We start from the raw sequence: 57,671 nt of genomic DNA, 5'->3' as shown, positions 1-57,671 counted from the left end.
TGGTGGCAGTTCCCATTAGTTATTATTGGGTTATTTTTAATCATTTCTGGTCCTTCGGTAATTTTGGCATGGCTAAAATTACGGCGCCGAACCCTAGGACCGTTGCTTGAAGCTTCCGGTTGGGCAATTAATGGACAAGTTAAGATTAATTTATTACTTGGCGGGCTACTTACTAGCAAAGCTGAATTGCCACCAAATGCTAAGCGTAATTTACGTGACCCAATGAGGAAACGCAGCCGAAAACCATTAATAGCATTTATACTGGCCATCTTAATTGGTATTGGCATTGCTGGTGGTTGGCTATGGCATAAAGGTTATTTTAATCAATACCTTGAACCACAAAAGCAACAACAAATTAGCAATAACACCAATACGCAAAAATAAACCTAGTAATAGCGATCGCAATAAGTATCGCTATTACTAGCTTTGGTTCGCTGATAACCTCGGCGAACCATTAGCACCATTAATGCTCATACACTGGCAAGCGATGGCAAATAGCTAGGACTTTTGCTTTAACAGCTTGAATCGCTTGTTCGTCATTAATATTATCTAACACATCGCAAATCCAATGGGCTAAATCACGGCATTCCGCTTCTTTAAAACCACGACGTGTGATCGCCGGCGTACCTAGCCGAATTCCCGAAGTAACAAATGGGCTTTTAGGATCTTTGGGCACACTATTTTTATTTACGGTGATATTGGCACTACCTAAAGCGGCATCGGCCTCTTTACCGGTGATGCCTTTAGCCACTAAATCAATTAAAAATAGATGATTTTGCGTTTCACCAGCAACTACCTTATAACCACGTTTTAAAATAACATCAACCATAGCTTGGGCATTTTTAATTACTTGCTGTTGGTATTGTTTATAAGCAGGTTCCATTGCCTCTTTTAACGCTACGGCTTTAGCGGCAATCACATGCATTAACGGGCCACCTTGTGCCCCGGGGAATACCGCTGAATTTAGTTTTTTATACAGTTCCTCACTGCCACCTTTGGCTAAAATTAGCCCCCCACGTGGCCCACCTAACGTTTTATGGGTAGTGGTAGTGACTACATGCGCAAACGGCACCGGATTAGGGTAAACTCCAGCAGCAACTAAACCGGCAACATGTGCCATGTCCACAAATAAATATGCGCCTACACTATCAGCAATTTCACGCATTTTTTGCCAGTCAACGATGCCAGAATAAGCAGAAAAACCACCGATAATCATTTTCGGCTGGGACTGTTTGGCAATGGTTGCTAGTTCGGCATAATCAATATGCCCGGTAGCATCAACCCCATAAGCCACAACTTTATATAGCTTACCGGAAAAACTCACTGGCGAACCATGGGTTAAATGCCCACCTTCGGATAAGTTCATACCCAAAATGGTGTCACCCGGTTGCAATAAAGCGCTATAAACCGCAAAATTGGCTTGCGAACCAGAATGTGGTTGTACATTAGCATAATCCGCACCAAATAAGGTTTTAGCCCGATCAATAGCTAATTGTTCAACAATATCAACATATTCACAACCACCATAATAACGTTTACCCGGATAACCTTCCGCATATTTATTGGTGAGTTGCGATCCTTGCGCTTGCATTACCCGCGGGCTGGTATAGTTTTCGGAGGCTATTAGCTCCAGATGATCTTCTTGACGTTGCTCTTCACCTTTAATGGCATCCCATAAATCCTTATCATAATCGGCAATGGTCATTGCTTTACTAAACATGTTGACTCCTTATTATAAATTAGATCAGCTTGTAAGCTTATTGCAGTACTTGTTAGTATAAAAACCAAGCATTTATCCTCACTCAATCAGCATTTTATTGCAATCTTTTTTACTAATTATAAAAAAATTTTATATTAACAAGGCAATTAGCGATCATTGGTTTTATTTATTATGAGATCAGCTAGTCAGTGATCGTCATAAATTATTAACAATCTTACTAGCTATTGTTACCATAAACTGAACTTAATAAACTCAGTTTTTACTCAGGGAAATTTTCAATTTTACTAACATTAAGTATATACTGACGCTAAGTTTATAATTGAGTTTTTAGTTTATATGCCTTTATCGACACTTACTGTTATACCGTTTTTTATATTAACCATTGTTATTGCTTCATTGTTAAAACAGAAAAAATGGCAATTATTGACCATAATCTTAATGACCGTACTGATAACTATGGAGCTTACTTCTATTTATTTTAGTGGTGGCTTTATTGATTATCAGTTTTACGTTAATTTAAATGTTAACGATATTATCGAAGGTTTATTTATTTTTAAGCTGCAAGCAGTATTAGTTATAGGGGTATTTTTTGTTTTAATCTGGCTATTATCCAAATTAGCCAATCTATTAAAACGTAAATGCCACTTACTATTGCGGTTGTCATTAGCAATTTTAGCGGTGGTTTCGCTTAGTTATCATAATGGTCCATTTAGCCGCTTATATGAGATTTATCAGGTAACCAGTGCCCCACGTGAACCATTCGATCATGCGTTACAAGCGCTTAACATGCAGGATTATACCAATAAAAATCAGCTAATTAGCCATAAAGGCAAAAATATCGTGGTGCTATCGTTAGAGTCTTTTGAACAAGGCTTTTTCGATTTTAACGATCTAACCCCGAATCTAAAACAATTACGTGACGATTATACCTTCTTTGCTAACATGCCAATGAGTGCCGGTAGTAGTTGGACCACGGCCTCAATGTATACCTACATGACTGGTGTGCCTTTTTTAATAGGTGGTTATGCAACCACACCATTAATGCAAGCTAATGCCACTAAATTAGTGAGTTTAGGTGATGTACTAACCCAAGCGGGATACCAAACTCGCTATGTAATGGCTGGTCCTGACTTTGCCGGGATCGGGCATACAGCTGAGCTGTTGGGGATGCAAGTTATTTCGGAGAAGAACTATATAGGTCAATACCCTAAAGCCCCTTTTGGCCTATATGACAAAGATATTTTTGATATTGCCCAAAAACAGATCGCTACCATGAGCCAGAGTGATAAACCTTTTGCGCTCTTTATCTCCACAGTATCTACCCATGCACCTAATGGCTTTGATGATGAACGTATGCGGGCCATCATTAGCCCCAAACAAGATAATATGTCATTTGTGGCAGCGTCGCTCGATTATAATTTAGGGCAGTTCATGCAAAACCTGAAACTGCAAGGATTATTAGCTAACACGGTGTTTTATATTTTCCCTGATCACTTAATGATGGGGTCGGGTACTGCAACAATTAAGCAACTGTCTACGAAAGAACGTAAACTGTACTTACTCACAAATGCCGCTGCTCAGGATTTACAAAAAACTCCGGATCAAACCATCTATCAAATAGATCTACCTAGGTTGATCCTTAATGGCGCCCAAATCGAAACTAATGCCAAATTTTTAACCGATTATCTAAATACAGAAAATTTCGATAAAAAACAGTTTATTGAACAAAATAAAACCAATATCGCGACTTTGAATCATTCAGCAGAGGAATTTAAATAAAATTAAATATGACAGTTGATACTTTGATTTTAGTCACCACTATAAGTTGCTTCGGGATGATATCCCCTGGTCCGGATTTTTTTCTGATACTCAAAAATAGTTTAAGTTACCCTCGTAAACTAGCATTAATGACTTGTTTGGGGGTAATTATGGCAATCTGCGTACACATGAGCTATTGTGTTGCCGGAATAGCGGTACTGATTACCACTACACCTTGGTTATATAATGCCCTGCGTTACGCGGGTGCAGCTTATTTGATCTGGTTGGGGATTAAAGCGCTGTTAGCTAAAGAATCGGCAACTACTTATGTCTGTAAATCGATGCCCCAACAGTTAATTTCGACTAAGACGGCATTTATGCAAGGTTTTTTGTGTAATTTACTTAATCCTAAGGCTACCTTATATTTTTTGGCTATTTTTACCCAAGTGTTAGATGCCAGTTCATCGTTAACCGATAAACTATTAGTGGCTTTAATCATCTGGTTTGAAGCTATACTGTGGTGGCCGTTGGTAGTGTTTATTTTTCAAACCCAAGCAATACAACGCCGTTATTTTAAAATTCAATTTATTATTGATAAATTATTAGGAGTAATTTTAATTACGCTTGGGGTCAAAGTGGCTTTCGGTATTTAATCACCTAAACCAATTTATTACCGATATTTTATACTGAAACGTATAGTTCTCAGGAAACATCTTGACAGATTAAAATACGACTACTTTCTTTTTTGAATATTTAACTGTTAATTGTTAAACTGTTCGCCGTATAAAAGTATATAATAACTAACAATTTGCTTTACAAGCGCTAATAAAAATTAATTATGTTACACCAAACACCATAGGCTAATTAAAATGGATAAATTATTACAATATGGTCGAGAGTTACTTGAATTAGAACTTTATGAAGCCCATAAACTACCTCAGCGTTTAGGCAAAGATTTTATTAAAGCTTGTCAGCTGATTTTAGCCACTAAAGGTAAAGTGGTAGTTTCCGGTATTGGCAAGTCCGGGCACATCGGCAAAAAAATCGCGGCATCGTTAGCTAGCACAGGTAGTCCAGCTTTTTTTATGCACCCGTCTGAAGCATTACATGGCGATTTAGGCATGGTAACCGCAAATGATGTGGCTATTTTAATTTCTTATTCCGGACGCGCTAAAGAATTTAGTTTTATTTTGCCGATACTGGCAGCCATGAATATTCCAGTTATTGCCATTACTGGTGGCTTAGATTCCCCCCTTGCCAAATCAGCGCAGGCAGTTTTGGACATTTCCATTGAAAAAGAAGCTTGTCCAATGGGACTGGCACCGACTTCCAGTTCTACCAATACTCTACTGATGGGAGATGCACTTGCCATCGCAGTAATGCGCGCTCGAGGTTTTAAAGAGGAAGATTTTGCCCGTTCACATCCGGCGGGTAGTTTAGGTGCTAAATTACTTAATCACGTTAAAGATGTGATGCGTACTGGTGACTTAATTCCTAAAGTTCCGCAAACCGCGACAGTGCTTGAAGCGATGTTAGAACTTAGCCGCACTGGGGTAGGTTTAGTGGCAGTCTGTAATGATAATAATAAAATTATTGGGGTTTTCACCGATGGGGATTTACGCCGTTTATTATTAAAAAATGGTACCTTACAAGATTGTATTATGGATGTGATGACCAGCCCTGGCTACCGAGTACCGGAAAATTGGAAAGCGGTTGAGGCTTTAAAATTATTCAATGACCACAATATTACTGCTGCCCCGGTAGTTAATTCTGAAGGGGAATTAGTGGGTGCATTAAATATCCATGATTTGCACCAAGCCGGAATTAGCTAAAACTATTGATAAATACCTATTGCAAAAAGGGGCTATCTATTGAGATAATTACCGACCTAAATTTTTGTCGTTAGACGGAGATCCAAGAACAAGTTACACAATTAATACTAGAATTGATTACATATAATCGTAACGTATTGATATTGTGTTGTATATTTTAACCAAATTTAATAGATGATGAAACTACAATGGCAGAAAAGCGAAATATCTTCCTAATTGGCCCAATGGGGGCAGGAAAAAGCACAATAGGCCGACAAATTGCACAACAGTTAGGCATGGAATTTTTTGATTCTGATCAGGAAATTGAAAAACGTACTGGCGCTGATATTGCATGGATTTTTGACTTAGAAGGTGAGGATGGGTTCCGTGCCAGAGAAGAAAAAGTCATTAATGAATTGACTGAAAAACAAGGTGTAGTACTGGCAACGGGTGGGGGTTCAGTATTATCTAAGGAAACCCGCAATCGGTTATCAGCACGTGGCATTGTCGTCTATCTTGAGACCACAATTGAAAAGCAAATGGCTCGTACCCAAAAAGATAAACGCCGCCCATTACTGCAAGGTGGTAATACTCCGCGTGAGCTATATGAAGAGTTAGCTGATGAACGCGAACCACTATATGAAGAAATTGCTGATATTACCATCAAAACAGATGAACAAAGTGCCAAAGGTGTAGCGGGTTACATTATTGAAAAAATAGAGCAGATTTAAACTGTTTATTTTAATTAAATAGTTAATAATGATAAGCAATAATCCTGGGGACAGGTTAAGGAGTAAATATGCGTGTAGATAAAGATGACCGTTATGTAACCGAACAATCTAATAAGGTCTCTACGCCCTCATTACAATTGCCAAGTTTTCTAAAAGATTTGTCCAAGAAAAAATTAGTAATTGCTGGTTTAGCAATTGTTATTATTCTGTTATTGCTTAGTTTACTGGTGTTTCGTTCTTCTAATAAAAAAGAACCGACGCCTACATTATTAACTCCGGCGCAAATTAATAGTGTCGATACTACCGAAACAACTAATAATTCTCCGGTTGATGGTTCTAATGGGCAAAACAGTACTGTTAATAATGCTCAACCTGGCAATGCTAATCCGGTGCCCACTAATGCGCCGGAAACCAACACTAATCAACTTAATATTCCGGAAAATCCTGAAATTTCGAATAGTAATACACCGGCAAATACCCCTAATGTATCTTCGCCGGTAACTCAAAATTCAGTTACCAGAACACCAACCAATGAAATTGTTAGTAATACCTCCACGCACGCAAATAATACTAAGAGCACCAAACTTAATCCGCCGGTGATTAAAAATACTTCTACCAAGAAAGATGTTAATCCTAAAGAAGAAAAAAACAGTTCTGGTAAAAACGCTAAAATAAAGAATGACCAATATACTATTCAAATTACTGCGTCTACATCAGCTGATAAGCTAAAACAATATGTTAAACAGCATAATATTACTAATTATCAAATTCACGAAACTAAACGCAATAATACTACGTGGTTTGTGTTAACTAAAGGTAGTTATGCCTCAATGGATGAAGCCAAAAAAGCCATCAAAGCGTTACCTAGTGCACTACAAAAAGATAAGCCTTGGGTTAAATCTGGTGCCAGTCTTAATAAAGAGAAAGTAATAAAATAGTGGATATGGTTCATATATCCTACTACCAAGAGTAAAACAGGAGCATCCGTTGAAAAAACAACGAGCCTTTTTAAAATGGGCTGGGGGAAAATATGAGCTTGTGGATACAATTAAGCAGTATCTACCGGAAGGGGATCAATTAATAGAACCCTTTGTAGGTGCTGGTTCGGTATTTTTAAATACTAATTATAAAAGTTATATTCTGGCTGATATCAATAATGATTTAATTGAATTATTTAATTTATTGAAAACCAATCCAGATAAATTTATTAATGATCTCAAATTACTCTTTAACCCACAAAATAATAGTTCTGACGCATACTATCAATTGCGCGACGTATTTAATGCTAGTAAAGATCAATACTTAAGATCGCTATTATTTGTGTATTTAAATCGGCATTGTTATAACGGTTTGTGCCGCTATAACAATAGTGGTTTATTTAACGTGCCTTTTGGCCGTTATAATACTATTTATTTTCCAGAAAAAGAGTTGTATTTTTTTGCTAACAAGGCGCAAACTGCCAAATTTATTTGTGCGCCTTATCAAGAAGTAATGAAAAAAGCCAAACCTAATTCGGTTATCTATTGTGATCCTCCTTACTTGTCACCTAATGATTCAGCTGGATTTACCGCTTATTATTCAAATAATTTTGGTTTTGAAGAGCATAAAAGATTGTCACAATTAGCGGAAAAAATAGCTTATAAAAAGAATATTCCGGTATTAGTGTCTAATCATTATACAGATTATACTAAAACACTTTATAATAAAGCATACTATCTTCACCGCACCGAAATACGGCGATCGATTAGTTGTGCCGGTGAAGGCCGCAAAAAAATTGATGAAATTTTAGCATTATACAAAAAATCATAAACTAGTTTGTGTATATGCTTAATTATTAGAGGGACACTATGAAAGAATTTATTATTGCGCCATCAATATTATCAGCTGATTTTGCTCGTCTTGGTGAAGAAACTCAAAATGTGTTAGCGGCCGGTGCCGATGTGGTTCATTTTGATGTGATGGATAATCACTTTGTACCTAATTTAACCATGGGTTCGATGTTCTGCCAAGCGCTGCGCGATTATGGCATTACGGCTCCTATTGATGTGCATTTAATGGTGTCACCAGTTGAAGACTTAATTTTATCTTTTGCTAAGGCTGGAGCGAGTAATATTTCGATTCACCCGGAAGCTACCATTCACCTAGATCGCTCATTACAGTTAATTAAAGATCATGGCTGTACCGCCGGTATTGTGCTTAATCCTGCCACTCCACTCGATTATTTAGATTACGTCATTGATAAAGTTGATCTTATTTTATTAATGGGTGTTAATCCTGGTTTTGGTGGTCAATCATTTATCCCCACTACCCTAAAAAAACTACAACAAGTTAAACAACGCATTTTACATTCAGGCCGTGATATTCGCTTGGAAATTGATGGCGGCGTCAAAGTCGAAAATATTGCTGAGATTGCCAAAGCTGGCGCCGATATGTTTGTTGCCGGTTCAGCCATTTTTGGACACCCTGATTACAAAGCGGTGATAGATGCTATGCGTAAACAGTTAGCAGGAGTTAAACATGCGTAAATTAGATGATATACAAGCCCTCGCATTTGATTTAGATGGAACATTGGTGGATAGCGTGCCCGGGTTAGCTTTAGCGACACAACTTATGCTAGCAGACTTAAAATTACCTACTGTAACCAATGACCAAGTTAAAAACTGGGTAGGTAATGGCGTTGATGTGATGTTAGAGCGGGCATTTACAGCCATTAAAGTTGAACTGTCACCACAACTATTTACTGATGCTAAAAGTCTATTTAATAATCATTATGATAAAGTCATTGATGCCGAAACTAAATTGTTTCCCCATGTTAAAGAAACGCTCAAAACACTGTATGCAAACAATTATCCATTAGCCTTGGTTACCAATAAACCGGCCCAATTTTTACCGGCTTTATTAACTTCATTAGGTATTAAGGATTATTTTGCATTAGTGCTTGGTGGAGGGGATGTGATTAAATTAAAACCGCACCCGGCGCCGCTTTATCAGGTGTTGGCTACTTTTGGTTTGTTTAATGATCAACTGCTGTTTGTGGGCGATTCTAAAAATGATATTGATGCAGCTAAAAATGCTAACTGCCCGACTGTCGCTTTAAGTTATGGTTATAACTATGGAATCTCCATTGCTACTAGCGAACCAGATTTTTTATTTGATGATTTTAAAGATATTTTAACTATATTACCTCAGCCGAGAGCTGATGCGAAAAAATAATTAGCATAAATTAGGAATAAATTATGAGTAAACCGATTGTCTTTAGTGGTGCCCAGCCATCAGGAGAACTTACACTTGGCAACTATTTAGGTGCGTTAAAAAATTGGGTCGCCTTGCAAGATGAATATGACTGCATTTATTGCATTGTTAATCAACATGCAATTACCGTGCGGCAAGATCCCATTAAATTACGCAAAGCGACACTCGATACAATGGCACTTTACTTAGCTTGTGGTATTGATCCTAATAAAAGCACTATTTTTGTGCAATCACAGGTTTCGGCACATGCTGAATTAGGCTGGGCATTAAATTGTTACACCTATTTTGGTGAACTTAGCCGCATGACCCAGTTTAAAGACAAATCATCACGTTATGCAGAAAATATTAATGCCGGTTTATTTGATTACCCGGTACTTATGGCCGCGGATATTCTTTTATATCAGGCCAATTTAGTTCCGGTTGGTGACGATCAAAAACAACATTTAGAATTATCACGTGATATTGCTATGCGTTTTAATGCGCTTTATGGTGATATTTTTACGGTACCAGAACCATTTATTCCTAAAGTTGGTGCGCGAGTAATGTCGTTACAAGAGCCGACTAAAAAAATGTCTAAATCAGATACTAACCGCAATAATGTGATTGGTTTACTTGAAAACCCTAAAGATGTAGAAAAGAAAATCAAACGTGCGGTAACCGATTCTGATGATCCACCAGTAGTGCGTTATGATCTTAAAAACAAAGTTGGCGTTTCCAATCTGTTAGATATTTTAACCGGAGTCACCGGTAAACCAATTGCCGAACTTGAACAACAGTTTGCTGGCAAAATGTATGGTCACCTTAAGGCTGAAGTTGCTGAGCAAGTTATTAGTATGATGACAGATTTGCAGACCGAGTATCATGAATATCGTAATGACGAAAGTTATCTATTGGCAATTATGAAAGAAGGTGCTGAAAAAGCCCGCGCTAAGGCCGCACCAACCTTGAAAAAGGTATATGATGCCATTGGTTTTGTATAATTGAACTAATTAATAGTGGCGGCTATTGAGTTTATATGTCAGGTATTATAGTCATTTAAAGGTATGCGGGATCGGTTATGAAGATTATTATTCTTGGTGCTGGGCAAACAGGCAGTGCGCTGGCTGAATATCTGGTTACCGAAAAACAGAACGATGTCACTGTGGTTGATGAAGATCCTGATAAGTTACAATCTTTGCAAGAACGTTTCGATTTACAAGTGATTATGGGTAAATCATCTTACCCACAGGTGCTAGAAAGTGCCGGTGCCGAATCGGCCGATATGCTAATTGCCGTCACTAATTCAGATGAAATTAATATGATGGCTTGTCAAATTGCCCATGTTTTATTTAACGTGCCGCAAAAAGTTGCCCGTATTCGTGCGCCTGAATATAACGACGAGAATTATCCTTTTTTCAATAAGAATTGCATACCAATAGATCATATTATCGCTCCGGAAAATCTTATCACTAAGCATATTAGCCAATTAATTCAATACCCAGGAGCACTGCAATTTGCCTCTTTTTATGATAATCGCGTTTGCCTGGTAGCGGTAACCGCCTATTATGGTGGTGCATTAGTAGGTAGTGAATTGTCCGAGCTTAAAGAACATTTGCCACATGTGGAAGCGCGCGTGGTAGCAATTTATCGTAAAAATCGTTTTATTCGCCCTATTGGTTCAACGCTTATTGAAGCTGGTGATATGGTTTACTTCATTACGCCACCACTTAATATTAAAGCGGTAACCAGCGAACTACAACGGTTAGAAAAACCCTATAAACGCATTATCATCAGTGGTGGTGGTGGTGTTGCTTTGGCCTTAGCCAAACGTTTAGAAAATGATTATCAAGTCAAACTCATTGAACGCAATGCTGAACGTGCCGAGTTAATTGCCGAGCAATTAGTGAATACTACGGTGTTGCATGGTGAATCATCCGACCAAGAATTATTATCGCAAGAGCAAGTGGAATTAACGGATTTGTTTATTGCCGTCACCAGTGATGATGAGTCTAACATAATGTCTTCTATGCTTGCCAAACGTATGGGCGCCAAAAAAGTCATTGTATTAATTCAACGCCAAGCTTACCTAGAACTCATTAATGATAGTGTGATTGATATAGCCATTTCACCACAACACGCAACCATATCAGAATTACTTAGCCATGTAAGGCAAACTGGCGTGGTCAAAGTAGTCTCACTTAGACAAGGTGAATCTGAAATTATCGAAGTGGTGGCTCATAGCGACAATGAAAATTCCAAATTAGTGGGCAAAAATATCAATAGCTTAAAACTACCATCGGGTGCCACCATTGGTGCCGTAGTGCGTGGCGAGGATGTGATTATTGTCAATACCGATCTTACTATTGAAGATAACGATCATTTGATAATCTTCCTACCGGATAGAAAAGCAATTACTGAGATTGAAAGATTATTACAATAACTTGTTTAATGTTGATATTCAGTTCATAATAATTTTACAGTTTGACTCGGGGTGTTTTTTGTTTACACAAAAAACTGAGATTTTACCCGTTGAACCTGATCTGGGTTATACCAGCGTAGGGAAGTCTAAGTCAGATAGTCCATAGATTGGCATTCTTCCTTATAAAGCAATTAATCAATAAGGGAAAATTATGCCAACCATTAACACATTACTCGCCGCTCAAGCACTTCCTTTTATCCAACAGATCCAGCAGCAACAACCATTAGTGCATTGTATTACCAATGATGTAGTACAAAATTTTACCGCTAACATTTTATTGGCTATTGGTGCCACACCGGCCATGGTTATTGCCGAGGAGGAAGTTAGCGCATTTGTTAGCATTGCCAATAGTTTATTAATTAATCTTGGTACGATCACTCGCGACTCAGCCAAAAGTATGTTATTGGCCGCAGCCCAAGCTCAAAAAACACAAACTCCGTGGGTATTAGATCCCGTTGCTGTAAGTAGCGTGCTCAGTTTTCGCAGTGACATTGCCGCCCAATTATTAACCTATAAACCCACGGTTATTCGCGGTAATGCTTCGGAAATATTAGCGTTAAATGGTGACAATTGTTCAGCAAAAGGGCCGGATAGCCAAGACTCAACCAAATCAGCGTTAAATGCCGCTAACCAATTGGCTCTAAAACATAACACTATTGTTGCCATCACCGGTGATATTGATTATGTCACTGATGGCAATAACATTTATGGTGTAACCGGTGGTGATATTGCTTTGACTAAAGTTACCGGCACCGGCTGTTCATTGTCTGCCATGGTTGCCGCCTTTGTTGCTAATACTACTGATAGTTTATTAGCCACCGCAGCCGCTTGCTATATGATGAAAACTGCCGGAGAACGCGCCACTAAACAATATGGCTTAGGCAGTTATGCGGTGGCACTTATAGATCAGCTTTCTGTTTTCACTACTACTCACCAATGAGGCAATGAGATGAATAAGCACTTAGATCTAAGCCTGTATTTAGTCCTCGATCCATTATTATGTGGTGGTATTAGCGGCATGGTAACTACTACCGCAATTGCGGTAGCCAACGGTGTAACCGCGGTGCAATTGAGATCAGAATATCAATTTGCCGGTAAGGATTGGTATCAAGCAGCTTTAGCCTTAAAACAGGTTCTCAGTGACACCCCGGTGCCACTATTTATTGATGATCATGTTGATGTTGCCTTAGCTGTGGATGCTGATGGGGTGCATATTGGCCAAAGTGATTTGCCGGTCGCTGTCACCCGTAAACTAATCGGCAATAACAAGTGGTTGGGATTTTCGGTAGCTAATCGGCAACAACTTGATGCCGTTGCTTGGCAACTAGTAGATTATATTGGTATTGGGCCAATCTATCCTACTTCGACCAAAAAAGATGCGGCACCAGCTATGGGAATGCCACAATTAGCGGAATTAGTGCGCCTAAAGCAATGCCCTGCCGTTGCGATTGGCGGAATTAACACCAATAACGCTACCGCGGTTTTACAAACGGGTATCGAAGGCATTGCTGTGGTTTCAGCAATTTGTGGTCAAGAGGATATCCAACAAGCCACCTTATCACTTATTAAAAAAATTCAATCAGCTAAAAGGAAATAATATTATGACGACAATTGCATTAACTATTGCTGGTTCCGATCCCAGTGGTGGTGCGGGTATTCAAGCTGATTTAAAAACCTTTTCAGCATTAGGGGCTTATGGAATGTCAGTAATTACCGCATTAACGGCTCAAAGCACTCAAGGTGTGGCTGCAGTGCAAGCTATTGCCCCTGAATTTGTGGTGGCGCAATTTAATACCTTGTATCAAGATATTAAAATTGATAGCGTCAAAATGGGAATGTTGATGGATAAAGAAATCGTCACCACAGTCTATCATCTGCTAACAAATAACCCCATTCCGATAATAGTACTTGATACTGTAATGATCGCTAAAGGTGGGCACCCATTATTGAAATCAGATGCCGTTAGCGCCATTCGCGATCTGTTATTACCATTAGCTACCGTGATTACCCCTAATTTACCGGAAGCGGCCGCCTTGTTAGATTGTGCTGAAGCACAAACCGAAGATGAAATGCAACAGCAAGGATATGAGTTACTTAAGCTGGGCTGTAAAGCGGTGTTAATGAAAGGTGGGCACTTAGTTAGTCAAGAAAGTCCTGATTATTTAATTACTCAAGATAAAATTATAAGAATGACCTCTACCAGAGTACAAACCCAAAATACTCATGGAACAGGTTGCACACTATCCGCAGCCATCACCGCCTTATTACCTAAAAACAACTTAGAATTAGCCGTTCGCCATGCCAAAGATTATTTACACGGAGCCATTAGCCATGCCGATAATTTAGCTATCGGTAAAGGGATTGGACCCACCCATCATTTTTATCGCTGGTGGTAGTTATGTAATAGTAGTAGTTAAGTAATAAATGAAATTATGTTAATTTTGTAAAGATGTTTCCTGAGAGGTATACGTTTCAGTATAAAAATTTGCTATTAATAGTAGCATTAAATTAGCTAGCAATGAGGATTAGCAAAATTGAGGTATTTTTGCTAATCCTAGTCAATGGTAAGATGATTAATGGGTTAGCACCTTACCATTACTCAGCAATCTTCCGCATTAAGCGTAAGATACGCCAACAAATTGATAACCGGCTTCATTAACTGCCGCGATGGCTGCTTCTTGCGAGATAGTCCCATTTTCAATATTAACTTCACGTTTAGCTAAATCAACCGTTACTTTAGCTTTAGGATCTATATCATTAATCGCTTTAGTAATGGCCTTAACACAATGTTGACAACTCATATTATCGACTATTAATTTCATACTAACCTCTCTATTTATTGTTAAATTCTAACATTGCAATACCAGTATATGCTTCTTTACTTACCAATACAAAATGAACTGAAAATTCGGCCTAATAAATCATCCGAGGTAAAAGCCCCAGTGATTTCACTTAATGCTTCTTGAGCTAGTCTTAACTCTTCAGCCAGTAATTCACCGGCATGAAATGTGGTTAGTTGGTATTTACCATTGTTTAAGTGCTCAGCTGCTTTTGCTAGTGCCTGTAAATGCCGTCGCCGTGCTAAAAATCCACCTTCAGTACTACTGGTAAAACCCATTGCTTGTTTTAGGTGTTCGCGCAATAATTCTACGCCGTCCCCGGTTCTAGCCGATAGCTGAATCAGCGAGTAACCATTTACTTCACTATAACCTAGCGATTCACCGGTTAAATCGGCCTTATTGCGAATAACTGTGACTGGCATATGCTGTGGTAAGCGTGCAATAAATTCAGGCCATAATTTTTCCGGATTAGTTTCTGCGGTAGTGGTACTGTCCACCATCAATAATACTCGGTCAGCTTGTTCGATCTCGTGCCATGCTCGTTCAATACCAATGCGTTCAACTTCATCACTGGCTTCGCGCAATCCGGCAGTATCAATAATGTGTAGCGGCATACCATCGATATGAATATGTTCACGTAGTACATCACGGGTAGTACCTGCTATATCTGTAACAATTGCCGCCTCGCGCCCGGCAAGGGCATTAAGTAAACTAGATTTGCCCGCATTAGGGCGCCCGGCAATTACCACTTTCATACCTTCACGCAATAAGGAACCTTGTTTAGCTTCTTGACGGACTTCGTCCAACCGCGCTATTACCTCATTGAGTTGGGATTCAATTTTACCATCAGATAAAAAGTCGATCTCTTCTTCCGGAAAATCAATGGCCGCCTCGGTAAAAATCCGTAGGTGTATCAAGGATTCAACTAGTGCATTAACTTTTTTAGAAAATACGCCTTGTAATGAAGATATTGCCGATTTTGCTGCTTGTTCCGAACTGGCATCAATCAAGTCTGCAATTGCTTCTGCTTGGGCTAAATCAAGTTTATCATTTAAAAATGCGCGTTCGGAAAATTCCCCAGGTCTGGCAATGCGAACATCAGCAACTTCTAATACCCGCTTTAACAATAAATCTAATATAACTGGCCCGCCATGTCCTTGTAATTCAAGGACATCTTCACCAGTAAATGAATGGGGATTAGGGAAAAATAATGCAATACCTTCATCCAATATCGAATCATCGACAGCTAAAAAAGGTAAATACTCAGCATAACGAGGTTTGGGTAATTTCCCTAATACAGCATGGGCAACGGCTTGTGCTTTGGGCCCTGAAATTCGCAAAATACCAACACCACCACGCCCGGGTGGTGTTGCTTGGGCAACAATAGTATCTGAATTCATATTCATCTATGTATAAATTTAATCTTGATGCTTTATCATATCATGTACGTCAAGCAAAAACAGCCGCTTACAACTGCTTGATAAAGATATTATAACTTCTAGGCTAGTACTGGTAATTGAGGAATCAATCACCTTGTTTTTGATACATCTAAACTACTTAACTCAATGGTTATGATTTTCGGGTGATTGATTAACTAAACTAGCGTTTGCTGGGTGATCAAACAACCAAGAATTTACTAACGCTAATGGTTCACGGATTAAAGCGTAATATTTATCTAAATTAGTAAAACTCAAACTAGCTGGTAATCCGGAAACATCTTTAATACCAGATCGTTTGGCTAACATTATAGAACGTAACAAGTGAAAATCACTGGTTATCACCACCGTTTTACCTAATGGTAACACATTATTTGCATATACGAATTGTTGCGCGGTTCGCGTTGATTTATCTTCAATATAAATTCTGGAAGTGGCAATACCTTTTTGGGCTAAGTAATCAGCCATCACGCTAGCTTCGGTCGCGGATTCATCTTTACCCTGACCACCACAAACAACCACTTTGGTCTGTGGATTGGTTTGTAAATAAGCTACTGCCACATCTAAGCGATCTTTTAATGTTGGATGCGGCGTGGCAGGAGATCCAATCACCAATGATCCTAAAACAACGACTGTATCAGCATTTGCAGCTGGTTTTTGTTGCGCATAATAATAAATAACAATATTACAAATAACAAAATACAATAAAACTAATACCAATCCATACTTAATTAATTGCTTAAATTGCATCAAACTACTAACCTTTTTTAAAACAGTTTACAAAGTGATCGTTAATCAGCCCCATTGATTGCATAAAGGCATAACAAATGGTCGAACCTACAAAAGAAAATCCCCTCTTTTTTAACGCTTTGGACATTTTATCGGAAATTTCGGTACTGACCGGCACTTCACTTAAATCCTTATAATGATTAATGATCGGTTCACCATTAACGAACGCCCAAATAAATTCAGAAAAATCCTCACCATTACTTTGCATAGTTAAATAAGCCTGAGCATTTTTTATAATACTATTTAGCTTTAAACGATTACGAATCAATCCCGGATTTTGCAATAAGATCTCAATATCCGCGGCAGTGAGTTGCATAATTTTTTCAGGTACAAAATCAAAAAAACAACGGCGATATTCATCACGTTTTTTGAGTACCGTGATCCACGATAGCCCGGCTTGTTGACCTTCTAAACAGATTTTTTCAAATAATTTTAGACTATTATGTTGAGGAACACCCCATTCATTGTCATGGTAAGCTATATATAAAGGATCATTGTTAACCCAACTACAACGTATTGATTTTTCGGTATTCATTAGTATTAATATCTTAAGATTTAATTATTTATTATGACGTATATTGATAATTATTGTATAAAATAAATATAAATATTGTCGAATTATAAATCAAATAGTGAGTTTCATCATATACATTAAATTTTTTTATGATTAAAAAAAAGACTATTTTTTGTGGCAAAATATCGACTACTTATCACGATTTAGTCAAAAAAGATTTAATTTCTTAATTTTCTTTATCATATTAATAATAAGGTTAGATTACATGAACCAAGTAGAGATTTGTTCACAATGGCAGCCAGTTGCTCGGCCATTAAATGGAAAAGATTTAAAAACATTATTCTTATCCTCTTTAGGAGGTACCTTAGAATTTTATGATTTTGTTATCTATGCTCTATATATTGATACCATTGTAAAACCACTTTTTTTACCGCACACATTATCACCTTTAACGCTAGATCTGTTTGCTTGGGGTATTTTTGCTGCCGGTTATTTAGTGCGCCCGATTGGTGGCATCATTATGGCTCACTTTGGTGATAAAGTTGGGCGTAAACGAATGTTCACTTTAAGTGTGGCAATGATGGCCCTGCCAACGTTTATTATTGGTATTTTACCTACTTATGGTTCGATTGGTATTTTTGCACCATTTTTGTTACTGATTATGCGCATGTTACAAGGTGCGGCCATCGGTGGTGAAATGCCGGGCGCTTGGGTATTTATTGCCGAGCATGTGCCTCAGCAACGCTATGGTTTAGGCGTTGGTACCTTAACATCAGGCATTACGGGTGGGATCTTACTTGGTTTCATCATGACAATTTTTATTGACCTGAGCTTTACCACTGAAACTATCTTAGATTATGCATGGCGGATTCCATTTATTGCCGGTGGGGTGTTTGGAGTGATTTCCGTTTATTTACGTCGCTTTTTATCAGAAACCCCAATCTTCAAAGAACTTGCTGCACGTAAAGCCTTAGAAAAAAGCATTCCGGTGGTGACTGTAATTAAAAAACATAAAACTGCCTGTGTGATTGTCGCTTTGTTAACTTGGTCTTTATCCACAGCTATCATGGTTGGGATTTTAATTACTCCCGGTCGCATTGTTGGTGGTATGTATCATTTTGCTAATCTTGATTGGCGCATCGGTGGTTGTATTGCCGCTTTAACCTTAACACTAGGGTGTGTTATTTTTGGTTGGTTAGAAGATAAACTTGGCACTACTATAAATGTAGTTATAGCTTGGGGTGGCTTGGCAATCACTAGTATTTATTTTTATAGTTCATTAAGTGCGGATATGTCGTTAACTAAATTGTATTGGATTTGGGCACTATTTGGTTTATTTATTGGGGCAATTGTGATTACACCAATAATCGGTACCCGAGCATTTCCGCCTTCAATTCGATATTCAGGATTATCGTTTTCTTATAACTTAGCTTATGCCCTATTCAGTGCCATCACTCCTACCTTAACTCTTTATCTGTTAAGTCCGCAGCATTTATTAGGTGAATATAGTTATCTTGGTGCTGGAATTTATATTGCCTTTGTTTCGTTAATTGCCATAGCAGTTGGTTTTTATCCATTAGCGAAACAAGGTTGGCGGAATGAATCTAGTAATTAATAGTTAATATGCTATTAATAAATAAAAAGCCGGATAAGACCGGCTTTTTTGTTTTGCATAATAGTTGACGATACTTTAACGCATAGTAACAAACTCTTCAGCTGCGGTTGGATGAATAGCCACTGTATTATCAAAATCTTTTTTGGTGGCGCCCATTTTGAGTGCTACTGCAAAGCCTTGTAGCATCTCATCCATACCATAACCAATACCATGAATACCAACTATTTTTTCTTCTTTACCCACACATACTAATTTCATTCGGCACGGCTGATTATGCTGGGTTACCGCGGTATACATAGCCGTGAATGTGGAAGTATAAATTTTAACGTTGTCTTGACCAAATTGTTTGATAGCTTGCGGTTCTGTTAATCCAACTGTTCCTATAGCAGGATGAGTAAAAACGACCGTTGGAATATTGTTGTAATCTAAATGTTCATCCGGTTTATTATTAAATAATCTTTCCGATAACCGGCGCCCTGCAGCAACTGCTACTGGGGTTAATGCTATAGCTCCAGTGTCATCACCTACAGAATAAATACCCGGAACATTAGTGTTTTGATATTTATCGACAACCACAAAACCTTTGTCATTAACAGCTATGCCAGCCGCTTCTAAATTCATGGTTTTAGTAGCAGGTTCGCGCCCTATTGCCCAAATCACACAATCAACAGTATAACTTTCACCATTTTCAAGAGTTAATGTTAATGAATCATCCTTATTTTTGGTTACTGATTGAGGAATAGCAAAAGTATGTAATTGTTGACCGTCAGTAGCAATAACTTCCATTAATGTTTCAACAATTAATGGGTCAAAAGATCTTAACGGTGATTGTTTACGGACAAATTGATGGGTTTGTGCACCTAAAGAATGTAAGACACCAGCAATTTCACAAGCAATGTAACCGGCACCAACTACTGCAACCCGTTTAGGTAATGCTGTTAATGCAAAAAAACCATCCGAAGTAATACCATATTCAGCGCCTGGTATATTAGGTATGGTTGGCTTGCCACCTACTGCAATCAAGATATGATCGGCACTATATTGCTCACCATTAACTTCCACGGTATGTTGATCTACAAATTTGGCATAACCATGAATTACATCTACTTTATTTTTATTTAAAACCCAATCATAAGATTCATGGACATCATCAATATAAGCGGTGCGGCTAGCAATCAGTTTGTCCCAACTAAACTGATTTATAGTGGTATCAAAACCATAGTCAGGCCCATAATTTTTTATCGCCTCAGCAATTTGTGCGCCATACCACATAATTTTTTTAGGTACACAGCCAACATTAACGCAGGTGCCGCCAAGCAAGTTAGCTTCAATAATGGCACATTTTTTTCCATATGATGCTGCGCGGTTAGCAGAAGCAATACCGCCACTACCACCACCTATAGCAATATAATCATAATGTTTAGTCATAAAATTTCCTTAGTACTCTTTTTGTCATAATTTTGCTGATTAGCTTGGCACAAAGCAGACAATAAAAAAAGTCATAAATAAGAAATTTAATAATAGCTATTAACGATTGATCGAATTAACAATAAAAAATAAATAAGAATACTTGAAGAAATTAAAGGCTATTTATAATAGATATAAATAGCCAACTCATTTATTGGTTTTTAATGGTATTAATTATGTTAGTAGTTGAACAGCCATTTTCAAAGTTAAGAACTCTAACTTCACCACCAGCTTGAATGACTTCTTTACCACCAGCAATATCCTCAATTTTGTAATCGCCACCTTTGACTAATACATCCGGTAAGATACTCGCAATTAAGCGCTGAGGCGTTTCTTCGGTAAATGGCACTACCCAGTCTACTGAATCTAGTGCCCCTAGCACGATCATACGTTGCATTAATGGATTAATAGGCCTTGATTCACCTTTGAGTTTTTTCACCGATGCGTCACTATTGACGGCAACGATAAGGCGGTCACCTAATTTTCTGGCATTAGCAAGGTAAGAAACATGACCAGCATGTAAAATATCGAAACAACCATTGGTCATGACAATTTTTTCACCACGCACACGGGCTTTCCGTACTTCTTCTTTTAATTCTTCTTCGGTCATTACACCAAAACTGTCATCGGTTCTAGCACGGATGGCATTGCCAAGTTCCACTTGAGAAACTGTCGAGGTACCTAATTTACCCACAACGACACCCGCAGCTGCATTAGCTAGAAAACAGCTATCTTCTAAAGATTGACCAGCAGCTAAAGCCGTAGCCAAGGTAGCAATAACGGTATCACCGGCGCCGGTAACATCGAATACTTCTTTGGCTTGAGTCGGTAAATGATAAATTGGTTTATTTAGTTGCAATAAAGTCATGCCTTTTTCACTACGCGTAACTAATAAAGCTTTAAGATCATAACGTTTAATTAACTCATAACCTTTTTTGGCGATCTCATCTTCAGTACTACACGTCCCAACTACAGCTTCAAATTCTGACATATTAGGAGTTAATATTGTGGCACCACGATAACATTCAAAATCAGTGCCTTTCGGGTCGATCAAAATGGGAACATTGGCTTGATTCGCTAATTTAATTATTGCTTGAACCGCAGATAAGGCACCTTTGGCATAATCTGATAAAACCAGAACTTTATGACTAGTTAAGGCGGCTTGAATGCGTTCCAACATTGGTGATGGATCAATATTGCCAAATCCTTCCTCAAAATCAATACGGATTAATTGTTGATTACGTGATAATACCCGTAATTTAGTAATGGTCGGATGAGTGGTAACCGCAACAAAATCACATTGCACATGGTGTGCATTTAGTTGTTCATTAAGTATTTTAGCTGGTTCATCAATACCGGTTAGGCCAATCAGACGAACATTACCACTGAGTGCAGTTATATTCATAGCAACGTTGGCGGCACCACCCGGGCGTTCTTCCAAAGCATCAATTTTCACTATTGGCACTGGGGCTTCTGGCGAAATCCGATTAGTGCCACCATACCAATAGCGATCTAACATTATGTCACCAACTACTAAAACATTGGCTTGACTAAAATCTGGTAACGAAACTTTCATTATCAATAATTATCCTTATTTATAATTAGGTTTATCCTTTTCTATTTATTGCTGATCTTCGGTTTCATGATCGGATTCATCTTCAGATCGATCTTGACTACGAGGTTGATAAAACCTTGCGAAAAAGGTGCCAATTTCAAACAATAAACAAATAGGTACAGCTAACAATATTTGTGAAAATACATCTGGCGGAGTAACAAACATAGCTACAGCAAATACGCCAACAATAATATAGGGGCGCTTCTTGCGTAGGCTTTTAGGCGTAGTGACTCCAGTCCAGCAGAGTAAAATAATGGCCACCGGCACTTCAAAAGCGAAGCCGAACACCACAAATAAGGTCATTACAAAATCTAAATATTTAGTGATGTCGGTATTGATCGCTACATCAATTGGTGCCGTATGAATAAAGAAATAAAAAGCCAAAGGAAATACCACAAAATAAGCAAAGGCAATTCCAATATAAAACAAGATAGTACTGGAAATAATTAGTGGCATAACTAAACGTTTTTCGTGCTGATATAGTGCTGGTGCAATAAATCCCCATATTTGGTAAAGCACATAAGGAATCGAAATAAAAATGGCTACAACAGCGGTCAGTTTAATCGGTGTGAAAAAAGGCGCAGCAATATCTGTAGCAATCATACTGCTTCCTTTAGGAAGCTGGCGAATAAGAGGATTGGCAACTATGTGATAAATATCATTGGAAAAATAAAGTAAACAAGCCAGTACTAGCAAAATACAAATAATGCAACGTAACAGCCGCGTTCGGAGTTCAACAAGATGGCCAACTAAAGGTTGAGTAGCGTCTTCTGTCATGATTTATCTTTATTTGCATTAATATTAGTATCAGTTGTAGTTACTGAATCAATTTCTTTTTGTAATGATTCGGTTACTCGTTTTAAATCATCAATAGATTCTTGGAGTTCTGGTGTCAGAGTTTTTAAACCACTTTGCTCAGCTTTTTTGAGACTCTCTTGTAACTCTTGTAATTTAAGCTCTTTATTCAACTCTAACTGTACGGTTGCCGACATACGGCGCAACACTTTTATCCAACTGGCTACGGTTTTGATGGCTACAGGTAAGCGTTCCGGACCTAATACAACTAGTCCAATCACTAATACTAAGAGTAATTGCCCAAAGCTAATGTCGAACATTGGTTACTCTTTTTTATTGTCGTTATCGTTATCACTTGCTGACGCATGATTTTCAACTTTATTAGTAGCAGCATCCTGCTCTTTTTTATCTTCGTCATCATTCATGGCTTTTTTGAAACCTTTAATGGAGGCTCCAAGATCTGATCCCAATGAACGTAATTTTTTAGTTCCAAATAACAATACAACCACGGCTATTAGTATTAGCAGCTGGGGTAAACTTGGCATCATGGTAACTATCTCCAACAGGGTTAAGTAATCAAATTATACACGCAAATTACTCGATCCTAAATAGGCTTTAATGAGTAACCAGTGTGACTATACAAATTAAACTAACTATACAAATAATACCGATTAAATGCCGTTGCCGTTGACGACTATGTTGTAATTCTTCATCTATTTGTTTTATTTGATTAGTCATTCGCCTAGCCATTCTTTCATAATCATTTAATTTAGCAGGTAATTCTGGCAACATGGTTCGCCATTGCGGTAAAACCGCCCAAACTTGTTGCAATAATTTTTTGGCGCTATATTTATCTTCATACCATTTTTCTAAAAATGGTTTAGCTGTTTGCCATAAATCAAGTTCAGGATAAAGTTGCCGCCCTATACCTTCAATATAAAATAGGGTTTTTTCAAGTAAGGTCAATTGTGGTTGAATATCCATATCAAATTGACGAGCCACTTGAAATAATTCAAATAAAATCTGGGAAAAAGAAATTTCAACTAATGGTTTAGCAAAAGCTGGTTCACATACATTGCGCATTGCCATTTCTAGCGCAGTGACATCTGTGGTTTCAGGCACCCAGCCAGATAAAATATACGTCTCTGCTATTTTGCGATAATCTCGATTAAAAAACGCCAAAAAATTTTCTGCCAAATAACGTTGATCATCATCGCTTAGAATCCCAACAATTGCACAATCAATGCCTATATAACGTGGATTTTGGGGTTCACTAATATCCACAAAGATATTACCCGGGTGCATATCAGCATGGAAGAAGTTGTCGCGAAAAACTTGGGTAAAAAAGGCTTGAACACCACGTTCTGCAAGCAATTTCATATTGACATTATGTTGTTTAAGTTGCGCAATATCAGCAATCGGTATCCCTTTAATGCGTTCTTCAACTAACACATTTTTGCGACATAAATCTTGGTAAACATAAGGTATATATAAAATATCACTATTAATAAAATTGACGCGCAATTTGGCAGTATTATAAGCTTCTTGTTGCAAGTCTAATTCTTTTAATAGCGTGGTTTGATAGTCAGTGACAATTTCCACCGCTCTTAATTTTTCCCCCGATTTAATACGTTTAGTGCATTGTTTAGCAACCCAAAACATCAGATCGATGTCAGATTGTATAATCGGTAAAATATTGGGGCGTATAACTTTAATAACAATTTCTGCTTGACTACGTTTTAATATAGCGGTGTGAACTTGAGCGATAGATGCTGATGCTAAAGGTGTTTCATCAAAATTAGAAAAATAATAGTCAATAGGTTGACCGAGTGCTGACTCAATAATTTGTTTAGCTATTTGACCATCAAATGGTTTTACTTGGTCTTGTAATTTAGCTAAAGCATTAGCAATATGCTGTGGTAATACATCGCGTCGAGTTGAGATCATCTGCCCAAACTTTATCCATACAGGCCCCAGATCTTGCAATGCTTGGCGTAGCCTTTCACCAATTTCAAGTTGTTTGCCTTTAGGTCGAACCCAAAATAAACAGATCAATAAAAAACGTAACCATCTGGATGCTCGATGGGTTGGTAATAATTCTTGCAATCGATAGGCTCTAATTACCGTTAATATTTTATATAGTCGAAAAAATGTCATTATTTATTATCACATCAAAATTTAAAACCGGTATGTAATGCAACAATACCGCCGGTCATGTTGTGGTATTTAACATCAACAAAACCTGCATCTTCCATCATTTTTTTCAATGTTTTTTGATCTGGATGCATACGGATTGATTCAGCTAAATAACGATAACTATCGGCATCATTGGCGACAATTTTACCCATTAACGGTAACATGGTAAAAGAATACAGATCGTAGGCCTTATTTAAAATTTGATATTGCGGTTTGGAAAATTCCAAGATTAATAAACGCCCTCCCGGTTTTAATACTCGCCACATGGAGCGCAGTGCTTTATCTTTATCTGTCACATTACGTAAACCAAATGAGATAGTGATGCAGTCAAAATAATTATCGGCAAAAGGCAATTCTTCAGCATTGGCTTGAACATATTCGATATTGTTAAACAGCCCCTTATCACGAAGTTTATCACGACCAACCTTTAACATGGATTCATTAATATCGGCCAGTACTACTAAACCATCGTCGCCAACAAGCTGGGAGAATTTGGCGGTTAAATCACCGGTACCGCCTGCAAGGTCAAGGACTTTTTGACCTTTACGTACACTGCTATATTCAATAGTGATTTTTTTCCAGATGCGGTGAATGCCAAATGACATTAAATCATTCATTACATCATATTTATCTGCTACGGAATGGAAGACTTCGGCAACACGTTTAACTTTTTCTTGTTTTAAAACTTGAGTAAAACCGAAATCAATTTTTTCTTGATTAGTGTTATCTTGTTTATCAGAAGATTGAGACATTAAAATTCACCTTACATCAACAGTTAGCTTATTCTAGCATAAGCCATGATAAATGCGATGAACTAAATCAATAATGCTTCAACCATCTTAGTTACCGTTTCAAAATGCTGTAAAGGGGTATGTTGCGGATCTAAATCTTTTTCATTAATAACAAGATCAAAATGATAACTGTTGGTTAACACTTTTAATACTTCGTGTTCCTTTTGAAAGATTTGCCGGTAACATTGTGCTAATGCAGCAAAATCAATTGAAGTAAATAATAGCTTATTAGCAATCCTTTCAGCACTTGAGATTCGTTCTACTTGCAACATAGCTATTTTTATATAGTCAGACTCACTTAAATAACGTTGATTATGACAGGCTGAGATTTCCCTCTGGATATAATTTACATAACCATTAGCTACATATTGAGTATTATAAATGTTAGCTAGTTGTATTGGTAAATCATTAAATTTTTGTGAACCAATAATTGCTACTTTTTTTATAAAAAAAGGTTTAGCCGCTTGAGCAATAAAAGACCAATGTTTATAAGGATTTTCACGAATTGCCGTCGCACTAATAGGCATAAATTCACGATCAGCATCAATGGTTACTACCGGACAACCAAAATAAAGTTGATGGTTTGCTACATCTTGCAATTCACTGGTAAATACTACGGTGGGTTTAATTTTATATTCAGCAAGGATACCCTTAACTCGATCACTCCAATCCTTCCAGCCATTAGGGTAATAATCAATTCCCGCTTCATTTAAAACATGCACATGAATATTATGACGATTTTTAAAAGTTTCTTGTAACCAAGAAAAGCGATCACTAACTTGAGGTTGTTTGGGTAGGCGACTCTTTTCAAAAAGCTGTTTATCTCTAGTTGCTTCACAGCCAAGCATAATATGAAGTTCATCAACTTGGCTCATTGCTTTTTCAATTAAATAAATATGCCCACAGTGTAATGGGTAAAACTTTCCAAAAATTAAGCCAATTTTATGTTTAGACACCATAACTTATACCAGTAACATTTAAATACTTGGTAACAATGTACATTAAAAAAATGCATTTTCTAACCAAATCATGCTATTTAACTTAATTTATCCAATAACAATACAATTTTAGTCAGTAAACACATTTATGGCAAAAATTAAATAACATAAAACTAACTTTGCAGAGCATATAATGCAATACCCGTTGCCACCGAGATATTAAGGGCGGGCATATTGTCATTGCCTTGTAAATGAATAACCACATCAGCACAACTAACTAATTTCATGTTTATTTGTTGAAAAACAACTAATACGACTTTTTTGGCAAACCTGACTTGCCGTAATTCAGTAGAAGCAATGGATTTTACTTGACATGGTAATAACGCCACCACTTGATAGCCATGTTGTTTAAACAGATCTAACGATGCCATAAAATCATCACTTTTGATGGATTCTACGGCTTCAATTCCACCTTCCGCTACTCGCATGGCAGCACCACTGTCTAGTAGATTTGTTTGACGTAACATAACACCATTAACTTTGTAAAAAGCAGCACTTCTAATTAGCCCACCTAAATTATGAGGATTATTGACATCATCAATTGCCAAAACACAATCTTCAGCTTTTTTGCTATTGGTTTGTAAATAATTAAGTAACATTACAGGCATACGTTTTTTAATTATTAAACAGATGCCCCCATGATGAGCAGTTTGTGTAAGTTTGGTGATCTGTTCGCTAGCAACAACATCATAGCCTAAACGTTGTTTGACCAACCATGTAATTAACTCTTTGAATTGATAAGTCATTTCTTGAGTGATAAATAACTTAATTATTGCCGAACGTCGATGCTTGAATACCGCCTTACAGCTATTTTCGCTATAAACTATAGTTTCTTCTTTACGTTGAGTATATTGGTCATAACCAAATGTTGGTAATTGTTCATTATCACGTACTTTTTTATGCCAAGGGGAACTATTTTCAGTAGATGACTTATGTCGAGATTGCTTAGATTCAACACTAGGCTGTTTTCCAAAACTAGATTTACTAGCCCGCGGTTGGAATGTTTCAATACGATCATTATGATCTGGTTTGACCTTTGATTTAGATTGAAAAGGTTCATTTTTACGCTTGCCTTTTTTAGCGTTGCTATTCCCTGATTGGGAGCGAGAAACACCTTGTGATGCACTATTTGTAGCATAAAAAATGGTGGGCTTATTTTTTTCAGTATTAGAGTTCATATCAATCTCAATATTAATCAGTTAGCGGCTACGAATTGTTGGGGCTATTTTATCTAATACACCATTTACAAATTTATGGCTATCTTCAGCACCAAAGGTTTTAGTCAAATCAATAGCTTCATTAATTACCACTTTATAAGGTACATCTTGGCGTTTCATTAATTCATAAAGTGCAATTCTAAGGATAGCTAACTCTACTTGACCCAACTCATCAACTGAACGTTCAGTAAGGTAAGGTGCCATTTTATTATCTAAATCAATAGTATTTTTGACCACTCCATTGAGTAATTCTTTAAAATATTTAGCATCAACGCCCTTCATATCTTGTTCTGCTATAAAACTGGCTTCAACATCAACAAGATCATTTTTTGAAATCTGCCAAGAATAGATTGCTTGGACTGCACATTCTCTTGCCCGACGACGAGGATTAACTGATGCCACTAAATTACTCCTTAATTGTTTTAATAATGTTTAGCATTTCAAGTGCCGTTAAAGCTGCTTCCGCACCTTTATTACCAGCTTTGGTTCCGGCTCGCTCAATAGCTTGTTCAATACTTTCTGTGGTTAAAATACCGAATCCCACAGGAATTGCATATTCTAAGCTAGCATTTAATAAACCTGAACTTGATTCACCGGCAACATAATCAAAATGCGCGGTGCTACCTCGGATCACTGTACCTAATGCTACAACTGCGTCATATTTTTTCGATTGGGCTGCAACTTTGGTTGCTAATGGAATTTCATAAGCACCAGGTACCCAAATAACGGTAATATTTTTTTCATCTACTTGCCCAATACGAGTCAATGCATCAACTGCACCATTAACTAAGTTATCATTAATAAAATGATTAAAACGAGCCACTATAATGGCTACTTTGGCTTTTGGTGCCGCAACTTTACCTGTAACTGTTTGCATATTAATTCCTTATTAATTAATTTTTAAATGCAATTTAAATATCTCTTTGCGTGAAAAACTATGCCATAATTGTACCATATTTTATGGGCTTATCCTATTAGCAAATAACGCTACCACAATGATTTAACAGCTAAATAAGATAAAATAAAATGAAAAGATTTTAATCTCTTATATAGATTTTAAAATCTCACCAACAACCCAACTATTATTAAAGTGAACTTGCATTTTTAAGTGTTAACTATAGTTTTAGCTAAACTTCAACTTATCAATAAATCTTTAATTTTATTACTTGCAAGCAATAATGATCGTTTTAAAATGGGAAAGAAATATTTTATATAATGGAGTAACACAAATGTACATAGACAATATTCGTTCGGAATTAAATCAAGCTATTGAAGTGTTGACTAATTTTATTTCTAATAATGAAAATTTAGAAAAAATTCAACAAGCTGCTATATTAATTGCCGATTCATTTAAACAAGGTGGTAAAGTTCTATCCTGTGGTAATGGTGGTTCTCATTGCGATGCCATGCATTTTGCGGAAGAGCTAACCGGTCGTTTTCGTGATGATCGTCCTGCTTACCCTGCCATTGCAATATCTGATGTAAGCCATACTTCATGTGTTGGTAATGATTATGGTTTTGATTATATTTTTTCCCGTTATGTGGAAGGCGTAGGTAAGAAGGGAGACGTGTTGTTAGGTATTTCTACCTCCGGTAATTCAGCCAATGTACTCAAAGCAATCCATGCAGCCAAACAAAAAGGTATGAAAATAATTACTCTTACGGGCAAAGATGGCGGCAAAATGAATGGGCTGGCTGATATTGATATTCGTGTACCTCATTTTGGCTATGCTGATCGGGTGCAAGAAATCCATATCAAGGTTATCCATATTTTAATATTGTTAATTGAAAAAGAGATGGCAAACGTAAATGTGTGAATTATTGGGTATGAGTGCTAATGTACCAACCGATATCTGTTTTAGTTTTACTAGCCTAATTAAACGTGGTGGGGACAAAGGTCCTCACAAAGATGGTTGGGGAATTACTTTTTATGAAGGTAAAGGTTGCCGTACTTTTAAAGATCCTGAGCCTTGTAGTTATTCCCCTATAGCTAAAATGGTTCAGGAATACCCAATTAAATCTAAGTCTGTGATAGCACATATTCGGCAAGCTAATCGTGGTGGAGTGGCGCTGGAAAACACCCATCCATTTACACGCGAATTATGGGGCAAAAACTGGACTTTTGCCCATAATGGACAATTAACTGATTATGAACAACTACCGATGGGATTGTTTCAACCTGTTGGCTCAACTGATAGCGAATATGCTTTTTGCTACCTAATTAATCAATTACACCGAAAATATTCGCATAAACCCGATGATGATCTACAATTATTTAATTATATTAAGCAATGTGCCAATAAATTAAGTCAGCTTGGTGTATTTAATATGCTGCTTTCTGATGGCCAATATGTTTTTGCCTATTGTTCGACGAATCTACATTGGATCACCAGAAGAGCGCCTTTTGGTAAAGCTAAGTTAATCGATGAAGACGTAGAAATTGATTTCCAAAAACACACAACTCCAAATGATGTAGTTACTATTATTTCGACGTTGCCACTAACATCAAACGAAGTTTGGCATAAACTGCAAACTGGTGAAGCTATTTTATTTAAAAGCGGTGAAGTTATCCAATCTTCCTAGTTTTAGATCTTACCATTGGCGGTTCATCTTTGAATAGATATTGTAAATAGCCGAGTGTCAGTAAACCAATTGCAGTAAGTACAATCCAAGGAAGATGCGGGAAATTTATTCGCATAGCTATATCATACAACCAACCTGCACCGGTATAGCCAATAAAACCGCCTAACGCAAGGCCTAATCGACTAAACCCCATATAGCTACCTTTTGCTCTAGGATTAGTCAGCACAGTAGATAGTGTTTCACGTGCCGGTTCAGCGATAATCGCACCTAAATAAAACAATGCAATTAGTAATAATAAAATTGTTAGTTCGCTGGTAAAACCAATGATGATAAAACCCAATGACATCAAAAATAAACCAAATTTGAGCCGCTGATCTAGTCTAAAATATTTTTCACTTAACCGCGCTAACGGATAAAGTAATAACAAAGAAATACCTGCTTGAATGGCATACATCCACTTCACATAACTTGGACTGCCAGTTACATTAGTAATAGTTAAAGGCAGCATTAGCATAATTTGCACCCAAAGCACATAGTAACCGGTTAACGTTAACACATAACGCGTAAATTTTTTATCTTGCAATACCATTTTCATGCCATTAATTATAGGCGCTTTGCCAATGGCAATATGATACGCAGGCAGAAAGAAGATATTAAATAGACCACATAAGAAGAAAATAACGGCGCCACACCAACACACTAATTGAAAATCATAATCAATCAGAATACCACCAATAAGCGCCCCAATAACTGCGCCGGCGTTATCTTGAATCATTAATAGTGAAATAAATTTACCGCGTTCATGAGGGCGGGTAAATTTAATCGTCAGCCCCATTCGCGGCGGATCAAACAATAATCCACCTAGTGCTGAAAGTAGACACGAAAGCAGTAACAACCACGGCTCATTAGCAATTGCCATGGAGACAAAACCGACACAACGCAAAAACATGCCCCAAACAATCATTGGTTTAGCACCAAAACGGTCAGCTATAGCACCACCTATAATACCAAAACCTTGCTGAACAAATTGGCGGAAACCTAAAGCAAAACCGACAAATAACGCACTCCAACCGACTTGGCTGACAAAATGAGTCGAAACCAATGGGAAGACGACATAGAATCCTAAAACAATAAATAAATTATCTAATAATAGGATTTGTTTTCCTGTTTTGCGAATCTGTGAAGGTATTGGCATTTATTTAGTTCTTTCCGATAAATAACCTTGATAATCGGGAATAGCAATTTCAATTTCGCTGGTAAAAATTGAGGATTGAATCAACGCATTAGCAGTAGCTTGATTAGTCGCAGTAGGAATATTCCAGACTGTAGCCAAACGTAGCAACGCTTTTACATCTGGATCGTGTGGCACCGCATTAAGGGGATCCCAAAAAAAGATCAAAATATCAATTTTACCTTCGGCAATTAAAGAGCCAATCTGTTGATCGCCACCCATTGGCCCACTTAACATTGGGGTGATATTAAGTCCAATTTGTTGTTTAATTAATGTTCCCGTCGTCCCGGTACCACATAAATTGTGGTGGCAAAGTTCTTCACGATTGGTTTTACACCAATTTAATAAATTGTCTTTTAAATGATCATGCGCGACTAAAGCAATATTTTTCTTGGCAGCTATTTTGCGTGTGGTATAAAGCATTATTGTCTTCCTATTTTATTGTTATTTTCTGTTTTTAACAGAGTATTAATAAAAGAGCAAGCAATATTTAAGCTTAATAAGTAAATAAAAAAGGCACCGAAGTGCCTTTTAAAAATACTGCAAAAGACTTAATTAGAATTGATAAATTAAACCAAGTGCTACAGTGTCTTTAGTAGTTGCTTTAATTTGAGATTTATTAAAGCTATCATCATACAAACCACGACGAGCACCGATATCATCTTTATCTAACAAGTTAATTTTATAATCAATGATCGCTTGTAGATTTTTGTTAAAGTCATAAGTTAAACCTACATCGACATATTTAATTAGATCATTGCCTTTAAGACCTTCATCACCACTTCTTGAGAAGCTTGAAGCATCTTGAACTTTATGTTGAATATAAGCTACAGATGGAGTTAAACGACCAACTTCAAAGTCAATACCATATTGAGCAACTAGTTCAAAACCTTTAGTTTTTAAATCATCAGCATTTCTGTTAATTGTGGCATTATCCCAACCATATTTTTGTTTACCTTGGATATATAAGGCAGCTAAATAAAGATTGTCATTGTCGTATTTAATACCTGCTGACCATGCTTTAGCATCTTTATGACCACCAGTTTGTGCATAACCAGCACCAATAGATATACCAGTGTCTAATACATCCCAATCTACTACAGTACCCCAAGCTTCGGCACTGTCATGACCTTTATCGTGTTCATATTTAGCAAAATGTTGAGTAGAACTATTATCACCATTATCTGCATATTGTACCGCAAAGCGTAAACCATCGACTAAACCAAAGAAGTCTGAATTACGGTAAGTAGCAACAGCCTTAGTACGAGCAGATAAGGCATACAAATCGTTATCCGAAGCATCACCACCAAATTCAGGCAATACGTCAGTATAAGAAGTTAGAGTTTTTAATACCCCATCATTACGACCATAATCAAAAGCACCAAAATCACCAAAGTTTAAACCGGCAAATGCATAACGAGTTTCGTCCCATGATTCTTTACCAGTTTGAGTTTCAAATTCCCAACGACCATAACCAGTGATACCATCAGTAATTTGAGTTTGACCTGACATACCTAAACGAGCTGTAGTTTGATCACCCTCACCAGTTTGATTGTCACGATCAGTAATATAGTTTAAAGCATAAACTCGACCATAGAAGTCAACTTTATTACCATCTTTATTCCACACTTCGATAGAAGCGCTTGCAGTACCCGCAATTAATAATGCAGGAATAGCGATTGCTAATAGATTACGTTTCATTTTTTACCCTCTTAGGTATTTTATTTTCTAAAAGATGCAAATTACTTTGCTCTTGTGCTAATAAATAATTGCTAATGTTAGCAATTATATTATTACTGATATTGGCTATTAAATTTACCCATTTTTATTTTTGATATGTAAATAATTAATACCATACATCTTAACTCTACTAATTTTAGTATTGTAAGACGAGCAATACAACATTTTTAAACATAAAATGTGATTTTTATATAAGTGAGGTGTAAAAAAAGGCACCTAGGTGCCTTTTTATTTAAATCAGATATTAAGTTATTAGAATTGGTAAATTAAACCAACACCTAACACATCTTTTGTACCTGGTTTATATGGATGGTTACCACTATCTTGGTGCACTGTATTTTTATAAGCACCTATGTCGTGATTATCAAGTAAGTTAAATTTATATTCTAAAAGAGCGCTAAAGTTTTTATTTAGCTGATAAGTAGCACCTAAAGAAACATATTTAACGTATGGTGAATTCAAATCAGTACCATTTCCTAAGTCTATACCATTAGCTGAAACTTTTCTTTTATGTTGAACATAAGCTAAAGATGGAGTTAAACGACCTACATCTAAATCAATACCATATTGAGCAACCAACTCAACACCTTTGATTTTCTCATCTTCTATACTAATGTGATTAGAATGAAGAATAGCCCAACGATCTTTTAATTTAGTTTGGAAATAGTTAGCGGCTAAATATAAATTATAGTTATCATATTTGATACCAGCAGTCCAAGTGTTAGCATCTTGTTTACTGCCACTTGTTTGTGCATAACCAGCACCAGCAGTTAAACCAGTGTCAAAAATACGCCATTGAACATTAGCACCAAAAGCTTCTCGGCTATCTCCTACACGTTTGCCATCATCGTTATAATGCCAGCGTTTACCATCTAGAGTGTTTGAGTTATCACCGTTATCGGCATATTGTAATGCAAAACTTAAATCATCAGTCAACCCGAAGAAATTATTGTTACGGTAAGTAGCAACCGCTTTAGTACGAGCTGATAATACATGCCAATTATTATTAGCAGCATCACCACCAAATTCTGGCAATACATCGGTATAAGCAGTAATAGCTTTAAGTACACCGTCGTTACGACCATAGTCAAATGAACCTGCGTCACCAAAATTTAAACCAGCAAATGCGTAACGAGTTTCATCCCATGAATCTTTACCAGTTTTAGTTTCATATTCCCAACGACCATAACCAGTGATGCCATCAGTAATCTGAGTTTGACCAGACATACCTAAACGTGCGGTAGTTTTATCGCCTTCATCTTTTTGACCACGATCTGTAACATGGTTCATGGCTTTTACTCGACCATAAAAGTCAACTTTATTGCCATCTTTGTTCCATACTTCAATAGATGCATTTGCGCCAGCTGCAACTAAAAGTGCAGGAATAGCGATTGCTAATAGATTACGTTTCATTTTTTACCCTCTCGGTTATTTTTATTAAAAGATACTAATTACATTAGCATCAATTTGTTACATTTATAACTCATCCAAAAATAATATTTTTTTGTATTATTTTTATATACTTTTTACAGTAGTGTAAATTATGTAGAAATTTTTTTTAAAATCAAGAGAACTTTCACTTAAATATGATGTCTAATATAGAAATAAGGTTTGTTTGCTTATTTTTTGAGCAATTTTTAGAATATTTAACAGAATTAGTAGGTTATTAGAAACCAACCTCATGGTTAGTTTCTAATCTGATAAAGTTAAAAAGTGGCATTTCGAGGTGTTCTTGGGAAAGGAATGACATCGCGTACATTTTGAACTCCGGTTACATACACAATTAAACGTTCAAAACCTAAGCCAAATCCTGAATGTGGCACGGTACCATAACGGCGCAGATCACGATACCACCAGTAATCTTCTTTTTTGAGTCCCATTTCATCCATGCGTTTATCTAACATATGTAAACGTTCTTCACGCTGCGAACCGCCAATAATCTCACCAATTCCCGGTGCTAACACATCCATAGCTGCAACAGTTTTACCATCATCATTCATACGCATATAAAAGGCTTTAATGTCTTTAGGATAGTTTTTAACAACCACTGGTGCTTTAAAATGTTGTTCTGCTAAATAGCGTTCATGTTCGGAAGCTAAATCAATCCCCCAACTTACTGGATTTTCAAATTTAGCATCGCAATTTTGCAAAATAGTAATCGCATCAGTGTAATCCACCTGCGCGAAATCAGCTTTAATGAAATTCTCTAGACGATTAATCGCATCTTTATCAACGTGTTGAGCAAAAAACTGCATATCATCGGCGCGTTTTTCCAGCACTACTTTAAATACATATTTCAACATATCTTCTGCTAATTTGGCATTATCGTTCAGATCTGCAAAAGCAACTTCTGGTTCCATCATCCAAAATTCCGCTAAATGACGAGTAGTATTGGAATTTTCTGCTCGGAAAGTTGGCCCAAAGGTATACACTTTAGATAAGGCACACGCATAACTTTCGGCATTTAATTGCCCTGAAACGGTTAAAAAGGCTTCTTTACCAAAAAAATCCTTATCAAAATCTACATCACCTTTATCTGTTTTAGGTAGATTTAACAAATCTAACGTTGACACCCGAAACATTTCACCCGCACCTTCGGTGTCCGATGCGGTAATAATCGGCGTCGACAACCAAAAGAAACCTCGTTCATCAAAAAATTGATGAATAGCTTGAGCAAGCGTATGGCGAACTCGCGTTATTGCACCGACAATATTAGTGCGAGCACGTAAATGGGCAACTTCACGTAAATATTCAATAGAATGTCGTTTTGCTGCCATTGGATAAGTGTCAGGATCTTCAACAAAGCCATAAACTTCAACAGCTGTTGCTTGTAATTCATATTTTTGGCCTTGCCCTGGTGACTCAACCACTTGGCCGGTTATCTTAACCGAACAACCAGCTGTTAACCGTAATACATCTTGTTCATAATTTGGTAGGGATTTTTCAATTACCGCTTGAATCGGATCAAAGCAAGAACCATCATACACTGCCAGAAATGAAATGCCGGCTTTAGAATCCCGACGAGTTCTTACCCAACCTTGAACAGAAATTGTGCTACCAACAGCAATTTTTCCTTGTAACACATCGACAATAGGTGCAACTAAATTCATGTTAATTATCCATCTCTATATTATTAATTTAGGTCTATAAGTTATATTTAATAGTAATACAGGTATATTTTAAAAGTAATATTTGTGTTAGTGTTCAACACTAAATGTGCGTTTTAACTCATCAATAAAGTTCAAATCCTGAGATATGGTTTTACCCGGACTATCGGATAATTTTGCCACGGATTGGCCATTACACTCGGTTAATTTGAGCACAATGTTTAAAGCTTTAGTATTAACATTTGTAGAAGGAATATCACAAGCTAAAAAACCACCCACACCGAATGATAATTGTACTCGATGATTAAAGTGTCTATATATTCTAATAGCCTTATCAAAATTTAAACTATCAGAAAATACCAGTAATTTGGTTTTAGGATCAATACCAAGTTGCTGATAATGATTAATCGCTTTTTCACCCCATTCAATAGGATCACCAGAGTCATGACGTAACCCTTGATAATGTGACGCAAAATATACACCAAAATCACGCAAAAAAGCATCCATAGTTATACAGTCCGTTAAAGCCACCCCTAAATCATGCGGATATTCATCTAGCCAAACTTGTAATGCGTTTTTTTGGCAATCTTCTAAATTAGGACTTAAACGCTGATGAGCTTGGAACCATTCATGTGCTTGAGTACCAACAGGTGTTAATCCCAAACGATAAGCCAGCAAATAATTACTAGTACTATGAAAATTGCTAAAATTAGCTTGCAAATAGCTTACCACGGCTTCTTGCACTACAAATGAATAACGCCGACGCGTACCAAAATCCATCAGATTAAAGCCAGACATATCTAAATCCGCTGTTTTTTGAGCAAACGTTGCTAATTTATCTTTAAGGTGAACTAAAGCCTCAGGAACACCAATATTAGGCGAACGATCTTTATGCACAATTTCACTAATCACCGCCAATAATGGCACTTCCCATAAAATCACATCTAACCAAAGCCCAGCTATGCGAATAACAAGTAAACCTTCTTGATTTTCAATGGTAAGTAACTCACTATTGAAACGCCAATTTTTTAGCCAATTTAAATAATCCGACTTAAAAAAAGACATTTGTGATAAATAGTTAAATTCATCTTCAGAAAGGACTAATGATTCCATCAATTTAACTTGATGCTTGATTTCATCAGCATATTGCCCTAATAAATCATCACTACGGCAACGAAATTCGGCAACCACAGTGGCATCGGGATAATGATGAAAAACGGCTTGTTGCATGTGCAACTTATAAGCATCAGTATCTAATATTGATGTAATAATAGCTGGTAACATAGTGAATTAATTATCAGTACTTTAAAAAATACTGCTGATTATAGCAGAATAATATTGAAGATATAGATTAATTAATGTAATAAGATTATTTTTAATCAGCTATAATAAATTATCTAAGTTATTTAAATAATTTAACCCACATACATATTAATATTGTCAATCAGATCTTGCGTCTATTTGATAATAATGGGAATAACAATCATCTTTTTAACATATTAATTTATTATAATGTTCTAATTCGTTAATTAAATAACAACATTAAAGGCACGCAGACAATGAGTAAAAATACCACTGAAACCAAACCGATTGCCAAATATCGCCTTGATTATAAGGCACCCGATTTTACCATTACTGACATCGATCTCGATTTTGATTTAGCTCCCGAAGTTACTACGGTCACCGCTCGCAGCCGTGTTATTCAGAAAAATAATACCGCCAATGAGTTAATTTTAGATGGCGAAGATCTTAAATTAATCTCCATCAATATAGACGAACAACCTTGGCATGATTATCAAATCACAGACACAGGCTTAACTATCCATAATGTTCCTGCTGAATTTACCTTAACTATCGTCAACGAAATCAAACCGATTGATAATACTGCACTTGAAGGCTTATATGTCTCTGGCGATGCACTATGCACCCAATGTGAAGCAGAAGGTTTTCGTCATATTACCTATTATTTAGATCGACCTGATGTGTTAGCCAGATTTTCAACACGAATTACCGCCAATAAACAGAACTACCCTTACCTACTTTCTAATGGTAACCGTATTGCCCAAGGCGAACTTACTGATGGTCGTCATTGGGTGCAATGGCAAGATCCATTTCCTAAACCATGTTACCTATTTGCTCTAGTGGCAGGTTATTTTGATATTTTGAAAGATCACTTCACCACTCAATCAAACCGTAAAGTGGATCTCGAAATTTATGTCGACAAAGGTAACTTAGATCGTTCTCATTGGGCCATGACTAGCTTAAAAAATGCCATGCGCTGGGATGAAATGCGTTTTGGTCTAGAATATGATTTAGATATTTTTATGATTGTGGCGGTTGATTTCTTTAATATGGGGGCTATGGAGAATAAAGGTCTTAATATTTTTAATTCCAAATATGTACTTGCCAAACCAGAAACCGCAACTGACGAGGATTATATCGGTATTGAATCAGTCATTGGTCATGAATATTTTCATAACTGGACTGGCGATCGGGTAACTTGTCGTGACTGGTTCCAACTCAGTTTAAAAGAAGGTTTAACCGTATTTCGTGATCAAGAATTTACTTCTGACCTAGGTATGAGAGCCGTAAAACGCATCAATGATGTTAAATTAATGCGCACCATACAATTTGCGGAAGATGCCAGCCCAATGTCGCACCCAATTCGCCCTGAGCAAGTCATCGAGATGAATAACTTCTATACCGTAACCGTGTACGAAAAAGGTGCTGAAGTAATTCGCATGCTGCATACTCTGTTAGGTGAAGAAAAATTCCAAGCGGGAATGAAGCTCTATATCAAACGTCACGATGGCAGCGCGGCTACTTGTGATGATTTTGTTGCTGCGATGCAAGATGCATCAGGCGTTGACTTAACCCAATTTAAATTATGGTATAGCCAATCTGGCACGCCTGAGTTAACCGTGACTGATAGTTATGATGCTCAAACCAAACAATATACCTTAACAGTTGAACAATATACGCCAGCAACCCAAGATCAAAAGCAAAAACAAGCTCTACATATTCCACTTGATATTGAATTATATCAACACAATGGCGAAGTTATTGCATTGCAATCTCATGGAAAAACGGTTCATCATGTACTAAATTTAACGCAAACTAAACAGCAATTTATATTTGATAATGTACCAGAACAACCGATTATTTCGTTGTTACGTGATTTTTCAGCACCAGTTAAATTAAGCTATGATTATCAAGATAGTGATTTGATTTTCCTTATGCAACATGCCAGCAATGCCTTTAGCCGTTATGATGCTGCGCAAATGTTATTGGCAAAATATGTTCGTTTGAATGTTAATAATTATCAACAAAATAAGCCTCAAGTCTTACCTGAATCGGTAATAGATGCATTCAGAGCAGTTTTACTTTCAGCAACAACGAATCTGGCACTGATTGCGCAAATTTTAACTCTACCTTCTGAAAATGAGTTAGCTAATTTATTTACAGTAGTTGATCCAATTGCGATTTATCAAGTCCGTCATTATTTATTAACACGTTTTGCTAATGAACTCTATGACGAACTCAATGCGGTCTATCAGCATAATAAAACTGGTGAGTATCATATTAATCATGCCGATATTGCTAAACGTTCACTAAAAAATTGTTGTTTAGCTTTATTCGCCTATGCTGACAATAAAACTCATGCCAATATGTTAGTTAGTCAACAATATTACCGCGCTAACAATATGACTGATTGTTTAGCCGCTTTAACCTCTGCAGTTAAAGCTGAGCTTGATTGTCGTGCTGAATTATTGACTGATTTTGATAATAAATGGTATCAAGATGGTCTGGTTATGGATAAATGGTTGGCCTTAAATGCAACTAGTCCAGATAAACAAGTGCTTAGCAACGTGAAGAAATTATTAACTCATCGTTCATTTACGCTTAGCAATCCAAACCGAATCCGATCACTTATTGGTGCTTTTGTTAATAATAATCCGGTAGCATTCCATGCTGAGGATGGCAGTGGTTATCAATTTTTAGTTGAGATTCTTACTGAGCTAAATCAAAAAAATCCGCAAGTTGCCGCGCGATTAATCGATCCACTTATTCGTTTAAAACGTTATGGCGAAAAACGTCAACAACAAATGCGCCATGCTTTAGAGTCTTTATTGAAAATAGAACATTTATCTAAAGATCTCTATGAAAAAATTAGTAAGGCACTAGCCGCATAATCAACCCAATCTCATCCTATAAAAAGTCGGATGAGATTAATGCAGCTTGAGGCTTTAATTTATACTGAAACGTATAGTTCTCAGGAAACATCTTGACAACTATTGTTAATGGGTTTTTATTATGACAACAATTAAAGAAATTACACCAACGGAGTTAGCACAAAAATTATATCAGCATGAACAGCTGTTTTTATTAGATGTGCGCGAAGAGAATGAAGTAGCGATTTGTGCCATTGCCGGTGCGACTCACATTCCGATGAAGCTGATCCCACTGTATTTAGATCAAATCCCTGACGACGTGGCTATTGTAATTTATTGTCACCATGGTAATCGCAGCCTAAATGTTGCCAATTACTTAGTCGAAAATGGCTTTGAGGTTGATGATATTTACAACCTAACCGGTGGTATTGATGCCTGGGCTTTAACTGTAGATAAACAAATGCCAAGGTATTAACAAGCCTGTTATTAAACAGGCTTAATCTACTTTTATTGTTGTGGCATCACCCAATAACCATTTTGGTTATGTGTTTGCATATAATCTTTGAACTGTTGCGATTGGTAGATGCGCTTAACATCTTGCGCCCATTGGCTATTTTCATTACCACCATTAACCACCACCATGATCTCTAAATCAGGAATAATCGTTTCCGACAATAGCGCCTTGTTTGAGTCAATATTGGCAGAATACACAATACTCCCTGGAATCACCGCAAAATCTAAGTCATTAAGTACTCGCGGAATATTAGCTGAATCCATTTCAATGATGTCAATACCAGCAATATTTTGTGCTATATCATTTTTATTCACAATAATTGGATTGGTATTAGCTTTTAATTTAATCCAGCCCGCTTTTTCTAATAAATTGTATGAGCGTGCAGCGTTTGAAGCATCTTGCGGAATAGCTACTTTCGCACCACTAAATACTTGCTTTAAAGATGTATACTTATTGGAAAAAATCGCTGCCGGTACTGATGGCACATGCACAACAGGTTTCAAATTAGCTTTACGCTGCTGATTAAATACATCCATATAAGCGGTATGTTGCGCCACCGTCAAATCAATACTCCCTTCACTTAATGCGACATCTGACTCTAGTAAATGCGGGAAATTAACTAACTTCACCTTATAACCTTCTGATTCTAGAATCGGTTTAACCGCATCTTTGAAAAGATCATTATACGGCCCTGGCGAAACCCCCATACTAATTTCTTTTTTAGTTTGATTATTGGCAGACTTAGCTGAGTTATCACAGGCATTAATCACTAATGCTGAACTGGCTAATAATGTTACGGCAATATATTTAAATAAATTCTGTTGGCTAAAGTAGTTTTTCATATTGATGATCCTTATAAACTAGTGACGTTACACACTCTAGCACAGAAAAAACACTTCATTTATTCCAAGTTATTCTAACTTATAACCAAAAGGAATAAGATATAAAAAACGATTATTAGAGCAACAAATTAACATGTGCTACCGTTTAACTCATGATTAATGATTAAGCGTTGGAAAGACTATGACTAATTCTGTTGCAAACACCATCCATAAACTTTTTAAGGAATTACATCAACATCCTGAACTTTCTAATCAGGAATTTGAAACCACTAAACGATTACGATCTTATTTACAACAAGCTAATATCCGCATATTAGAATTGGGTGCAAAAACTGGGGTTATTGCTGAAATCGGTTCCGGATCACCAGTTTTAGCATTGCGGGCAGACATTGACGCCTTACCAATTAATGAACAAACCGAATTAGATTATCGCTCCCAAAATCGCGAAGTTATGCATGCTTGCGGTCATGACTTACATGCATCAGTTTTGATGGGGGCCGCCTATTTACTTAAAGCACAAGAAAAAAATTTGCAAGGTACCGTGCGCTTACTGTTTCAACCAGCTGAAGAGAATTTTAGTGGCGCTTTACATTTTATAGATATCGGTGCACTTAATGGTGTGGATGCAATTCTTGGGTTACACAATAACCCTAACTTAGCTGTTAATCAAATGGCTTCATGTTCTGGTCCATTTTCAGCCAATGTCGATCGTATAGAAATTACAGTAACTGGCATCGGTGCTCATGCCGCCAGACCGGAATCGGGTATCGATCCTATTGTCATTGGTGCCCAAATTGTCAGTGCCATACAAACCATTTCCAGTCGCACCATAAGTGGTTTAGATCCTGTGGTTGTCAGTATTACTAAGTTTTTAGGTGGTAATACCTGGAATGTCATCCCAGAAAAAGTTGAGATGGAAGGTACTGTTCGGACTCTTACTCCCAAAGTGAGAGCTAAAGTTAAACAACAATTAATCAGTATTGTAGAAAATGTGGCTATTAGTATGGGGGCCAAAGCTGAACTTAGATGGTTTGATGGTCCACCATCTGTTATGAATGTGGCTAAATGGGTTGCATTAGCGAAGCAAGTAGCCAAACAAACAGGTTATGAGGTAGTCGATTTTAAACCAGGATTAGGCGGTGAAGATTTTGCGCATTACCTACATGTAGTGCCCGGAGCCTTTATAAATCTTGGTTCGCAAAGTCAGCATGCCCTGCACCATCCGAAATTTCAAATTAATCTGGATATGATAACTCCAGCAGCTCATTATTTATATGAACTCGCAACGCAAGCACTTATCGATTTAAAACATAATAATAAATAGGTTACGTGATGATCAGATTTGAAAATATATCTAAGCAATATGAGCGTAATGGGGTTACGACCCAAGCGCTACAAAATATTAATTTAACCATTAATAAAGGCGATATTTATGGCATCATTGGTTATAGTGGCGCCGGTAAAAGCACCCTTGTTCGTTTAATTAATTTCTTAGAAAAACCGACGCAAGGTAAAGTGATCATTCAAAATCAAACCCTTAACGATCTATCTAATAGCGAATTGCGTAAAGTTAGGCGAAAAATTGGTATGATTTTTCAGCACTTTAATCTACTGGAATCGAAAACGGTATTTGAAAACGTTGCTATCCCATTAATTCTACTAAAAGAAAGCAAACATAATATTGAACAAAAAGTTAGCGAGTTGCTTGAATTTGTGGGTTTAAAAGATAAAGCTAATAGCTATCCCAAAGAATTATCTGGCGGACAAAAACAACGCATTGGCATTGCCCGAGCACTCGCCAATAATCCGGACATATTACTTTGTGATGAGGCTACTTCAGCACTCGATCCGCAAACAACCCAAGCAATTTTAGATTTAATCAAAAAAATTAACGAGCAGTATAAAATCACAGTGGTATTAATCACCCATGAAATGCATGTTATCCAGCAAATTTGCCATAAAGTAGCTGTGATGGAAAAAGGTAGAATTATTGAACATGGTAATGTGCTTGAGGTGTTTGGTCACCCACAACAACCAACAACCCAAAATTTTGTTAGTTCAGTAATTAATGACCAAATCCCTTCCGGTGTGGTGGAAAATTTATTGGAAACCGAAGAAATCAAACATAATTTCAAATTATTCAAACTTGAATTCCTTGGGCTTTCAGCTTCTGAACCCGTAGTTAATTCCTTAATTTTACAACAAAAAGTGGTAGTTAATATTTTATTTGCCCATATGTCCGAAATCCAAAAAACCGTTATTGGTAGCATGTTTGTGCAATTGCAAGGAACAGATAGTGATATCAACGATGCGGTACACTATTTGCGCCAAAATGGTGTGCAAGTATCCGAAATTCATGATTGGGAGATTAACTAAAATGGAAATATTCAATAACATTCTTAATTATTTAGCATCTTCTTTTTCAACAAATTTGACAGCCATTCAATTTGTCGAAGCGTCTTATGAAACATTGATTATGGTATTTTTCGCTTTGATAATTGGTTCCTCACTCGGCATTCCACTCGGCATCTGCTTGGTTACCACCAGACCTTCGGGTTTACTCGAAAATCCGAGAATATACCGTATTCTTAATCCAATTATTAATATGGTACGATCGTTGCCATTTATTATTTTATTAGTCGCTATTCTACCGTTTACTAAATTGATTGTAGGCGCCTCAATTGGCTTAGCCGCAGCTATCGTTCCTTTAACAATCTATGTTGCGCCTTATATTGCCCGGTTAGTTGAAAACTCTTTACTGGACGTAGATGAAGGCATCATAGAAGCTGCCGAATCAATGGGGGCTACTCCGTTACAAATTATTTGGCATTTTATGTTACCCGAAGCGTTTAGTTCTTTAATCCTCACTTTAACTACCGCTACCATTGGTCTAATTAACGCTACCGCAATGGCTGGTGCTGTCGGCGCTGGAGGTATTGGTGATTTAGCAATTTCCTATGGGTATCAACGCTTTGATACCACGGCAGTAATTATTACCGTCATTATTCTAATTATTACCGTACAATTTGTGCAAAGTATGGGCAACTACTTGGCGCGCAAAGCCAGGCATGAATAATCGCTTTGCTAAGCTAAATAAAAAAATATTGCAATCGGGCACTAAAATGCAAACTTGATGCCCGGTTATTTAGTAAGATTAAGCTTAGGATTTTTATTAAAACATAGCGAATTCATTTTAACGTAAGATGTTACCGGTCAGTGATATGTCCAAGTATAAAATTATTACTTATATTCAGCTTCCGTGTTAATGATCTAAAGACAATAACTTTAATAGATTTCATTATTCATTATTATCAAGTAGAATAAGCGCAATTTTAATTAAGGTAGTATGAAAAATGACTGTGGCAAATGCATTACAGCAAAATTTGGTGGAAATCCATGATATGTCATTTTATCGTGGTACAAGGCCAATTTATAAAAATATGAGCCTAAATGTTCCCAAAGGCAAAGTGACCGCCATTATGGGGCCATCAGGTATTGGTAAGACTACGTTATTACGCTTAATTGGTGGTCAATTAAAACCACAATCAGGGCAAATTTTATTTGATGGTGAAAACATTTCTACCATGACGCGTTCCCGTCTTTATGAAGTGCGTAAACGCATGAGTATGTTATTCCAATCTGGTGCATTATTTACTGATTTAAGCGTCTTTGATAATGTTGCTTACCCTTTACGTGAACATCTTAATTTACCGGAACCTGTTTTATACAATTTAGTATTAATGAAGTTACAAGCAGTTGGGCTACGTGGCGCCGCTTATATGATGCCATCGGAATTATCTGGCGGTATGGCAAGGCGTGCGGCGTTAGCGCGTGCCATCGCGCTCGATCCTGATTTAATTATGTTCGATGAACCTTTCGCTGGGCAAGATCCTATTTCCATGGGGGTAATTGTTAAACTTATTGCCGAAATCAACCAATCTCTTGGTTTAACTTGTATAGTGGTTAGCCACGATGTGAACGAAGTGATGAGTATCGCTGATTATGCATACATTGTAGCTGAACAACACATTATAGCCGGTGGTACATCGGAACAGCTACGTAGCAATAATGATTTACGAGTAAAACAGTTTCTTGAAGGGCTAGCGGATGGTCCGGTTCCTTTCCATTATCCTGCTGATGATTATAAATTAGACCTAAGCAGAGGTGCTAAATAATGTTGAATTTACTCGCAAAGATGGGGCAATGGTTGATTAACCTCGTTGCCTTGATAGGTCGTTCTGGGATGATGCTGTTTGGCGCCTTAATCGGTACCCCACAATTTGGTAAACAATTCCCATTACTGGTTAAACAATTTTATTTTGTCGGGGTACAATCACTTTCGATTATTATCGTATCCGGGCTATTTATTGGCATGGTCCTTGGACTACAAGGTTACTTTATTCTTACCACCTTTGGTGCTGAAGCCAGTTTAGGTATGTTGGTAGCTTTAGCGTTACTGCGTGAGTTAGGTCCGGTAGTTGCCGGGTTACTATTTGCCGGGCGTGCTGGTTCGGCATTAACCGCTGAAATCGGTTTAATGAAAGCAACCGAACAATTATCTAGTATGGAAATGATGGCCATCGATCCTTTAAGGCGCATTATTGCTCCACGCTTTTGGGCTGGCTTTTTCTGTTTACCTTTTTTAACGGCTATTTTTGTGGCTGTAGGTATATTAGGTGGTGTGTTAGTAGGTGTTGATTGGAAAGGAATTGATGCCGGATTCTTTTGGTCATCCATTCAAAGTAATGTTGATTGGTGGCATGATTTAGGTAACTGTTTTGTAAAAAGCTTTGCCTTCGCTATAGCCAGCACTTGGATTGCACTATTTAATGGTTATGATTGTGTGCCAACATCAGAAGGCATTAGTCGAGCAACAACGAATACTGTTGTTTATTCATCATTAGTTATTTTGGGGTTAGATTTTATTTTAACCGCATTAATGTTTAGTAATTGAGGTCATTAAACATGAGTCGTAAAGTTGAAATTACCGTTGGGTTATTTATGGTGTTAGTTATTTGCTCGGTACTATTTTTGTGTTTTAGAGTCACCGATCCTACATCATTTGTTAGTCATAATTCCTATCGTGTTTATGCTGTATTTGATAATATTGGTGGTCTAAAAGCGCGTTCACCGATTAAGATTGGTGGGGTAGTGATTGGTCGCGTCAGTGATATTTCTTTAAAATCATCCGATAATGCGATTTATAAACCTTATGTTACTATGGAAATCGACACTCAATATAATAAAATTCCGAGTAGTAGTTCCCTTTCAATAAAAACTTCCGGTTTGTTAGGTGAACAATTTATTGATATTAACTTCGGTTTAGATCCAAGTACCGAAATGGAACTTGATGCATTAGATGCACCCGATGGTTCTACTAATGTTGCAACAAATAACAATAATAAACCGGCCTATTTTCAAGAAGGTTTTGTCATAAATAATACTAAACCAGCCATGGTTATAGAAGATTTAATTGGTCAATTCCTTTATAGTGCTGGCGGTTCATCAGATAAAGATAAAAAACAAGATAGTAGCGAAAAGTAAGGAGCTAATATGATAACTAGATTCAAGCAAACTATTTTTTTAGTACTAACCTTAGTGTTTAGTGCTACTGCTTTCGCAGAAAATAATCCTTATAACGAAATGCAAGTTGCTGCCGATAAGATTTTTAATACTATGAAATCACAATCATCAGCTATTAAAGCTAATCCGGATAAGTTAAAAAACATAGTGAGAACAGATTTGTTACCTTATGTGCAAGTAAAATATGCCGGAGCATTGATTTTAGGTAATTACTATAAAAGCGCTACTGATGCACAACGCACTGCATATTTTAATGCTTTTGAAAACTATTTAGTGCAAGCATTTGCACAAGCGCTTTCAATGTATAATGGTCAAACCTATCAAGTTGAGTCAGCTTCTGATTTAAGTGGTAAGAATTTAATTTCTATTCGAATTTTATTAATTCAACCTGACAAAAACCAACAACCTTTACGTATTGATTTTCAATGGCGTAAAAATTCTGTTACTGGTGAGTGGAAAGCTTACGATTTAATTGCTGAAGGTGTAAGTATGATCACTACTAAACAAAATGAATGGTCAACAATTTTACGGCAAGATGGTATTGATGCTTTAACTAAACAACTTACTGACCTAGCTAATCGTAAAATTGATCCTAATGCTAAGCAAAAAGGCTAGTTGATAATGTCCAGAATCTCAGCAGAAAATCAACAACAAGTATTATATTTAAAGGGTGAGCTAGATGCTCACTCATTAAATGAAATTTGGGCTACACAAAAATCGCTATTCAATGGCACAAAATCAATCGATGTAGCACAGCTTACTCGAGTTGATTCTTCTGGACTCGCTACCCTAGTTTACTTTTGCATTAAATATCAATTGCAACTGACAGGAATTAATCCGCAGTTACAGACATTAATTGCTCTGTATGATTTACAACCTGTACTAACTAATTAACTGTATAATTAAACCTATACTTTACCTGAAGCATTTTTACAAAAATAAGCAAAATAAATAATACTAATAAAGAGTTTTACTAATGGATAAGCAAGAAATCATAAATAAATTAAAAAGTTCAATTAATCTTGATGATGTTTATGTAATGACGGATGACGATAGTCATTTTCAAGTTATTGCGGTTGGTGAGTTATTTGCTGATTTAAGTCGTGTTAAAAAACAGCAAATCATTTATGCTCCATTAGCTGAATTTATTAATGATAATCGTATTCATGCGCTTTCAATTAAAACCTATACACCTACGGAATGGCAACGTGAACGCAAATTAATGGGATTATAAGTAATCATATTTTAACAGACTTGAATTGATGGTTTTTGCCACCACTTATGATCGCATAACTAGATAAAATCATTGCATAAAGGTACCACAATATGACTAATCCATTATTAACCTCTGCACCATTACCACTGTTTTCGCAGATTAAGCCTGAACATGTTTTACCGGCTATACAAGAGACTCTGAAAAATTGTCGCCACACAATTGAAACTGTTCTTCAACAAAATAGTCAGTATACTTGGGATAATTTAATTCAACCGATTGATGAGATGGACGAAAAATTCAGTCGTGCTTGGTCACCAGTTAGTCACCTTAATGCAGTGAAAAATAGTCCTGAATTACGTGCCGCTTATGAAGCTTGCTTGCCATTACTTTCTGAATATAGTACTTGGGTGGGTCAACATAAACCTTTATACCAAGCTTACAAACAGCTTAAACATAGTGCAGAATATACCAAACTTACTAAAGCTCAGAAAAAAGTCATTGATAATGCTTTGCGTGATTTTGAGTTATCAGGTATCGGCTTACCGGATGACAAACAAAAACGCTATGGCGAAATTGTAGCAAAATTATCAGAGTTATCCTCCAAATTCAGTAATAATGTACTTGATGCAACTATGGGATGGTCAAAATTAATCACTAATGTGGAACAATTATCAGGCATGCCAGAAAGTGCCCTAGCAGCGGCTAAACAACAAGCTAAGGATAAAGATCAAGAAGGTTGGTTACTAACCCTTGACATACCAAGCTATTTACCGGTGATGACTTACTGCGATAATCGTGATCTACGCTTTGAACTTTATCAAGCTTATAATACTCGGGCATCAGATCAAGGCCCTAATGCTGGAAAATGGGATAACACCGAAATCATTAAACAGATTTTAGTTTTACGTGATGAACTTGCCCATTTATTAGGATTCGATACCTATGCCGATAAATCCCTAGCCACAAAAATGGCTCAATCAACCCAACAAGTTATTGCGTTCTTAACTGACTTAGCCACCAAAGCTAAACCACAAGGTGAAAAAGAGTTAGCCGATTTAAAACGTTATGCTTACGAGTTTTTTGGTGCCAGCGAATTAAAACCCTGGGATATTGCTTACTATAGTGAAAAACAAAAACAATATCTGTATACCATTAATGATGAAGAATTACGCTCTTACTTCCCTGAATCAAGAGTCATTAACGGGTTATTCGAAGTAGTACAACGAGTTTTTGGTATCACTGCCAAAGAACGTAATGATGTCGAAGTTTGGGATCCAGAAGTTAGATTTTATGATCTTTATGCCGCTAACGGTGAATTGAAAGGTAGTTTTTACTTAGATTTATATGCGCGTGAACATAAACGTGGTGGGGCTTGGATGGATGACTGCATTGGGCGTATGCGCTTTGCCGATGGTCATTTGCAAAAACCCGTAGCTTACTTAACGTGTAATTTCAATCGCCCAATCGGTGACAAACCAGCTCTATTTACTCATAATGAAGTCACCACGCTATTTCATGAGTTTGGTCATGGATTACACCATATGTTAACTGAAATTGAAGTTTCATCTGTAGCAGGTATTAATGGTGTGCCATGGGATGCGGTTGAATTACCAAGTCAATTTTTAGAAAATTGGTGCTGGGAACCTGAAGCCTTAGCCTTTATTTCAGGGCATTATCAAACTGGTGAACCATTACCGCAAGAAATGTTAGAAAAAATGTTAGCAGCTAAAAACTATCAAGCAGCGCTATTTATTTTACGTCAATTAGAATTTGGTCTATTTGACTTTAAATTGCATACCCAAAAAGATGCCAACATATTAGAAACATTAAAACTAGTTAGGCAACAAGTCGCGGTTGTACCTACTGTGGAATGGGGACGATTCCCGCATGCATTTAGTCACATTTTTGCCGGTGGTTATGCCGCTGGTTACTATAGCTATTTATGGGCCGAAGTATTATCCGCCGATGCTTTTTCTCGTTTTGAAGAAGAAGGCATCTTTAATGCCAAAACTGGGAATTCATTCCTTGACAATATATTGTCACAAGGCGGTAGTGATGAACCTATGGCTTTATTTAAAAACTTCCGTGGTCGTGAACCACAATTAGAGGCATTACTTCGTCACTATGGTATCCACTAGTTCTAACTTAGCTCAGCTAAAATTATTAGCTGAGCAATGGTTAACTGAGCATGCACATCTTCCGTTTACCTTAGTATCACAAGCAAATCAACTTGAGTTACAAAAACTAGATGAACCCAAGTTAGGCGCGGTTTATGTTAATTTTGTGTCCGGGGCAATGGCTCATCGCCGTCAATTTGGTGGTGGTCGTGGAGAGGCTATTGCTAAAGCGGTAGGAATTAAAGGTGATTATTTACCAACAGTGGTTGATGCCACGGCTGGACTTGGTCGTGATGCTTTTGTGTTAGCATCTTTAGGATGTAGGGTAACTATGTTTGAAAGGCACCCGGTGGTTGCCGCGTTATTAGAAGACGGCCTGCAACGTGCCTACCAAGATCCCATGATAGGACGTTTGCTACAACAGCATTTACATTTGATTTATAATTCAAGTATCTCTGGGCTTAGTTCATATAATGAAAAACCCGATGTAGTTTACTTAGATCCTATGTTCCCACATCGACCTAAAAGTGCTTTAGTTAAAAAAGAGATGCGGATTTTTCAACAATTAGTGGGTAGTGATATTGATGCCGATAACTTACTGGAACCAGCAAGGCTACTGGCTAAAAAACGGGTAGTAGTAAAAAGACCTGATTATGCCCCTTTTTTAGCTGACCAAAAACCAATTGCCAACATAAAGACGAAAAATCATCGTTTTGATATTTATACTCCCATTGAAGTAATATAGGAAAATTGTTTGATTATGCGATTAGATAAATTTCTTGCTCATCATCTTGGTGCTAGCCGCACAATTGTCACCAAAGAGTTAAAAGCGAAAAAAGTAACCGTAGATGGTGAAATCATAAAATCAGGAGCTTATCAATTAACTCCACAACAAATTGTTGAGTATGATGGTTATGAAATAACACCTATAACCAATAATCGTTATTTTATGTTAAACAAACCTCAAGGTTATGTGTGCTCAACTGATGATCCCGATCATCCAACCATTCTTTATTTTATTGATGAACCTATGCCAGAAAAGCTACATGCAGCCGGACGTCTTGATTTAGATACCACTGGACTAGTTTTATTAACTGATGATGGTAAGTGGTCACACCGCATCACTTCCCCAAAACATCATTGTCAAAAAGTTTATGTAGTAACTGTTGAACAACCGTTGACTGCTAATCTGATTCAGATTTTTGAACATGGCATTCAATTACATAATGAAAAATCACTTACTAAACCAGCTTTACTAAAGATTATTGATGATTACCATGCCGAATTAACTATTAGTGAAGGTCGTTATCATCAAGTTAAACGGATGTTTGCGGCAGTGAATAATCATGTAGTTGAATTACATCGCAAACAAATCGGATCTATTATTCTGGATATACCTGAGGGTGAATATCGCCCGCTTATTCAAGATGAAATCGACTCGTTTAATTAATATTACCTAACATTTTAATAAATATTTAATATGCAGATTATGTGTCTGACAAAATAAATGTAATATTTTGCTTACTCTAATTACTGTATTTATTTTAACTTTTAAAAAAAATAAAAAGGAAGAACTAAGTTGTCAACCCCGGTAAACCAAGTAGAAATTAAAATTTCTAAACAAGCGCTGATATTCGTTCTCGGTTTTATATCTATGTTAATGCCATTATCGATAGATATGTATCTACCAAGCATGCCAACTATTGCCCATGATTTTAATGTAACGGACTCAGCCGTTCAGCTTACCATAAGTTGCTATTTATTAGGTTTTTCATTTGGCCAACTATTATTTGGTCCAATCACAGATAGTTATGGTCGCCGCAATGTGCTAATTATTGGTTTAATTATTTTCACTTGTGCAGCTTTAAGTTGTGGTATAGCAATCAATATTAATCAATTAATTACGGCTCGTTTTTTCCATGGTATCGCCGCGGCAGCAACTACCATTATCATTAATGCTTTAATGAAAGATATCTTTCGCGACCGTGATGAATTTTCCAAAATGATGTCTTTTGTTATGCTAATCTCTAACGTAGCACCGTTACTAGCACCTATTATTGGTGGGTTCATTTTAAATTGGTTTAATTGGAAAGCGAATTTCTATACCCTTGGAATTATAGCCTTATTATGCCTTGGCTTGGTAATAGCATTTATTCCAGAAACATTACATAAAATTAAACGCGCAAAATTTAGTTTAGTACGAATATTAAGTAACTTCATAACGTTATTTCGTCATAGGCAAGTGTTAACTTACATGATGATAGGTGCATTTTCAGGTGCTGGACTATTTTCATTCCTTAGCTTAGGACCTTTTGTATATATGAATTTGCATGGCGTAGCTTCAATTAATTTCGGTTATTATTTTGCCGTTAACATTATTGTGATGGTATTCATGAATACGCTCAATAGTCGCTTTGTAAAGCATATTGGCTCGATTAAAATGATGCAATTTGGACTGACCGTCCAATTTATTATGGCCGTTGGCTTAATGTTGGTAACACTATTTAATCTTGGTTTTGTGTATTTAGTTGCTTGTATTGCCGGTTATATTGGTTGTATGTCTATTATCGCAGGCAATGGCATGGCAGTGATACTAGATTTTTATCCTCATATTGCTGGCACTGCATCCTCATTAGCTGGTACTATACGTTTTGCTGTTGCCGGTGCAATTGGCATCTTACTTTCCATGTTTGCAACATCAAATACTGTAACTACGGTCACTGATAATATAACTGAATGGCTTATGGTTGGATCAATGGTATTATGTAATTTTATGGCTGTTGCATTATTTTTGAGTGTTAGAAACAATAAAAGGAAACTGGAATGATTATCTAACCACTTTAATGCATAGATAATCAACATTAATTCCAACACCAAAATATCTAATAAAAAGAATATACAATTTGCTATGTTTTTCAGTGTTCTAGCAAAAAAATCTACATAATAAATTTAATTTTATACAGTATTCACACTGTATAGGGGGTTAATTTATGCTAAAATGCCAACAATTTTAATCGCGATAGTATTTTAGGTACTGGTTTGAAAAAATCAAAAATCACAAGAAAGCAGATAATTATTCAACTTTTATTATTAGCTATAATAGCGTTATCTGTTGGCTTATTTTTATCATTAATATCTTACGACCCATCTGATCCAGGTTGGTCTAGGACTGCATGGCACTACCCAGTAACTAATTTTGGAGGTTATATTGGCGCTTATGCTGCAGATATTCTATTGCAATTTTTAGGTTTTATTGCTTACAGCATACCGTTTATCGCTATTTTTATTTGTTTGCAGTTAATGAGCTATTTTTATAAGCATGCCCATGATCCCATCAATTATTTCAGTTTATCATTTCGAATTATTGGTATTTTAGCTTTTATCTTTAGTACTACTGGTTTTTTTACTCTAAATATTCAAGATACCGAGCAGTTTGCTGCTGGTGGCTATTTAGGTTCAATAGTCATTGAAAGCCTATTGCCAGTTATGAACAGTTTTGTTACTTCATTAGTGTTACTCGGTACTTGTCTTGCCTGTGTTACTTTGTTAACTGGATTATCATGGTTAAATCTTACTGAAAAATTAGGTGCCTTTGTTATGTTATTACTTGCACCTATACGATGGCTATTAACACAACGTCAAAATAAAGATACCCATAATCGAGAAGAGAAGGAAGTATTAACTAAAGAACCAGAACAACACAAATTTACACTCCCTCTGGATAAACAAAATTTAGACAGCAATACCCTTGATTCTTTACAACTAAATAAAAGTGATAAAACTTCAGAACCTTCTATCACTGCTAGACCTGAACAAGCAATAACCGCCGCATCCCAAGAAGATGAAAAGATTTTAATAAAAACAGCAGCGGAACTAATACAAACACTAGAAAATACTGAGCCTCAACAATCACATGCACTAAATGAAACTGGTGATAAGAAACTTAAAAAGGAAATTGATCCTGATGATATTCTAACTCGCATGGAATTGATTATTAAAAACATGAATGAGCGTAAAATAGCCATTAAATCAGACGAATCTATAACACCGGAAAGCCAAGCCAATAATTCTACAGTCGAACCAGTGATTGAAGAAGATAAATACACAATTTCTGATGCACCAAGCAAACCACTATTTACTGAAATTCATAATGATTCAATAATTGCAAACAATAATAATGAAGATCCGCAACCTATAATTGATTTATTAACTGATGATGCATCGGCAGAAACTAGGGCTGATCTATTAACTGAGCAAGAAACTTCACTAACAATTAACTTAGCTGCTGATGAACAACCCAACCAGATATTAGCCAATATGCCTGTAGAAGCTGGTATTGATGATTTACAAGGTAACAATTCTACATTAGATGATGATAAAGACAGCTTGATTCATCCACTATTAAGACGGAATGAGAAACCATTACCCAAACCAACTACACCATTACCATCATTGAATTTATTAACAGCACCACCAAAAACACGAATTGAAGTTGACCATGCTGCATTAAATGCTATGTCCGAATTAATAGAGAAAAGTTTAGCTGACTATAGAGTCAAGGCTAAAGTTGTCGATTATCTGCCAGGCCCGGTGATCACTCGTTTTGAAATAGAACTGGCACCTGGAATCAAAGCTGCACGAATTTCAACTTTAGATCGGGACTTAGCACGCTCGTTATCAATGCCATCAGTACGTGTAGTAGAAGTGATTCCTGGAAAACCATATGTCGGGATTGAACTACCAAATAAAAATCGTCAAACCGTCTATTTTAGAGAAGTATTAGATAGTCCTCAATTTCGTGATGCACAATCCCCTCTTACAATTGTGTTAGGTAAGGATATTGCAGGTCAATCTGTAGTTGCTGATTTAGCTAAAATGCCACACTTACTTGTAGCCGGTACTACGGGTTCGGGTAAATCAGTTGGTGTAAATGCAATGATATTAAGTATATTGTATAAATCGCAACCTGAAGATGTGCGTTTTATTATGATTGACCCTAAAATGCTTGAACTTTCTATCTATGAAGGCATTCCACATTTATTAACACCAGTTGTGACTGATATGAAAGATGCTGCTAATGCGTTAAATTGGTGTGTCAATGAAATGGAAAGACGCTACCGTTTAATGTCAGTACTTGGAGTACGTAATATTGCTGGCTACAATGAAAAAATCAAACAAGCTGAGGATATGAATAGACCGATACCAGATCCACTTTGGAAACCAACTGATAGTATGGATCTTAATATTCCTATGCTAGAAAAATTACCTTATATTGTGGTCATGGTAGACGAGTTTGCCGATCTCATTATGGCAGTGGGTAAAAAAGTCGAAGAACTTATAGCTAGACTGGCACAAAAAGCTCGTGCTGCTGGCATACACTTAGTGTTGGCTACTCAGCGCCCATCAGTTGATGTTATCACTGGTTTAATTAAAGCCAATATCCCAACTCGTATAGCCTTTACGGTTTCAAGTAAAATCGATTCTCGCACTATTTTAGATCAAATGGGGGCTGAATCCTTGCTTGGTATGGGGGATATGCTTTACTTAGCACCAAATAGCTCAATTCCAATACGTGTTCATGGTGCTTTTGTGCGTGATGAAGAAGTACATGCTGTCGTTCAAGATTGGAAAGCTCGTGGTGCACCAAAATATATTGAGAATGTTACTGTCGCAACCGATGATAATGATAATAGTAGTATTGATTCCATTGACGAGGAACTAGATCCTTTATTTGATCAGGTCGTCGCCTTTGTAATAGAAACTAGAAGAGCTTCTATTTCGAGTGTACAGCGCAAATTTAGAATTGGATATAATCGCGCAGCAAGAATTGTTGAGCAGATGGAAATTGAAGGAATTATTAGTGCTCCTAGTCACAACGGTAATCGAGAAGTACTCGCTCAAATATCTCATAATGATTATTGAGGTTTGTGTAATTAAACTAATTGATAGCACCATATCAAAGAAAAATGGGTAACAATAAATAATGAGTACTTATTTCCAGCAAGTATCACAATTAGAATCAGAACTCATTGATGATAACAATTTATGCTTACCTGCTCAATTGGCAACCAAAGCCTTGATTAGAGAAATCTGCCTATCACCTAAACCAGGTTTAGTGGATATGAATAATAATGGATCTCATCGTGATATGAATTTCCAAACTTTTATTCAAAGTATCCGGGCTATTTCAATTTGGTTTGAGAAATTTTATCAATATGGTAAACAAGCAGCATTTAACGACCATCACGCTTTTTTAAAGGGCATAAGACCAATCGGCCAACAATGTGAACAAGCAATGTATGTAGCCACTAATCAGGTTAATACTCATAAAGGTGGTATTTTTGCCTTCGGCTTGTTGCTTGGCGCAATTGGTAAATTAGAACTATTGGCTTTACCCGTCAATGTTCAAGCGATTTGTTCTGAAGTAGCTGTTATTTGCCAAGGCATCGTCAATAATGAATTAAAACAAAATAACCTTACTAACTCAGTAGGAGAAAAACTTTTCAAACAACATCATTTATCCGGAGCTAGAGGAGAAGCAGAATCTGGCTATGCAACGGTTA

57 protein-coding genes and 1 riboswitch (2 of these 58 only partly in view) are annotated in these 57,671 nt (G+C 36.8%); of the genes, 34 read left to right on the top strand and 23 right to left on the bottom strand.

The features are described 5' to 3' along the window. Window positions 1-384 carry the end of a phage holin family protein gene (locus A9G13_RS10915; RefSeq protein ID WP_065557629.1) on the top strand. 1,782 nt of this gene lie to the left of the window's left edge, so only the last 384 of its 2,166 coding nucleotides appear in the window; its start codon lies beyond the left edge, outside the window; the stop codon is at window positions 382-384. 79 nt (window positions 385-463) lie between these two features. Here A9G13_RS10915 and glyA read toward each other — a convergent pair whose 3' ends face one another. Further along, the gene (gene glyA / locus A9G13_RS10910; RefSeq protein ID WP_065557628.1) at window positions 464-1,720 is read right to left on the bottom strand and encodes a serine hydroxymethyltransferase; all 1,257 of its coding nucleotides are present in this window, start codon (window positions 1,718-1,720) and stop codon (window positions 464-466) included. Window positions 1,721-2,056: 336 nt separating this feature from the next. Here glyA and A9G13_RS10905 point away from each other — a divergent pair, with 336 nt between their 5' ends. The 13 genes from A9G13_RS10905 to thiD all read left to right on the top strand — a co-directional run bounded on the left by A9G13_RS10905 (window position 2,057) and on the right by thiD (window position 14,126). After that, complete coding sequence (locus A9G13_RS10905) at window positions 2,057-3,499, top strand: LTA synthase family protein (protein WP_065557627.1); 1,443 nt, start codon at window positions 2,057-2,059, stop codon at window positions 3,497-3,499. An 8-nt stretch (window positions 3,500-3,507) separates the two neighbouring features. Next, on the top strand, window positions 3,508-4,131 hold the full coding sequence (locus tag A9G13_RS10900; protein ID WP_065557626.1) for a LysE family transporter: 624 nt from the start codon (window positions 3,508-3,510) through the stop codon (window positions 4,129-4,131). 216 nt (window positions 4,132-4,347) lie between these two features. Continuing rightward, window positions 4,348-5,310, top strand: coding sequence for an arabinose-5-phosphate isomerase GutQ (gene gutQ / locus A9G13_RS10895; RefSeq protein WP_065557625.1), 963 nt, complete (start codon window positions 4,348-4,350; stop codon window positions 5,308-5,310). A 188-nt stretch (window positions 5,311-5,498) separates the two neighbouring features. Then, window positions 5,499-6,020, top strand: coding sequence for a shikimate kinase AroK (aroK, locus tag A9G13_RS10890; protein ID WP_065557624.1), 522 nt, complete (start codon window positions 5,499-5,501; stop codon window positions 6,018-6,020). A gap of 68 nt (window positions 6,021-6,088) precedes the next feature. Then, window positions 6,089-6,958 carry an SPOR domain-containing protein gene (locus A9G13_RS10885; protein WP_065557623.1) on the top strand — a complete coding sequence of 290 codons (870 nt, stop codon included), beginning with the start codon at window positions 6,089-6,091 and terminating at the stop codon, window positions 6,956-6,958. 49 nt (window positions 6,959-7,007) lie between these two features. Further along, window positions 7,008-7,829 carry a Dam family site-specific DNA-(adenine-N6)-methyltransferase gene (locus tag A9G13_RS10880; protein WP_065557622.1) on the top strand — a complete coding sequence of 274 codons (822 nt, stop codon included), beginning with the start codon at window positions 7,008-7,010 and terminating at the stop codon, window positions 7,827-7,829. A 38-nt stretch (window positions 7,830-7,867) separates the two neighbouring features. Continuing rightward, entirely contained in the window at window positions 7,868-8,545 is a 678-nt protein-coding gene (rpe, locus tag A9G13_RS10875; protein ID WP_065557621.1) for a ribulose-phosphate 3-epimerase, read from the top strand. Next, a complete protein-coding gene (locus tag A9G13_RS10870) occupies window positions 8,538-9,233 on the top strand; it encodes a phosphoglycolate phosphatase (RefSeq protein WP_065557620.1) in 696 nt (231 codons plus the stop codon). Before rpe ends, A9G13_RS10870 begins: the two co-directional genes overlap by 8 nt. Before the next feature lie 23 nt (window positions 9,234-9,256). Next, complete coding sequence (gene trpS / locus A9G13_RS10865; protein ID WP_065557619.1) at window positions 9,257-10,252, top strand: tryptophan--tRNA ligase; 996 nt, start codon at window positions 9,257-9,259, stop codon at window positions 10,250-10,252. A gap of 77 nt (window positions 10,253-10,329) precedes the next feature. Beyond that, a complete protein-coding gene (gene trkA / locus A9G13_RS10860; protein ID WP_065557618.1) occupies window positions 10,330-11,691 on the top strand; it encodes a Trk system potassium transporter TrkA in 1,362 nt (453 codons plus the stop codon). 37 nt (window positions 11,692-11,728) lie between these two features. Further along, window positions 11,729-11,830: riboswitch (TPP riboswitch) on the top strand. Window positions 11,831-11,881: 51 nt separating this feature from the next. Then, a complete protein-coding gene (thiM, locus tag A9G13_RS10855; protein ID WP_065557617.1) occupies window positions 11,882-12,670 on the top strand; it encodes a hydroxyethylthiazole kinase in 789 nt (262 codons plus the stop codon). A 9-nt stretch (window positions 12,671-12,679) separates the two neighbouring features. Then, a complete protein-coding gene (gene thiE / locus A9G13_RS10850) occupies window positions 12,680-13,327 on the top strand; it encodes a thiamine phosphate synthase (protein ID WP_065557616.1) in 648 nt (215 codons plus the stop codon). 4 nt (window positions 13,328-13,331) lie between these two features. Then, the gene (thiD, locus tag A9G13_RS10845) at window positions 13,332-14,126 is read left to right on the top strand and encodes a bifunctional hydroxymethylpyrimidine kinase/phosphomethylpyrimidine kinase (protein WP_065557615.1); all 795 of its coding nucleotides are present in this window, start codon (window positions 13,332-13,334) and stop codon (window positions 14,124-14,126) included. A gap of 219 nt (window positions 14,127-14,345) precedes the next feature. Here the strand turns inward: thiD and A9G13_RS10840 are convergent, their stop codons facing one another. The 4 genes from A9G13_RS10840 to A9G13_RS10825 all read right to left on the bottom strand — a co-directional run bounded on the left by A9G13_RS10840 (window position 14,346) and on the right by A9G13_RS10825 (window position 17,330). Beyond that, entirely contained in the window at window positions 14,346-14,552 is a 207-nt protein-coding gene (locus A9G13_RS10840) for a heavy-metal-associated domain-containing protein (protein ID WP_065557614.1), read from the bottom strand. Between the two features lie 56 nt (window positions 14,553-14,608). Continuing rightward, window positions 14,609-15,970, bottom strand: a complete 1,362-nt coding sequence (mnmE, locus tag A9G13_RS10835; protein WP_065557613.1) for a tRNA uridine-5-carboxymethylaminomethyl(34) synthesis GTPase MnmE — start codon at window positions 15,968-15,970, stop codon at window positions 14,609-14,611. A 162-nt stretch (window positions 15,971-16,132) separates the two neighbouring features. Next, window positions 16,133-16,756 (bottom strand): YdcF family protein, encoded by a 624-nt coding sequence (locus A9G13_RS10830; protein WP_065557612.1) that lies wholly within the window; start codon window positions 16,754-16,756, stop codon window positions 16,133-16,135. Window positions 16,757-16,763: 7 nt separating this feature from the next. Then, the gene (locus A9G13_RS10825; RefSeq protein ID WP_065557611.1) at window positions 16,764-17,330 is read right to left on the bottom strand and encodes a DNA-3-methyladenine glycosylase I; all 567 of its coding nucleotides are present in this window, start codon (window positions 17,328-17,330) and stop codon (window positions 16,764-16,766) included. Between the two features lie 244 nt (window positions 17,331-17,574). Between A9G13_RS10825 and A9G13_RS10820 the strand changes: the two genes are divergently transcribed. After that, window positions 17,575-18,924 carry an MFS transporter gene (locus tag A9G13_RS10820; RefSeq protein WP_065557610.1) on the top strand — a complete coding sequence of 450 codons (1,350 nt, stop codon included), beginning with the start codon at window positions 17,575-17,577 and terminating at the stop codon, window positions 18,922-18,924. Window positions 18,925-18,999: 75 nt separating this feature from the next. Here A9G13_RS10820 and gorA read toward each other — a convergent pair whose 3' ends face one another. The 11 genes from gorA to ribH all read right to left on the bottom strand — a co-directional run bounded on the left by gorA (window position 19,000) and on the right by ribH (window position 28,880). Next, window positions 19,000-20,352, bottom strand: coding sequence for a glutathione-disulfide reductase (gene gorA, locus A9G13_RS10815; protein WP_065557609.1), 1,353 nt, complete (start codon window positions 20,350-20,352; stop codon window positions 19,000-19,002). A 190-nt stretch (window positions 20,353-20,542) separates the two neighbouring features. After that, window positions 20,543-21,967, bottom strand: coding sequence for a bifunctional D-glycero-beta-D-manno-heptose-7-phosphate kinase/D-glycero-beta-D-manno-heptose 1-phosphate adenylyltransferase HldE (hldE, locus tag A9G13_RS10810; protein ID WP_065557608.1), 1,425 nt, complete (start codon window positions 21,965-21,967; stop codon window positions 20,543-20,545). A gap of 45 nt (window positions 21,968-22,012) precedes the next feature. Further along, window positions 22,013-22,783, bottom strand: coding sequence for a twin-arginine translocase subunit TatC (gene tatC / locus A9G13_RS10805; protein WP_065557607.1), 771 nt, complete (start codon window positions 22,781-22,783; stop codon window positions 22,013-22,015). Then, window positions 22,780-23,121 (bottom strand): Sec-independent protein translocase protein TatB, encoded by a 342-nt coding sequence (gene tatB, locus A9G13_RS10800; RefSeq protein WP_081301245.1) that lies wholly within the window; start codon window positions 23,119-23,121, stop codon window positions 22,780-22,782. Before tatB ends, tatC begins: the two co-directional genes overlap by 4 nt. Window positions 23,122-23,124: 3 nt before the next feature. Continuing rightward, window positions 23,125-23,346, bottom strand: a complete 222-nt coding sequence (tatA, locus tag A9G13_RS10795; RefSeq protein WP_065557659.1) for a twin-arginine translocase TatA/TatE family subunit — start codon at window positions 23,344-23,346, stop codon at window positions 23,125-23,127. 70 nt (window positions 23,347-23,416) lie between these two features. Next, window positions 23,417-24,958 (bottom strand): ubiquinone biosynthesis regulatory protein kinase UbiB, encoded by a 1,542-nt coding sequence (gene ubiB, locus A9G13_RS10790; protein WP_065557606.1) that lies wholly within the window; start codon window positions 24,956-24,958, stop codon window positions 23,417-23,419. Between the two features lie 14 nt (window positions 24,959-24,972). Continuing rightward, window positions 24,973-25,749, bottom strand: coding sequence for a bifunctional demethylmenaquinone methyltransferase/2-methoxy-6-polyprenyl-1,4-benzoquinol methylase UbiE (ubiE, locus tag A9G13_RS10785; RefSeq protein WP_065557605.1), 777 nt, complete (start codon window positions 25,747-25,749; stop codon window positions 24,973-24,975). A 62-nt stretch (window positions 25,750-25,811) separates the two neighbouring features. Beyond that, window positions 25,812-26,747, bottom strand: a complete 936-nt coding sequence (gene nadR / locus A9G13_RS10780; protein WP_065557604.1) for a multifunctional transcriptional regulator/nicotinamide-nucleotide adenylyltransferase/ribosylnicotinamide kinase NadR — start codon at window positions 26,745-26,747, stop codon at window positions 25,812-25,814. A gap of 152 nt (window positions 26,748-26,899) precedes the next feature. Next, on the bottom strand, window positions 26,900-27,964 hold the full coding sequence (locus A9G13_RS10775; protein WP_065557603.1) for a TrmH family RNA methyltransferase: 1,065 nt from the start codon (window positions 27,962-27,964) through the stop codon (window positions 26,900-26,902). A gap of 21 nt (window positions 27,965-27,985) precedes the next feature. Further along, complete coding sequence (gene nusB, locus A9G13_RS10770) at window positions 27,986-28,405, bottom strand: transcription antitermination factor NusB (protein ID WP_065557602.1); 420 nt, start codon at window positions 28,403-28,405, stop codon at window positions 27,986-27,988. A gap of 4 nt (window positions 28,406-28,409) precedes the next feature. After that, entirely contained in the window at window positions 28,410-28,880 is a 471-nt protein-coding gene (gene ribH / locus A9G13_RS10765) for a 6,7-dimethyl-8-ribityllumazine synthase (RefSeq protein WP_065557601.1), read from the bottom strand. Window positions 28,881-29,232: 352 nt separating this feature from the next. On the opposite strand from ribH, the gene lpcA reads away from it, so the two are divergent. Next, the gene (gene lpcA / locus A9G13_RS10760) at window positions 29,233-29,820 is read left to right on the top strand and encodes a D-sedoheptulose 7-phosphate isomerase (protein WP_065557600.1); all 588 of its coding nucleotides are present in this window, start codon (window positions 29,233-29,235) and stop codon (window positions 29,818-29,820) included. After that, the gene (locus tag A9G13_RS10755) at window positions 29,813-30,586 is read left to right on the top strand and encodes a class II glutamine amidotransferase (RefSeq protein WP_065557599.1); all 774 of its coding nucleotides are present in this window, start codon (window positions 29,813-29,815) and stop codon (window positions 30,584-30,586) included. Before lpcA ends, A9G13_RS10755 begins: the two co-directional genes overlap by 8 nt. Here A9G13_RS10755 and mdtH read toward each other — a convergent pair. From mdtH to pncB, 6 genes are all read right to left on the bottom strand, one after another. After that, window positions 30,570-31,781 (bottom strand): multidrug efflux MFS transporter MdtH, encoded by a 1,212-nt coding sequence (gene mdtH / locus A9G13_RS10750; RefSeq protein ID WP_065557598.1) that lies wholly within the window; start codon window positions 31,779-31,781, stop codon window positions 30,570-30,572. The two genes, A9G13_RS10755 and mdtH, sit on opposite strands and share 17 nt — an antisense overlap. Further along, window positions 31,782-32,240: a methylglyoxal synthase gene (locus A9G13_RS10745; RefSeq protein ID WP_065557597.1), complete on the bottom strand. Its 459-nt coding sequence runs from the start codon at window positions 32,238-32,240 to the stop codon at window positions 31,782-31,784. A 132-nt stretch (window positions 32,241-32,372) separates the two neighbouring features. Then, window positions 32,373-33,518 (bottom strand): porin, encoded by a 1,146-nt coding sequence (locus A9G13_RS10740; RefSeq protein ID WP_065557596.1) that lies wholly within the window; start codon window positions 33,516-33,518, stop codon window positions 32,373-32,375. Window positions 33,519-33,809: 291 nt separating this feature from the next. Beyond that, window positions 33,810-34,970 carry a porin gene (locus tag A9G13_RS10735; protein ID WP_065557595.1) on the bottom strand — a complete coding sequence of 387 codons (1,161 nt, stop codon included), beginning with the start codon at window positions 34,968-34,970 and terminating at the stop codon, window positions 33,810-33,812. Window positions 34,971-35,263: 293 nt separating this feature from the next. Further along, a complete protein-coding gene (gene asnS / locus A9G13_RS10730) occupies window positions 35,264-36,667 on the bottom strand; it encodes an asparagine--tRNA ligase (RefSeq protein ID WP_065557594.1) in 1,404 nt (467 codons plus the stop codon). Between the two features lie 87 nt (window positions 36,668-36,754). After that, window positions 36,755-37,948 carry a nicotinate phosphoribosyltransferase gene (gene pncB, locus A9G13_RS10725; protein ID WP_065557593.1) on the bottom strand — a complete coding sequence of 398 codons (1,194 nt, stop codon included), beginning with the start codon at window positions 37,946-37,948 and terminating at the stop codon, window positions 36,755-36,757. Window positions 37,949-38,223: 275 nt separating this feature from the next. On the opposite strand from pncB, the gene pepN reads away from it, so the two are divergent. Then, window positions 38,224-40,857, top strand: a complete 2,634-nt coding sequence (pepN, locus tag A9G13_RS10720) for an aminopeptidase N (protein WP_065557592.1) — start codon at window positions 38,224-38,226, stop codon at window positions 40,855-40,857. Window positions 40,858-40,978: 121 nt separating this feature from the next. Continuing rightward, window positions 40,979-41,311 (top strand): rhodanese-like domain-containing protein, encoded by a 333-nt coding sequence (locus A9G13_RS10715; protein WP_065557591.1) that lies wholly within the window; start codon window positions 40,979-40,981, stop codon window positions 41,309-41,311. 32 nt (window positions 41,312-41,343) lie between these two features. On the opposite strand, the gene A9G13_RS10710 is transcribed toward A9G13_RS10715, so the two are convergent. Beyond that, window positions 41,344-42,192 (bottom strand): MetQ/NlpA family ABC transporter substrate-binding protein, encoded by an 849-nt coding sequence (locus tag A9G13_RS10710; RefSeq protein ID WP_065557590.1) that lies wholly within the window; start codon window positions 42,190-42,192, stop codon window positions 41,344-41,346. Window positions 42,193-42,373: 181 nt separating this feature from the next. Between A9G13_RS10710 and A9G13_RS10705 the strand changes: the two genes are divergently transcribed. The 15 genes from A9G13_RS10705 to citG form a co-directional block, all read left to right on the top strand. After that, complete coding sequence (locus tag A9G13_RS10705) at window positions 42,374-43,516, top strand: amidohydrolase (RefSeq protein ID WP_065557589.1); 1,143 nt, start codon at window positions 42,374-42,376, stop codon at window positions 43,514-43,516. 8 nt (window positions 43,517-43,524) lie between these two features. Next, on the top strand, window positions 43,525-44,568 hold the full coding sequence (locus A9G13_RS10700) for a methionine ABC transporter ATP-binding protein (RefSeq protein WP_065557588.1): 1,044 nt from the start codon (window positions 43,525-43,527) through the stop codon (window positions 44,566-44,568). Between the two features lies 1 nt (window position 44,569). Continuing rightward, entirely contained in the window at window positions 44,570-45,268 is a 699-nt protein-coding gene (locus A9G13_RS10695) for a methionine ABC transporter permease (protein ID WP_065557658.1), read from the top strand. Window positions 45,269-45,545: 277 nt separating this feature from the next. Next, complete coding sequence (gene mlaF / locus A9G13_RS10690; RefSeq protein ID WP_065557587.1) at window positions 45,546-46,367, top strand: phospholipid ABC transporter ATP-binding protein MlaF; 822 nt, start codon at window positions 45,546-45,548, stop codon at window positions 46,365-46,367. Then, complete coding sequence (gene mlaE / locus A9G13_RS10685) at window positions 46,367-47,146, top strand: lipid asymmetry maintenance ABC transporter permease subunit MlaE (protein ID WP_141670918.1); 780 nt, start codon at window positions 46,367-46,369, stop codon at window positions 47,144-47,146. The genes mlaF and mlaE overlap by 1 nt, the downstream gene beginning before the upstream one ends. 11 nt (window positions 47,147-47,157) lie before the next feature. Further along, complete coding sequence (gene mlaD / locus A9G13_RS10680) at window positions 47,158-47,736, top strand: outer membrane lipid asymmetry maintenance protein MlaD (protein WP_065557585.1); 579 nt, start codon at window positions 47,158-47,160, stop codon at window positions 47,734-47,736. 9 nt (window positions 47,737-47,745) lie between these two features. Beyond that, window positions 47,746-48,390 (top strand): phospholipid-binding protein MlaC, encoded by a 645-nt coding sequence (mlaC, locus tag A9G13_RS10675; RefSeq protein ID WP_065557584.1) that lies wholly within the window; start codon window positions 47,746-47,748, stop codon window positions 48,388-48,390. A 6-nt stretch (window positions 48,391-48,396) separates the two neighbouring features. Next, window positions 48,397-48,669 carry an STAS domain-containing protein gene (locus A9G13_RS10670; RefSeq protein ID WP_065557583.1) on the top strand — a complete coding sequence of 91 codons (273 nt, stop codon included), beginning with the start codon at window positions 48,397-48,399 and terminating at the stop codon, window positions 48,667-48,669. An 82-nt stretch (window positions 48,670-48,751) separates the two neighbouring features. Beyond that, window positions 48,752-49,009, top strand: coding sequence for a BolA family protein (locus A9G13_RS10665; protein WP_065557582.1), 258 nt, complete (start codon window positions 48,752-48,754; stop codon window positions 49,007-49,009). Between the two features lie 92 nt (window positions 49,010-49,101). Then, complete coding sequence (gene prlC / locus A9G13_RS10660) at window positions 49,102-51,129, top strand: oligopeptidase A (protein ID WP_065557581.1); 2,028 nt, start codon at window positions 49,102-49,104, stop codon at window positions 51,127-51,129. Further along, window positions 51,116-51,853: a class I SAM-dependent methyltransferase gene (locus tag A9G13_RS10655; protein WP_065557580.1), complete on the top strand. Its 738-nt coding sequence runs from the start codon at window positions 51,116-51,118 to the stop codon at window positions 51,851-51,853. Before prlC ends, A9G13_RS10655 begins: the two co-directional genes overlap by 14 nt. Window positions 51,854-51,868: 15 nt before the next feature. Next, window positions 51,869-52,558: a 16S rRNA pseudouridine(516) synthase RsuA gene (gene rsuA, locus A9G13_RS10650; protein WP_065557579.1), complete on the top strand. Its 690-nt coding sequence runs from the start codon at window positions 51,869-51,871 to the stop codon at window positions 52,556-52,558. A gap of 129 nt (window positions 52,559-52,687) precedes the next feature. Beyond that, the gene (locus A9G13_RS10645; RefSeq protein ID WP_065557578.1) at window positions 52,688-53,935 is read left to right on the top strand and encodes a Bcr/CflA family multidrug efflux MFS transporter; all 1,248 of its coding nucleotides are present in this window, start codon (window positions 52,688-52,690) and stop codon (window positions 53,933-53,935) included. A 212-nt stretch (window positions 53,936-54,147) separates the two neighbouring features. Then, entirely contained in the window at window positions 54,148-57,030 is a 2,883-nt protein-coding gene (locus tag A9G13_RS11360) for a DNA translocase FtsK 4TM domain-containing protein (protein ID WP_218059235.1), read from the top strand. Between the two features lie 61 nt (window positions 57,031-57,091). Next, window positions 57,092-57,671, top strand: partial view of a triphosphoribosyl-dephospho-CoA synthase CitG gene (gene citG, locus A9G13_RS10635; protein WP_065557576.1) — the 5' portion only. It continues 308 nt past the right edge of the window; the window shows 580 of its 888 coding nt (coding positions 1-580); the start codon lies at window positions 57,092-57,094; the stop codon falls past the right edge of the window.

The organism is Gilliamella sp. wkB178 (genome assembly GCF_001690705.1).
Lineage (GTDB): Bacteria > Pseudomonadota > Gammaproteobacteria > Enterobacterales > Orbaceae > Gilliamella > Gilliamella apicola_K.
The sequence above is the reverse complement of the archived record's forward strand: the minus strand, read 5'-3'. Positions and strand labels throughout refer to the sequence as shown.

Excerpts from the sequence above, each read along its gene's own strand:
- hldE (WP_065557608.1), bottom strand. The coding sequence starts at position 21,967 with ATGAAAGTTTCGTTACCAGATTTTAGTCAAGCCAATGTTTTAGTAGTT.
- mdtH (WP_065557598.1), bottom strand. The coding sequence starts at position 31,781 with ATGCCAATACCTTCACAGATTCGCAAAACAGGAAAACAAATCCTATTA.
- gorA (WP_065557609.1), bottom strand. The coding sequence starts at position 20,352 with ATGACTAAACATTATGATTATATTGCTATAGGTGGTGGTAGTGGCGGT.
- pncB (WP_065557593.1), bottom strand. The coding sequence starts at position 37,948 with ATGTTACCAGCTATTATTACATCAATATTAGATACTGATGCTTATAAG.
- gutQ (WP_065557625.1), top strand. The coding sequence starts at position 4,348 with ATGGATAAATTATTACAATATGGTCGAGAGTTACTTGAATTAGAACTT.
- asnS (WP_065557594.1), bottom strand. The coding sequence starts at position 36,667 with ATGAATTTAGTTGCACCTATTGTCGATGTGTTACAAGGAAAAATTGCT.
- A9G13_RS10905 (WP_065557627.1), top strand. The coding sequence starts at position 2,057 with ATGCCTTTATCGACACTTACTGTTATACCGTTTTTTATATTAACCATT.
- A9G13_RS10740 (WP_065557596.1), bottom strand. The coding sequence starts at position 33,518 with ATGAAACGTAATCTATTAGCAATCGCTATTCCTGCATTATTAATTGCG.
- mlaF (WP_065557587.1), top strand. The coding sequence starts at position 45,546 with ATGACTGTGGCAAATGCATTACAGCAAAATTTGGTGGAAATCCATGAT.
- A9G13_RS10825 (WP_065557611.1), bottom strand. The coding sequence starts at position 17,330 with ATGAATACCGAAAAATCAATACGTTGTAGTTGGGTTAACAATGATCCT.
- lpcA (WP_065557600.1), top strand. The coding sequence starts at position 29,233 with ATGTACATAGACAATATTCGTTCGGAATTAAATCAAGCTATTGAAGTG.
- ubiB (WP_065557606.1), bottom strand. The coding sequence starts at position 24,958 with ATGACATTTTTTCGACTATATAAAATATTAACGGTAATTAGAGCCTAT.
- aroK (WP_065557624.1), top strand. The coding sequence starts at position 5,499 with ATGGCAGAAAAGCGAAATATCTTCCTAATTGGCCCAATGGGGGCAGGA.
- rpe (WP_065557621.1), top strand. The coding sequence starts at position 7,868 with ATGAAAGAATTTATTATTGCGCCATCAATATTATCAGCTGATTTTGCT.
- nadR (WP_065557604.1), bottom strand. The coding sequence starts at position 26,747 with ATGGTGTCTAAACATAAAATTGGCTTAATTTTTGGAAAGTTTTACCCA.
- A9G13_RS10655 (WP_065557580.1), top strand. The coding sequence starts at position 51,116 with ATGGTATCCACTAGTTCTAACTTAGCTCAGCTAAAATTATTAGCTGAG.
- ribH (WP_065557601.1), bottom strand. The coding sequence starts at position 28,880 with ATGCAAACAGTTACAGGTAAAGTTGCGGCACCAAAAGCCAAAGTAGCC.
- prlC (WP_065557581.1), top strand. The coding sequence starts at position 49,102 with ATGACTAATCCATTATTAACCTCTGCACCATTACCACTGTTTTCGCAG.
- glyA (WP_065557628.1), bottom strand. The coding sequence starts at position 1,720 with ATGTTTAGTAAAGCAATGACCATTGCCGATTATGATAAGGATTTATGG.
- ubiE (WP_065557605.1), bottom strand. The coding sequence starts at position 25,749 with ATGTCTCAATCTTCTGATAAACAAGATAACACTAATCAAGAAAAAATT.
- mlaD (WP_065557585.1), top strand. The coding sequence starts at position 47,158 with ATGAGTCGTAAAGTTGAAATTACCGTTGGGTTATTTATGGTGTTAGTT.
- thiD (WP_065557615.1), top strand. The coding sequence starts at position 13,332 with ATGACGACAATTGCATTAACTATTGCTGGTTCCGATCCCAGTGGTGGT.
- tatC (WP_065557607.1), bottom strand. The coding sequence starts at position 22,783 with ATGACAGAAGACGCTACTCAACCTTTAGTTGGCCATCTTGTTGAACTC.
- A9G13_RS10670 (WP_065557583.1), top strand. The coding sequence starts at position 48,397 with ATGTCCAGAATCTCAGCAGAAAATCAACAACAAGTATTATATTTAAAG.
- A9G13_RS10695 (WP_065557658.1), top strand. The coding sequence starts at position 44,570 with ATGGAAATATTCAATAACATTCTTAATTATTTAGCATCTTCTTTTTCA.
- A9G13_RS10830 (WP_065557612.1), bottom strand. The coding sequence starts at position 16,756 with ATGCAATTTAAGCAATTAATTAAGTATGGATTGGTATTAGTTTTATTG.
- A9G13_RS10745 (WP_065557597.1), bottom strand. The coding sequence starts at position 32,240 with ATGCTTTATACCACACGCAAAATAGCTGCCAAGAAAAATATTGCTTTA.
- pepN (WP_065557592.1), top strand. The coding sequence starts at position 38,224 with ATGAGTAAAAATACCACTGAAACCAAACCGATTGCCAAATATCGCCTT.
- mnmE (WP_065557613.1), bottom strand. The coding sequence starts at position 15,970 with ATGAATTCAGATACTATTGTTGCCCAAGCAACACCACCCGGGCGTGGT.
- A9G13_RS10715 (WP_065557591.1), top strand. The coding sequence starts at position 40,979 with ATGACAACAATTAAAGAAATTACACCAACGGAGTTAGCACAAAAATTA.
- trpS (WP_065557619.1), top strand. The coding sequence starts at position 9,257 with ATGAGTAAACCGATTGTCTTTAGTGGTGCCCAGCCATCAGGAGAACTT.
- A9G13_RS10700 (WP_065557588.1), top strand. The coding sequence starts at position 43,525 with ATGATCAGATTTGAAAATATATCTAAGCAATATGAGCGTAATGGGGTT.
- trkA (WP_065557618.1), top strand. The coding sequence starts at position 10,330 with ATGAAGATTATTATTCTTGGTGCTGGGCAAACAGGCAGTGCGCTGGCT.
- A9G13_RS10840 (WP_065557614.1), bottom strand. The coding sequence starts at position 14,552 with ATGAAATTAATAGTCGATAATATGAGTTGTCAACATTGTGTTAAGGCC.
- A9G13_RS10755 (WP_065557599.1), top strand. The coding sequence starts at position 29,813 with ATGTGTGAATTATTGGGTATGAGTGCTAATGTACCAACCGATATCTGT.
- A9G13_RS10735 (WP_065557595.1), bottom strand. The coding sequence starts at position 34,970 with ATGAAACGTAATCTATTAGCAATCGCTATTCCTGCACTTTTAGTTGCA.
- tatB (WP_081301245.1), bottom strand. The coding sequence starts at position 23,121 with ATGTTCGACATTAGCTTTGGGCAATTACTCTTAGTATTAGTGATTGGA.
- mlaC (WP_065557584.1), top strand. The coding sequence starts at position 47,746 with ATGATAACTAGATTCAAGCAAACTATTTTTTTAGTACTAACCTTAGTG.
- mlaE (WP_141670918.1), top strand. The coding sequence starts at position 46,367 with ATGTTGAATTTACTCGCAAAGATGGGGCAATGGTTGATTAACCTCGTT.
- A9G13_RS10665 (WP_065557582.1), top strand. The coding sequence starts at position 48,752 with ATGGATAAGCAAGAAATCATAAATAAATTAAAAAGTTCAATTAATCTT.
- A9G13_RS10705 (WP_065557589.1), top strand. The coding sequence starts at position 42,374 with ATGACTAATTCTGTTGCAAACACCATCCATAAACTTTTTAAGGAATTA.
- A9G13_RS10900 (WP_065557626.1), top strand. The coding sequence starts at position 3,508 with ATGACAGTTGATACTTTGATTTTAGTCACCACTATAAGTTGCTTCGGG.
- A9G13_RS10870 (WP_065557620.1), top strand. The coding sequence starts at position 8,538 with ATGCGTAAATTAGATGATATACAAGCCCTCGCATTTGATTTAGATGGA.
- tatA (WP_065557659.1), bottom strand. The coding sequence starts at position 23,346 with ATGCCAAGTTTACCCCAGCTGCTAATACTAATAGCCGTGGTTGTATTG.
- A9G13_RS10885 (WP_065557623.1), top strand. The coding sequence starts at position 6,089 with ATGCGTGTAGATAAAGATGACCGTTATGTAACCGAACAATCTAATAAG.
- thiE (WP_065557616.1), top strand. The coding sequence starts at position 12,680 with ATGAATAAGCACTTAGATCTAAGCCTGTATTTAGTCCTCGATCCATTA.
- rsuA (WP_065557579.1), top strand. The coding sequence starts at position 51,869 with ATGCGATTAGATAAATTTCTTGCTCATCATCTTGGTGCTAGCCGCACA.
- A9G13_RS10710 (WP_065557590.1), bottom strand. The coding sequence starts at position 42,192 with ATGAAAAACTACTTTAGCCAACAGAATTTATTTAAATATATTGCCGTA.
- thiM (WP_065557617.1), top strand. The coding sequence starts at position 11,882 with ATGCCAACCATTAACACATTACTCGCCGCTCAAGCACTTCCTTTTATC.
- A9G13_RS10775 (WP_065557603.1), bottom strand. The coding sequence starts at position 27,964 with ATGAACTCTAATACTGAAAAAAATAAGCCCACCATTTTTTATGCTACA.
- A9G13_RS10820 (WP_065557610.1), top strand. The coding sequence starts at position 17,575 with ATGAACCAAGTAGAGATTTGTTCACAATGGCAGCCAGTTGCTCGGCCA.